Origin of the sequence: Bradyrhizobium sp. CCBAU 25338 (genome assembly GCF_028128965.1) — a bacterium.
GTDB classification, from domain to species: Bacteria; Pseudomonadota; Alphaproteobacteria; order Rhizobiales; family Xanthobacteraceae; genus Bradyrhizobium; species Bradyrhizobium liaoningense.
Window position 1 is genome coordinate 1 of the sequence record NZ_LFKY01000038.1, and the last position, 56080, is coordinate 56080.

A 56080-nucleotide genomic window follows, 5' to 3' on the forward strand; every position below is an offset into this window, starting at 1 on the left:
GGCGGCGGCTCCGGCGTCGGCGGCGGGGCGGACGGTCCCGGCTGGCGCGGGGCGTCGAAACGGGGAGCGCGCGGCGGGCGCGGGGCCTCGCCCTGGTCATCGATGCTGATTGACGGACGGTCGGCCCGCGGCGGCGGCGGGGCCGGTCGCGTCCGCGGCGGAGCCGGCTGAGATGCGGGAGCGTTACCCTCGCCGGCGCGGGTGCTGGCCCGGCGGAAGGCATCACCGCTGCTGCCGGAGCGGGCGCCGCCACCCGGGCGAGAAGCCTCGCGGGCGCGTTGAGCAGCCTCCGATTCGACCTTGCGAACGGCCTCTTCCAGCGAAAGCCGTTCGCGCGTGATCTCGGATTCGGAAAGCGGCGGCTGCACGCTCCGCAGCTGCGCGATCAGGGCCGTGCGCGCCCTCTCGTAGAGCGCGCGTCGGCTTTCGCCGGGAGCGTTGGGGTCCAAGGCGGCAATAGCGCGGGCGATCAGCGGATAGTAATCAGCCATTTCTACTCAACTATGCGCGCGTCCCGGTAAGATATCGTTAAGCCTCAAACGGATTTTGCACGAGGATAGTATCTTCGCGTTCGGGGCTGGTGGAAAGCAGCGCGACCGGGCACCCCACCAATTCCTCGATCCGCCGGACATATTTGATGGCCTGGGCGGGCAGGTCGGCCCAAGACCGCGCGCTGGCGGTCGGCTCCTTCCAGCCCTCGATGGTCTCGTAGATCGGCTCGACCCGGGCCTGGGCGCCCTCGCCGGCCGGGAAATGGTCGATCTCCTTGCCGTCAAGCCTGTAGCCGGTGCAGACCTCGATCGAATCGAAGCCGTCGAGGATGTCGAGCTTGGTCAGCGCGAGGCCATTGATGCCGCAGGTGCGAACCGCCTGGCGGACCAGCACGGCATCGAACCAGCCGCAGCGGCGGGGACGGCCGGTATTGGTGCCGAACTCGCGGCCGCGCTCGCCGATCTTGCGGCCGATCTCGTTGTCCTGCTCGGTCGGGAACGGGCCCTGCCCGACGCGGGTCGTGTAGGCCTTGCAGAGTCCGAGCACATAGCCGACCGCGCCGGGGCCGAGGCCCGAGCCGGTCGCCGCCTGCGCCGCCACCGTATTGGACGAGGTGACGTAGGGATAGGTGCCGTGGTCGACGTCGAGCAGCGCGCCTTGTGCGCCCTCGAACAGCATGCGCTTGCCTTCGCGCCGCTTGATGTCGAGCAGCCGCCACACCGTCTCGGCATAGGGCAGCAGCTGCGGCGCCATCGCCATCAGCTCTTTCAGGATCACCGCACTGTCGAATTCCGGCAGGTTGAGGCCGCGGCGCAGCGCGTTGTGGTGCGCCAGCAGGCGGTCGATCTTGTGCGGCAGCGTCTGATGGTCGGCGAGATCCATCAGGCGGATGGCGCGGCGGCCGACCTTGTCCTCATAGGCAGGCCCGATACCGCGGCGCGTCGTGCCGATCGCGGTCGCGGCGCTGGCGGATTCGCGGTGCGCATCGAGCTCGCGGTGCAGCGGCAGGATCAGCGTGACGTTTTCCGCGACACGCAGGTTGTCAGGGCTGACATCGACGCCCTGCGCCCTCAGCTTGGTGACCTCGTCGAGAAAGGCGGTGGGGTCGAACACGACGCCGTTGCCGATCACCGACAGCTTGCCCTCGCGCAGCACGCCGGAGGGCAGCAGCGCGAGCTTGTAGGTCTTGCCGTTGATCACCAGCGTGTGGCCGGCGTTATGACCGCCCTGGAAGCGGATGACGATATCCGCCTGCTCCGACAACCAGTCGACGATCTTGCCCTTCCCTTCGTCGCCCCACTGGGCGCCGACGACGACAACATTGGCCATGCGCGGGTAATCCTTCGAAGATTTCTCTGTAAGTGGCATGATCCGAACGGAAAACCGGGATCCACTTTTCCGGGATCATGCCTGCGCCCAGCCCAATTCCCGGCCGAGGCCGTTCGCACGCGAGGCAGCCCAACCGGATAAAGGAAGCAGCCCCTCTAGGCAAGCAAGAACGGGGCTTTTTTCAGGCTCAGCGCGTACTCCAAGCCTTTGATATCCCCGGAAAATCCAGAAACCTTCCGGGCCGGCGCAATGGCTTCGACCAAAGCGTGAGAGGCCGCCTTCGCCGCTGCATGGTCGCGATGCGTCCGCCCCCCATTGATGCAACCTCGATTTCCGTGTCTTTGGACAGCGCCGGGTGATCAGCCGGCCCGGGTCTCGCCGGGCCGGAGGCTTCGGCGTACTCCACGCGGGGCCCCAACAGCCACATGTCCGCCACCGGCCACACCACGAGCGCGGAAACATCCGGACACAGCTGGATCGCCAACCAGCCTTATCTGCTGCTCAGCATCACCGCGCTGTGCTGGGCCGGCAACGCCATCGTCGGGCGGCTCGCCGCCGGCCACATTCCGCCGGTCACGCTGTCGTTCCTGCGCTGGTTCTTCGCCTTCCTGCTGGTGCTGCCGTTTGCCTTCAGGCACCTCGTGCAGGACTGGCCGGCGATCCGCGGCAAGCTCGGCCTGATGATCACGCTCTCGGTCACCGGCATCGGCGCCTTCAACACGCTGCAATATTGGGCGCTGGAGCATACCCAGGCGCTCAATACGCTGCTGCTGCAGTCGGCCGCGCCGCTGCTCGTGGCGCTGTGGTCGCTGGTCATTCTCGGCATCCGGCTCACCTCGGCGCAGGCCTTCGGTGTGCTGCTGTCGATGTGCGGCGTGCTGACCATCCTGCTGCATGGCGATTTCACCACGCTGTCGAACATCGACTTCAACAAGGGCGACCTGATCTTCCTCCTCGCGCTCTTGATCTTCGCGCTCTATTCGGTGCTGTCGCTGAAGCGGCCGCCGATGCACGGCCTCTCGTTCCTCGCCTTCACCTTCGGCTGCGGCGCCGCCTGTCTCATTCCGCTGGAGATCTGGGAACTGTCCGCGCGCCCGGTCATGAAGCTCGACGGGCCGAACCTGCTGACCCTGTTCTACGTCGCCGTTTTCCCCTCGGCGCTCGCCTATCTCTGCTTCAATCGCGGCGTGCGCCTGATCGGCGCCAACCGCGCCGCGCCGTTCTTCCACGTCGTGCCGGTGTTCGGTTCGATCATGGCGATGGCGTTTCTGGGCGAACACCCGCAGGCGTTCCACTTCATCGGCTTCGCCCTGGTGCTGGCGGGCGTGTTCGCAGCGTCAAGAAAGCAGGCGACCTAGCCGCAAGCTACTTCTTGAACTTGCTGTAGGCTTCGCTGGTCGCGATGATGACGTGCTCGGCGCAGCCGTTGACGCGATGCGGATCGGCCTCGCGCTCGTAAGCCTCCGACGTCATCATGTCGAGGAAGGCCGAGACTGTCGGATAATAGACCAGCGCCACAAAGTCCCATTCATTGCCGTCGTGCGGACCGAGCGCAACCGTCTTGGCCTCGCCGGTCCAGAGCAGCGTGCCGCCGCGCGCCCTGATCATCGGCACCGTGATCGCGCTGTAGCGAAGATAAGCATCCCAGCCGGACCCGTCGCCGTCGCGCGAACGCGCATGGAAACGCATCAGGTTCAGCATCACCACCGGCGCCTGCGCATCGAGTTGCTCGAGGCCCACAATATTCAACATATTGACCGCCAATGGCACCTCCTCGGGTCATGCCTGCATTGTAGCATTGCGGCCCTGTGACTTGTGTCACAACGACAATCCGGCGCAAGCTCGCATGCAACGCCAATGACGACCGCTTCGCCCGCGCCACCGGCCTCGAATCCAGCCAGTTGGCTCAACAACCAGCCTTATCTGCTGCTCAGCCTGACCTCGCTGTTCTGGGCGGGCAACATCGTGCTCGCACGCCATGTCGGCGCGCATGTGCCGCCGCTGACGGTGACCACGATCCGCTGGTTCGGTGTGTTCCTGATCCTGTTGCCGTTCGCCTGGCCGCACCTGAAGCGCGACTGGCCCGCCCTGCGCAAGAGCCTGCCGCTGATGCTGTTCCTGTCGCTGGTCGGCTTTGCCTTCAACAACGCGATCTCGTACTGGGCGATGCAATACACCGAGGCGCTGAACGCGCTTCTGATCCAGTCGGCAGGTCCCCTGTTCGTGGCGCTGTGGTCGCTGGTGCTGTTCGGCGTGCGGCTGACGGGCGCGCAGCTCGGCGGCATCGCGATCTCGCTTCTCGGCGTGCTGATCATCATCCTTCGCGGCGATCTCTCTGCGCTTGCGAGCATCAGCTTCAACAGGGGCGACATCATGTTCGCCTCGTCGCTGGTGGCGTTCGGCATCTACTCCGCCTTCATCCCGCGGCGGCCGAAGATCCATCAGCTCTCCTTCCTGTCCTTCACCACCTGCTGCGGCGCGACAATGCTGCTGCCGACGGCGATCTGGGAGGCAGCAAGCGGCCGCGTGCTGCAATTCGACCTGGTGACGCTGGCGACGCTGGGCTACATCCTGATCTTTCCCTCCACCCTCGCCTACCTCTTCTTCAACCGCGGCGTGGCGCTGATCGGGCCGAACCGGGCGGCGCCGTTCTTCCATCTGGTGCCGGTGTTCGGCTCGGCGATGGCGATCCTGCTGCTGGGCGAAAAGCTGCAAGCGTTCCACCTGATCGGCTACGTGCTGGTGCTCGCCGGCGTCGTGATCGCATCGCGCCGGGGCTCGGCGGTGAAGTAATTCCGCGTGACGGACGCGTTCACGACCTACAGCCACCTTTCGTATCCGCTCCGGACAAGCTAGGTTCCCCGCCAACGAAAAAGAGGGAACGACCAAATATGATTTCAGCGTTGATTCGAAACCTGCGGACCGTCTGCGCAGCCGTACTTTGCCTCGCCGCAACATCGGCTCAGGCCGACAACTATCCGAGCCGCAACATCACGCTGGTGCTGCCGTTCGCGGCCGGCAGCGGCACCGACACCACGACACGGCTGATCTCGCAGCATCTGTCGCAAGCGCTCGGCGTCGGCATCGTGATCGAGAACAAGGCCGGCGCCAACGGCATGCTCGCGGCGACCTATGTCGCGAAGGCCGCTCCCGACGGCTACACGCTGCTGGTGACGACCAACACCACGCATTCGGCCAACCCCTATCTGCTCAAGAGCCTCACTTACGATCCGGTCAAGGATTTCACCCCGATCGCGCGCACCGGCGACCTGCCGTTCATGCTGGTCATCAATCCGGAAGTGCCGGCCAAGTCCGTCGCCGAGCTCGTCGCCTATGGCAAGGCCAATCCGGGCAAGCTGAGCTACGCTTCGGGCTCGTCGTCCGCAATCGTGTCGGGTGCGACCTTCGCGCACAATGCCGGGCTCGACCTCCTGCACGTGCCCTACAAGAGCTCGCCGCCGGCCCTCAACGACGTCATGGGCGGCCGCGTCTCGATGATGTTCGTCGACATCCTGACCGGCCTGCCCCACGTCAACGGCAATGCCCTGCGCGCGCTCGCCGTCACCACCAAGGACCGGTCACCGCTGGTGCCGCACCTGCCTTCGATGCAGGAGGCCGGCGTGCCCGACTTCGACATCTCGTCCTGGCAGGGCTATTTCGGACCGGCCGGAATGCCGAAGGAGATCGTGACCCGGCTCAACACGGAGATCAGGAAGATCGTCGAGAATCCGGAGATCAAGGCCAAGCTCGCCACGCTCGGCATGGACGCCTTTTCCGGCACGCCGGAACAGCTCCAAGCGTTCGTGAAGGATCAGCTCGTGCTGTGGGAGAAGCTGATCACGAACGCGAAGATCGAGAAGCAGTAGGCACGCGCAAATGCCACGTACTCCACATCTTCCGTTATGGCCGGGCTTGTCCCGGCCATCCACGTCTGTCTGCGCGCGCGGTGCCCACGAACGTGGATGCCCGGGACAAGCCCGGGCATGACGACGGCGTAGAGTTTTTGCGCCGCGAGTTACGCCGCACGCACCTTGGCGAGGAAGTTGTCGACGGCGGAGCGCAGCGCGCCGGACTGGTTGTCCAGCTCGCGGGCGTTGGAGAGCACGTCGGTGGCCGCGCTGCCGGTCGCTTCCGCGGCCGAGGTGACGCTGCCGATATGGGCGTTGATCTCGCTCGAGCCGGCCGCGACCGACTGGATGTTGCGGGCGATTTCGCGGGTCGCCTCGCCCTGCTGCTCGATCGATGCGGAAATGCCCGCGGTGATCTCGCTCATCTCGGCGATGGTCTGGGTGATGCCGGAGATGGCCGTGACCGCGTCGCTGGTCGAGGTCTGCATCGCCGCGACCTGCGCGGAGATCTCCTCGGTCGCCTTCGCCGTCTGGTTGGCGAGCGCCTTGACTTCGGAGGCGACGACCGCGAAGCCGCGGCCGGATTCACCGGCACGTGCCGCCTCGATGGTGGCGTTGAGCGCGAGCAGGTTGGTCTGCGCGGCGATCGAATGGATCAGCTTGACGACTTCGCCGATCTTCTCGGCGCCGGTCGAGAGCACCTGCACGGTGGCGTTGGTACGCTCGGCGTCGCTGACGGCGCGGCTCGCGACCTCGGTCGAGCGGGTGACCTGGCGGGAGATTTCCGTAACCGAGCTCGACAGCTCTTCGGCGGCCGCCGCGACCGTGCCGACATTGCCGGAGGCCTTTTGCGAGGCAGCGCCGACCGTCGCCGCACGCGACGAGGCGTCGCTGGCGGTTGCAGTCATCGACTGCGCGGTGGTCTGCATTCCGGCCGCGGCCGAGGAGACCGAGCGGACGATGCCGTTGACGCTGCGTTCGAAGTCGTTGGCCAGACCTTCCATCGTATTGCGACGTTCCGTCGCGGCACGCTCCTGCGCAGCCGCCTCGGTTTGCTCAAGCTCGCGGATCTTCTCCGCGTTGTTCTTGAAAATCTGGACGGTGGCGGCCATCGCGCCGACTTCGTCGCCCCGGCCAAGGCCGGGGATATCGCCTTCGAGCCTGCCGTCGGCCAGTTCCTTCATACGGGCGCCGAGCAGGCTCAGCGGACGGCTGATGCTGCGGCCGATCAGCCAGGCCACGCCGCCGGCCACGAGCATGATGCCGACCAGGGAGAGACCGAGCAGCCAGGCGACCGGCGCCAGCTTGGCATCGAGATCGTCGAGATACACCCCGGTGCCGACGAACATGTTCCAGGCGGGAATCGCCACAGCATAGGACAGCTTGCGGGTAACGACCTTCTCGCCGGGTCTGTAATATTCATAGCGCAGCGTGACGTCGCCCTTGGCGGCGATACCGTCGCGCAGCTCGCGGGTAAGCTTGCGGCCATTGGTTGCGATGTCGAGGCGATTGGTGCCGAACTGCTTCGGGTCGGGCGTCAGCACGGCGACGCCGTCCATCGTGTAGGCAAATATGTAGCCCGAGCCGTTGTCATAGGTCATCGAACTGCCGCGGCGGACGAACTCAGCAATCGCCGCGTCCTTGGTCAGCTGTCCGGCATCGACCTGCTTCTGCAGGCCCAGCGCCATATTGCGCGACATTTCAACCATGGCCCTGGTCTGCTCGAAGCGGGCATCCAGCAACTCCCGCTGCATCAAGTACGCCGCCAGCGCTCCAGCCACGCACAGTCCCAGCATGGCGACGCCGACAAGAATACCGAGCTTCGGGGCGATCTTCAGATTGCTAAATTTCACGGATTGGCTCCGGCAATGATGGGACACGGCGTGACGGGATCGTCGGAAATCGAATCAACTTCTAGTGTGGGAGGCCTTATCAAGTTACTTACGCCTCTCCGTAGAAGCCCGGACGCCGCCGTCAAAACCGGCAATTTATCTCGCCGGCAACAACCGGGGATTGTACGCGACCGCCCCGATTTCGCGTAAAAGACGCACAGGCCTGCCCGCGGAGGCAGGTCACAACAAGAAACCAAATCGGGAGCGGAAAATGCCGAAATACAGGGTGGTGACGCCGAAGGGTGCGAGCTTCACCGTCGCGGGCAGCGATTATTCCTACGAGCGCGAGGCGCTCGATCCGATCGATGCCGAGATCGTCGAGGCGCCCGCCGACGAGGCCGGGTTCATCGCCGCCGCTAAGAATGCTGACGCCATCTACGCCAAGGGCATCCCGATCACCCGGTCGATCATCGACGCGCTGGAGAGCTGCAAGGTCATCACGCTCGGCTCGGTCGGCGTCGACAGTGTCGACGTCAAGGCCGCCACCGCGCGCGGCATTCCCGTCACCAACATCCCCGACACCTTCATCGAGGAGGTCGCCGACCACGCCATGATGCTGCTGCTCGCGGGCTTCCGTCGCCTGGTCGAGCAGGACAGGATGGTGCGGAGCGGCCGCTGGGCCGAGGGCCGGCCGGCACTGCTCAAGGTCCCGAGGCTGATGGGCCAGACGCTCGGCTTCATCTCGTTCGGCCGCGTCGCGCGTGCAGTTGCGAAGCGCGCGGCGCCGTTCGGCCTGCGCATGATGGCCTATGATCCGTTCATCCAGGAAACCCTGATGTGCGACCACGGCGTGATCCCGGCGACGCTGAACGAGGTGCTGTCGCAATCCGACTTCGTGTCGATGCATGCCCCGGCCCGCCCCGAGGTGCATCACATGCTGACGGAGAAGCATTTTCGGCAGATGAAGAAGGGCTCGATCTTCATCAACACGGGACGCGGCGCCACCGTGGACGAGGAGAGCCTGATCAAGGCGCTGCAAGAGGGCTGGATCGCGCATGCCGCCCTCGACGTGCTGGAGAAGGAACCGCCCTCGCACAACAATCCGCTGCTCGGCATGGAGAACGTGACCCTGACAGCCCACGTCGCCTCGGCCTCGGCACGGTTTGACGAGGCACGCAAGCGCCGCGTGGGCTACGAATTGTCACTGGTGCTCCAGGGCATGTGGCCGGTAAGCTGCGTCAATCCGTCGGTGCTGCAGAATACCGCGCTCCGCCGCTGGCAGCCCGTCAGCATGGACCGCGGCCCGAACAGCTAGGCGGCCGGCGTAGAACGCGCCGACGACCGAAACGGCCCTTCACCGGCGATCAACGCCGGGAAGGGAACATCATAGGGAGGTACTCATGAGGAACGACATCACACGTCGTGATGCCTTGGCGCTGGGCCTGTCCGCTGCAACGCTCGCGGCCACCGGTGCTGCAGCGCAAACATCCAATATCAAGGCCGCCGACGTGGCGGCACCCAAACGCGAGATCGAGAAGGGCGCATCCTTGCGCATGCTGCGCCCGGTGCGCTTCGTCCAGGCGGACGAGGACGTGTTCCGCGCCAACGCGGCGAAGTTCACCAAGGAGACCGGGGTCGAGGTCAAGGTCGACTTCGTCGGCTGGGAAGACATCAACCAGCAGACCGCGGTGACCGCCAATTCCGGCGCCGGTCCCGACATCATCATCGGCTTCTCGGATGCGCCGCACATCTACATCGACAAGCTGATCGAGCTGACCGACGTCGCCGACTATCTCGGCAAGCGGTATGGCGGCTGGCTGCCGCTGGCGCAGCGCTACGGCAAGAAGAACAAGAGCGACGCCTGGATCGGACTACCGTTCGGTGCCACCGCGGGCCCCCTGATCTACCGCAAGTCGATCCTGCAATCGGTCGGCTTCGACAAGGTGCCGGAAGACCATGCCGGCATTCTCGACCTGTGCCAGAAGCTGCACAAGGCCGGCAAGCCGGCCGGGTTCGCACTCGGCAACGCCAAGGGCGACGGCAACGGCTTTGCGAGCTGGGCGCTGTGGTCGCACAACGGCTCCCTGCTCGACGAAGAGGGCAACGTCGTCATCAACAGCAAGGAGACCATCGCCGCGCTGAACTGGGTGAAGCAGCTGTACCCGACCTTCATCGCCGGCACGACGTCGTGGAACGACGTCAGCAACAACCGCGCCTATTCCTCGCAGGAGATTTCCCTGACCGCCAACGGCGTCTCGCTGTACTTCTCGCTGAAGAACGATCCGGCGACCAAGGCGATTGCCGAGGACAGCGAGCATCAATTGTTGCCGAAGGGCCTCGCCAAGGTCTCGCCGATGGCGGGCCTGACGCTGAACGCGATGGTGTTCAAGCACAGCCAGTACCCCAACGCCGCCAAGGCCTTCCTGCAATACATGCTGGAAAAGGACCAGTACGAGCCGTGGCTCAACGCCAACTCCGGCTACTGGTCCCAGCCGCTGGCCGCCTATGCCGAGGCCACCGTGTGGTCGCAGGATCCCAAGGTGAAGCTGTTCAAGAACACGATGAACAGCACCTATTACGACGGCTACAAGGGCCCGATCTCGACGGCGACGGGTGCCGTCAGCGCCGACTACGTGCTGATCCAGATGTTCGCGTCCGTCGCGACCGGAGCGGCCACGCCGGAGGCCGCGGCCGCCGAAGCCGAGCAGCGCTGCAAGCGGTACTTCCGGCGGCAGAAGTAGCGGCCGTCATTGCGAGCGAAGCGAAGCAATCCAGAGCGTGTCCGCGGAGACAGTCTGGATTGCTTCGTCGCTACAGCGCAAAATTGCTACGCAATCTTGTCGCGAGCTCCTCGCAATGAGGGTGTAGTGACCTTCAACGACAGGACAACAAACTGATGTCCGTGACGACCTTCTCTTCTCCGGAACTCGCGCAGCGGCAGCCGAACTGGCTGGTGCGGCTGTTCGACTACAAGCCGTTCCTGATCGTGATGTGCCTCGCGCCCGCGATCGGGCTGCTCACCGTGTTCCTGACCTATCCGCTCGGGCTCGGCATCTGGCTCGCTTTCACCGACACCACGATCGGCCGGCGTGGCGTCTATGTCGGCCTGGAGAACTTCCAGTACCTGCTCACCGACTCCCTGTGGTGGAACGCGGTGTTCTACAGCGTCCTCTACACGGCCGTCGCGACCTTCGGGAAGTTTGCCCTCGGCTTCTGGCTCGCGCTGCTGCTCAACAACCATTTTCCGTTCAAGAGCGTGCTGCGTGCGATCATCCTGCTGCCCTGGATCGTGCCGACCGTGCTCTCGGCGCTGGCGTTCTGGTGGATCTACGATCCCCAATTCTCGATCATCTCCTACCTGCTGGTCGACGTGCTGCATTGGCGCGACAGCAACATCGACTTCCTCGGCTCGCCCTGGCCGGCGCGCTTCTCGCTGATCGCCGCCAATATCTGGCGCGGCATTCCCTTCGTCGCGATCTCGCTGCTGGCGGGCCTGCAGACCATCTCGCCCTCGCTCTATGAGGCCGCGATGCTCGACGGCGCCAGCGCCTGGCAGCGCTTCCGCTACATCACCTTCCCGATGATGATGCCGATCCTCGCCATCGTCATGACCTTCTCGATCATCTTCACCTTCACCGACTTCCAGCTCGTCTACGCCATCACACGCGGCGGCCCCGGCAACTCGACTCATCTGCTCGCAACGCTGGCGTTCCAGCGCGGCATCGCCGGCGGCGAGCTCGGCGAAGGTGCGGCGATCGCGGTGTCGATGATCCCGTTCCTGGTGTTCGCGACGCTGTTCTCCTATTTCGGCCTGGCGCGCCGCAAATGGCAGCAGGGAGAGGCCAATGACTGACACCGTCGCGCAACCGACCGCGGACGCCAAAGCCGCGCCCGACACCATGGCCTGGGATTCCGGGCTGCGGCGGCTGATGATGATCTATCTGCCGCTCGGCTGCTTCGTGCTCATCCTGCTGTTCCCGTTCTACTGGATGGCGATCACCTCGTTCAAGCCGAACGCGGAGCTGATGAATTACAAGGAGCATAATCCGTTCTGGATCTCCTCGCCGACATTGGCGCACATCAAGCACCTGCTGTTCAACACCGCCTATCCGCGCTGGCTGTGGACGACGATGCTGGTGGCGATCGGGTCGACCACGCTGTCGCTGATCGCGAGCACGCTGGCCGCCTATTCCATCGAACGGCTACGCTTCCGCGGCAGCCCCTATGTGGGCCTCGGCATCTATCTCGCCTATCTGGTGCCGCCGTCGATCCTGTTCATTCCGCTTGCCACCGTCGTGGTGCAGTTCGGCCTGTTCGACTCGCCGCTTGCCCTGATCCTGGTCTATCCGACCTTTCTGGTGCCGTTCTGCACCTGGCTCCTGATCGGCTATTTCAAGTCGATCCCCTACGAGCTCGAGGAGTGCGCGCTGGTCGACGGTGCCACACGGCTGCAGATCCTGCGGCGGATCACGCTGCCGCTCGCGGTGCCCGGGCTGATCTCGGCCGGCATCTTCTCCTTCACGCTGTCCTGGAACGAGTTCATCTACGCGCTCGCCTTCATCCAGAGCGGCGCCAACAAGACGGTGCCGGTCGCGATCCTGACCGAGCTCGTCACCGGCGACGTCTACCAGTGGGGCGCACTGATGGCGGGATCGCTGCTCGGCTCGCTGCCGGTCGCGATCTTCTACTCGCTGTTCGTGGATTACTACGTCTCGTCGCTGACCGGCGCGGTGAAGGAATAGCAGAACTAGGCCAGCCGCGCCTTGAGGCGCGGCGTGGCCCAATCAAGAAAGGCGCGGAGCTTGAGCGGAGCGGGCTTTCGCTCCGCGTAGACGATATGCACGGGCCAGAGCGCCTGCTCGAATTCCTCCAGCATGAGGACGAGCCTGCCGGAACGCCGCGCGGCCTCCATCTTGTAGGACATCACGCGCGTGATGCCGGCACCTGCGACGGCAGCTTCGACCGCCGCTTCCGAGTCGCTCACCGTCAATCTCGACCGTATCGGCACCGTGACTTCGCTGCCATCCTTGACGAATTTCCAGCTCTTCTGCGCCGCGTGGCTGTCGACGCCGATACAATCGTGCGACGCCAGATCGGCGGGCTCGCTCGGGTGTCCCCGCTTCGCGAGGTATCCGGGACTGGCGCAGAGCACGAACCGGACCGAGCCGACCCGGGTCGCGATCAGGTTGCTGTCCGGCAGACTGCCGATTCGAATCGACACATCGATATTCTCGTGGACGGTGTTGACGATGCGATCGGTAAGGACGAGCCGCAGCGCGATCTCGGGATAAGCCTCCATGAACTCGAGCGCGATCGGCAGAAGGTGCATGTGGCCCAGTCCCCACGGCGCCGTGACCGCGAGATCGCCCCTCGGACTTCTGTACTCGCCGGAGACCTCCCTCTCGGCATCGTCCACCTGCTCGATGATCCGCTTGCAGGCCTCGATATAGGATCGTCCCGCATCGGTCAGCGTCATCTGGCGCGACGACCTCTGAAACAGCTGGGCGTTCAGCCGTGCCTCCAGCTCGGCAACCGTTCGGCTGACCGTTGCGACCGGCATCCTGAGGCGCCGGGAGGCTGCCGAGAAACTTCCTGTTTCATTGACGGCGATGATCACCGACATCGCCTCCAGCCGGTCCATCAGACGCGTCTTTCCGTAACCTGAGAAGTAGCTTCTCGATCATATGGACTGATCCCGCCGGTCGCAATCGGTTACCCGAAGCTTGCTGCGGACTTTGGAATGGACGGCTGGAAGGTGCCTGGAAAACGATCATTCGACGAACGCCGGACATCATTCGGCTGCTCGCAATTCCGGCATCTCGGCCTCACGCGCGAAGACAGCGTGGATTTGGATCTGCCTTCGGCATCCTCCGGCGCACCAACCATAAGCCGCCGAGCACAAGTCCACCGGCCGCTTTGACGACGTCATCGCAGAATGCAGTGCCGGGCCTGCGGGTACTGACGAATACAATCATCACCGATTTTGACTGGGAGATCGACATGAGTACCGAGAACATCACACGCCCATCAGCCGGCCTCGATCGCCGACACCTCGTCCTTGGCTTGTCCGGAGTTGCCGTTGCCGCGGCTGCGCCGGCTGCCGCGGCAAAACCGCAACGCGATCATACCAGAGCCGCGGGCTATCCAGTCACGTACCATCGGACCAAGACCGTCGACGGGATCAAGATCTTCTACAGGGAGGCAGGGCCGAAGGATGCACCCGTGGTGCTGCTGCTGCACGGCTTTCCGACATCGTCGCACATGTTCCGCAACCTGATTCCGGCGCTGGCCGACCGGTACCACGTGATCGCTCCCGACTACCCGGGCTACGGACAGAGCGACATGCCGCCGCGCGCGACATTCAAGTATACGTTCGATCGTTTCGGTGAGCTCGTCGATGGTCTGCTCGACCAGCTTGGCGTCAAGCGCTACGCGATGTACGTCATGGACTACGGAGCGCCAGTCGGCTGGCGGCTGGCGCTCAAACATCCCGGGCGCATCAGCGGCCTCATCGTTCAGAACGGCAACGCCTACGACGAAGGACTGAAGGAGTTCTGGAATCCGATCAAGAAATACTGGGCCGACGGGTCAGACAGCAGCCGTCAGGCGCTGATGAAGCTGCTGACCCTGGAGACGACCAAATTCCAGTACACCGACGGCATGTCCGACGTGAGCCGCATCTCGCCCGACAACTGGGTCCATGACCAGGCGCTGCTGGACCGGCCCGGCAACAACGAGATCCAACTGGACATGTTCTACGACTACCGGACCAATCTGCCGCTATACCCGGCAGTGCAGGCCTACTTCCGCAAGCACAAGCCGCCGACGCTGATCGTGTGGGGCAAGAATGATTTCATCTTTCCGGCCGACGGCGCCCATCCTTACAAGCGCGACCTTCCCCAGGTGGAGTTTCATCTCATCAACTCCGGCCACTTCCTGCTCGAGGACAGGTTCGACGAGGTGACGCCCCTGATCCGCGATTTCCTCGCTCGCAAGATTGCCTGAGGCGCAACGAGATCGGATCACGCGTCACCGAACCCGATTCCGATCTCCTCGCCGCCAAAAAGTAGCCGGGCCTGCGGCCTTTGGCCCGGCTTCACAAAACTGCAACGTGCCGTCCGCATAAGGCGTGCGTCCACAACAGGAGACGCACATGCGCGCGACCCTTCTCAGCACCGTCGCAACGATCATTCTCACCGCCAGTTCTGCGCTGGCGCAGAGCGAAGGCGAATTCCCGGCCAAGCTCGCCGGCCACGTGGTGATGCCGGCCGAGTCGTTCATCGAAGCGCCGGCTGACGCACCCGCCGATCTCAAGACTGCAGGCAAATATACCACCGGCAAGCGGGTCGACGCGCTTGGCACCGTCATGGGCAAGTCCTACGAACGTCCCACCGGCGTGTCGCTGCCGTTCAAGGGCCAGCCACTCCAGGGCCATTCGGGCATCAAGACCATGCCCGACGGCAGCTTCTGGGTCATCACCGACAACGGCATGGGCGCGCGCGCCAACTCGCCGGACTCGATGCTGTACCTGAACCGCTACAAGATGGATTGGGCGAGCGGCAAGATCGAGCGACAGGAGACCATCTTCCTGCACGATCCCGACAAGAAGGTGCCCTTCCGCATCGTGCATGAGGATACCCAGAAGCGCTATCTCACCGGCTCCGATTTCGACACCGAAGGCTTCCAGATCGTCGGCGACACCTTCTGGATCGGCGACGAGTTCGGCCCCTATATCCTGAAGGCCGACAAGTCGGGCAAGATCCTCGGCGTGTTCGACACGGTTGCCGACGGCAAGCCGGTGCGCTCGCCGGACAATTGGGCCGTCGCGACGCCCGGTGCGCCGGGCGCGACCTACACCAATGTCAATCTCCGCCGCTCCAAGGGCTATGAGGGCTTCGCCTCGTCGAAAGACGGCAAGTTCCTCTACGGCCTGCTCGAAGGACCGCTGTGGGATGCCGAGAAAAAGGACTGGGAGAAGGTCGACGGCAAGGAAGCCGCCCGCATCCTCGAATTCGACGTCGCCGCGGAGAAGTTCACCGGCCGCTACTGGCAGTATGTGTTCGAGCAGAACGGCAACGCCATCGGCGACTTCAACATGATCGATCAGGCCTCTGGCCTCATCATCGAGCGCGACAATGGCGAAGGCACCGCCGACAAGGCCTGCCCGCAAGGCACCCGCGGCGAGAGCTGCTTCCCTGACCTCGCCAAGTTCAAGCGCGTCTACAAGATCGAGCTCTCCGACGCCAATGTCGGCAAGCCCGTGCGCAAGATCGGCTATATCGACCTGATGAAGATCAGGGATCCCGACAAGAAGGCGAAGAAGCCGCTCAACGACGGCGTCTACACCTTCCCGTTCTTCACCATCGAGAACGTCGATCGCGTCGACGACACCCACATCATCGTCGGCAACGACAACAACCTGCCGTTCTCCTCCAGCCGCGATCCCAACAAGGCCGACGACAACGAGTTCGTGCTGCTCGAGGTCGCGGATTTCCTGAAGGCGAAGTAGCAGATCGGCCTCTCCACAGCTGCCACAAGCTCGGCTATTCGTCCCGGCGAAAGCCGGGACGCATAGCCGCAGGGAGCGGTTGTCGAACGAGATCGGAGTTGCCGATCTTTGTTGGGACGACGGCCGAGTTTGCGGCGGCGGTACACTACCTCACCGTGAATTCCACCGGGATCGAAAAGCTCATCGAACCGTTCCTGATCTCATCCGGAAACGGCGGGAACGGCGAGGCCTGGCGGATCATCGCCATGGCCTGGGCGTCGAAGGCGGCGACGCCGGACGAGCCGCCGAGGCGGCTGGACCTGACTTGCCCGCTGCGGCCGAGGGTGAAGCTCAGCCTCGCGACGCCGCGCTGGCCGCCCCCACCTGACGGATATTGGTGGAAGCGCATCAGATGCGCGCGGACGCGTTGATTGTAGGATGCAATCGCGGAGGCCATCGCACCCGCACTCATGGCGGATGCCATCGGCGCCTCGCGCTCGGCGCGCGGCGGTGCGCTGGTACGCGGCGCGGGCGTCGCCTCCGACGGCTTCTTCGCCTCGCGGCGAACCACCTTCGGCTTCACTGGAGCGAGCTTTTCGACCGGCACGGTCTTCGCCGGCTCGGGCCTGGCCGGCGTCGGCTCAAGCTTCTGCTCCGGTGGCGCGACGACCTCCGGTTTCTCCTGCGGCGGCGTCGGCGCGATGGTGTCCTCGATGGCCTGCTGCTGCACGGGTTCCGGCGGCGAGGCGTCGGCCTCTTGCATCACCGGCCCCGGGGCGAGGACGTCCTGCGTCGGCTGCGGCGCCGAGGTCACCGGGGCCATGTCGATCATGATCGCCGGCAGGCTGACGCCCTGCTCGGGCTGCGACTTGAGCCAGCTCGCCGCAAGCAGCGCGGCAGCAACGTGCAACGCCACGATCACGGCCGCCGAGACACCCCAGCGTGCGCCCTCGTGCTCGCCGAGCGGCTCGTGCAGGGCGAAGGCGTTCGCGGCCATCAGCTGCGTCCGTCGAGGCCGACCAGCGCGACCTTGAGATAGCCGGCATTGCGCAAGGTGTTCATCACGTCCATCAGGTCGCCATAGGAAACGGCCTTGTCGGCGCGCAGATAAATGCGCTCGTCCTTGCGGCCTTTGGTGGCTGCATCGAGCGAGCCGCTGAGCGCGTCGCGACCCACGATATCCTCACCCACCGCGATCGAAAGATCCGGCTTGACGGTGACGAAGACCGGCTTGTCGGGCCGCGGCGCCGGTTCGGCCGCGGTGGCCGGCAGATCGACGCCGATGTCGACGGTGGCAAGCGGAGCCGCCACCATGAAGATGATCAGGAGCACCAGCATCACGTCGATGAACGGCGTGACATTGATCTCGTGGGTGACGTCGAGATCGCTGGGGTCACCGCGCTTGAGCGGCGATCCCGTGGCTGCGCCGAGCTTGGTGGCCATGGCCTACTCCGCAGCCCGCGCCAGGCGGAGATGGCCGTGGTCGCGCTGGCGGCTGACCAGCAGCATGAGCTGCGCCGAGGCGTCGCCGAGCAGGGCGCGGTAGTTGGCGATGCCGCGGACGAGATGATTGTAGATCACGACCGCCGGAATCGCGGCGACGAGACCGAGGGCGGTCGCAAGCAGCGCTTCCGCAATGCCCGGCGCGACGACCGCAAGACTGGTGGTATGGCTCTCGGAGATGCCGATGAAGGAATTCATGATGCCCCAGACGGTGCCGAACAGGCCGACGAACGGCGCGGTGGCGCCGATGGTCGCGAGCACGCCGGTGCCGCGCGCGATCTGCCGCGACATCGCCGCCTCGACCCGCTCTAGCCGCAGCGCCACCCGCTCCTGCAGGCCGTCGTCGAGAATGCCGCCGGAGAGCTCGGCCTCCCTGGCGCAGGACTGGATGAGCTGGGCGACCGCGTCGCGCGCGTCGCCAGCCCTTGCGGATGCCTCGGCCAGCGTCATGTTGCCCTCGAGGGCGCGCGTCCGCTGCAAGGCGAGCGAGCCCTTGCGGCGCAGCTCGATGGTCTTGGCGAGCCACACCGTCCACGTCACCAGCGAGGCGATGGCGAGCCCGACCATCACCGTCTTCACGATGATGTCGGCGCTGACGAACATGCCCCAGGGCGACAGATTGCGCGGCAACAGGGCTTCGTCGATCGCGAAGGCCGGTGCCGGCGCGAGCGCCAGCGCGATGGCTAGGATTGCATGCCGAAGCCTGGAATTGCACTGCATCCCGATCTCCCGTCAGGTTGAAACGAGCTAGGCCTCTGGGGCGCCCGCGATCCGGTCCGCAAGTTGCCGAAACCGCGCCAACTGGTCTCCGCGTAGCGCCCGGGTTTCGTCCCGGCCGACAAACACCTTGAACATGATGCCGCCATCGGCGTTGACGAAGGCGACGAAGGCGGACGACTTGCCCATGAAGGGGCGCTCGATGAAGGCAACGGCCGCGCACCGCTCGTGGCGGAGATGGCCGTGCAGGCCCTTCGGCTGCATCAGGTCGAAATAGCCGCGGCCGATCTCGCCCGCGGGAATTGGGCCCGTGAACTCGAAGATCGCATCATCCGTGTGCACGATGAGGGTGACCTCGCCCCATTCCGCGATGTCCTGCATGACGGCAGCAAAGTGCTCGCCGCCCCCGATGCGCATCATGGCAGACGGCAGCGCCTCGATCACCGCGCGCGGGGTGACCTTGCGCTCGCGCGCGACGTCCTCGATCACCGCACCGGGATTGTCGGCCATATACGTCTTGAGATCGGTGCTCGGCATGTCCGGCTCCCTTTCGTGCTCGGCCGCGATCTAGGCGGCCGCGCTCGCCGTGCGCTCGGTCATGATGACCTCGAACCCTTCGAACTTGGGATGACCAAGATAGAGGCTCTCGCCGGTCTTGTTGTCGGCGCGCGCATGGGCGCGGCGGAATTCCTCCGAGCGCGTCCAGGCCTCGAAGGCCGCCTTGTCGATCCACACCGTGTGCGAGGAATACAGCGTGTGGTCCTCGGCGACCGGCCCCTTGAGCAGATGGAATTCGACGAAACCCGCCATGCTGCCGAGATAGGACTCCCGCGTCCGCCAGACGGTTTCGAACGCAGCTTCCGAGCCGGGTTTCACCTGAAAGCGATTCATAGCGATGAACATAAAGGTCTCTCCTTGCTATCAAGACGAATACGCGCCGCTGGAGCATCAGCGCGGCCCGGCGGAGGTTGTGGAGCTGCGGCGCCGGTCGGCTTACGCACCTCCAAAGTGGATCTTCATTCCGGCCTTGTAGACTCTGCCCGGACCCGGGCTCGACCACAGCACGTCGTTCTGCGACGTGCCGTCGGTCGAGCTGCCCGGAATGGCGTAAGGCCGGTAGTACTGGTTCAAGAGATTGTCGATCGAGGCCGAGATCACGATATCCCTGGTCGCATTGTAGGTCAGGTACAGATTGACGAGATCGTAGCCGGTCGAGCGGATATAGTTGGCCGGCACGTCGTTGTTGGGGCCGTATGACGCCCACTGCGCCGACAGGATCAGGGTACGATCGAGCAGGCGGACGCCGCCGGTGGTGACGACCTTGGTCGGGGTGATGGTCGCAAGCCCGATATTGGTCTGGACGTTCTTGCCCTTGATGTAGTGCCCCGCGACGCCGATGAACCAGCTGCCGGCATCGTACATCGTCTCCGCCTCGAAGCCCTCGATGCGGGCATTGGCGATGTTCTGGTATTGGTAGTACTGGCTGTACGAACCGAACGGCGGCACCGCGGCCGGCGCCGAAGCGACGAGGTCGATGTAGTCGCTGACATCGTTGCGGAAGAGATTGATCTTGCCGCGAAACGAGTCGTTGGCGCTGAAGATGTTGTCGTACTTCAGGTTGATGCCGACTTCCTTGTTCTTGCCGACCTCGGGACGAAGGTTCGGGTTTGGCAGGAAGCAGAACAGGCCTACGGTGCCGTCTGGACAGGGAAAGAAGGCCGGTCCGCCACCGGTCGCATGTGCGCCGGAGATCACGGTCTCGGTGATCGACGGCGCGCGATAGCCTTCGGCGTAGCTGACATAGGGCTGAAAGCCCGGAACCGGCGTGACGCCGAGCGTGATCTTAGGCGAGAAGCGGTCGCCGCCGGCGCTGGTCTTGCCGGCATCGAGGTCGTAGCGGTCATAGCGGATCGCGCTCACCGCCTCGAACCAGGTGCCGTAGTTCTGCTTCAGCTGAAGGAAACCGCCCGACACGGTGCGAATGCCGCTCGGCGTCGTGATGTTGGAATTGCCGCGGCTGTCGGTCGTGATCACGTCGTCCTGGAAGGCGTCGATGCCCCAGGTGACGGCATTGCGCCAGTCGCCCACGTTGAATCGCGTGGTGTTGTTGACGTCGATGCCGTAGGTATCGAGGACATAGCCGCGCTTGTCGCCGACACAGCCCGAAATGTTGTTGCCGAAATTGCCCGTCCCGCAATAGGCGCCGCCGGACGTGGAATAGTGATAGGTCTTGGTCTGGTCGTTGTCGACGCGATTGCCGTAGATCGACATGTGCCAGTCGAACAGATTGTCGCTCGGCAGCGAATAGTTCCAGGTGATGGTCCCGGTGTAGTTCTTCGCATCGGAAGCGTAGACCGACGAGCCCTGATAGAGCGCGCGCTGTGCTGCCGTTATCACCGGACCGCGGTTGAACTGGCCGATATCGTATTGATAGTCCTGGAAGACGGCGCCGAACTTGACCTCGTGACCGAGGGCCGGCCGCACCGTGAGCTTCATCAACCCGGCCTCGACCTGATTGCCGGTGTTGCCGATCTCGGTGCCGTTGCCGTCCTTGTAATTGCCTTGCGTGCGGTAGACCGCGCCGCCGAATATATCGACGTCGGGCGTGGCGCGCACGCCGCCGAACACCGAGCCCAGGCCGCGATTGTTGTTCGAGCCGTAGGAACCCGAGAGATCGACGCCCCAGCGCTCGCCGGGGCGCAGCACGTCGTTGATATCCTTGGTGCGGAACGAGACCAGGCCCCCGATCGCGCCGGAACCGTAGATGTTGGCGGTCGGGCCGCGCACGACGTCGACGCCGCCGATCAATTCAGGATCGAGGAAGAAGGAGCCGTTGGCATTGTGGCCGGTGCGCTGGTAGTTCTGCCGCGCGCCATCGACGACGACCGCGACGCGCCCGAAATCCTGCAAGCCGCGAATGTTGATGACGGTCGCGGGATCGTCGCCGCGCTCCTGAAACGACACGCCGGGAATGGCGTAGAAGATGTCCGACAGCCGGTTGGGCTGAAGCCCCTGGATCTTGTCGAGCGAAATCGAGCTGACGGGCGCGAGCGCATCGATCGCCCGCTCCGGGGTCTTGGTCGCGGCGACCGTGATGGTATCGAGCGTCTGCACGGGTGCGGTACCGCCCACTTGCGCGTGCGCATTCATGACGGCGGGCGTTGCCGGCTGCGCGACCTGCGGCTTGGCCGGCTTGCGCTTTGCCTGCTTCGGCCGCTCCGACGCCGCACTTTCGGCTTGCGGCGATGCGGTCTGCGCGAGACTGCTCTCCGTCACCAATGCCGCAATTGAAGCCACCGACGCGCCCAAGATCAGGGCGCGCGAATACCTAGCCTCGCCAGCCATAACAGCCCCAGCCTGCACTTCGCTTTAATTTTGGAGTCTCTTGGCTGGCGCGCGTTCGCAACGCGAACGACTGGGCTGGCTGATGTTCTCAAACCGCGGGGACGTACCCCGCTGACATAATTGGTAACGTGGCAACACTCTGACGGTCAATGACAACTGATTGCAGTTTATATCGATTGTAAAATTGCTGCCGTTGGAATGCGCCTCGCGCCGCTTATACAAGGCAGGACACGTCAGAGATTTCGAGAGCGCATCACAACAACAATGTCAGCAGCATCCGGAGACAGCGGCAGCGGCGCGGCAGGGCCGGCAGGAAGCCCTTCTGCAACAACGAGAACCCTCACCATGCGAGGGAGCCGGATCGACAGCCGCGAGCTGTTTGCGACCGAGCGCGAGATCATCATCGCGCATGGCGAGGACAGCTATCGCCTGCGCCTGACCTCGCAGAACAAGCTGATCCTGACGAAGTAACCTGCAATGGCATTTTGTCGCACCTTCGCTCATGTCCTGCTCGCCGGCACGATCGCGCTCGCGTCTGCCGTGCACGCGGCCGGCATCACCGTACATGACGCGCGCAATCGCGAGGTCGCGGTGAACGACTTCGCGCGCACCGTCTCGATCGGCGGCGCCATCACCGAGATCCTCTATGCGCTGGGGCTGGAGAGCCGGCTGGTCGGCGTCGATACGACGAGCCTCTATCCGCCGGCGGCGCTGCGCGACAAACCCAATGTCGGCTACATGCGCCAGATCTCCGCCGAGGGCGTGCTCGGCCTCAATCCCACCCTGATCCTGGCGATCCAGGGCTCGGGCCCGCGCGAGACCATGGAGATCCTGGAGACGGCGAAGGTGCCGCTGGTGCTGGTGCCCGAGACCTTCTCCGAGGAAGGCCTGATCGAGAAGATAAGACTTGTCGGCCACGCCATGGGTGTCGATGCGCGTGCCGAATGTCTGCGCGCCGCCGTCGGCGCGGATCTTGCGCAGCTCCGCGCACTGCGCGCCAAGGTGACGAAGCCGGTGCGCGTGATGTTCGTGATGTCGCTTCAGAACGGGCGGGCGATGGTGGCCGGCCACAAGACCGCGGCCGACGAGATCATCCAGCTCGCGGGCGCGACCAATGCGGTGGACGATTACGACGGCTACAAGATGATCGGCGACGAGGCGATCGTGGCGGCCAGGCCCGAATTCGTGCTGTCGATCGAGCGCGGCAGGGAGTCGCTCCAGGCCGACGCGATCTATGCTCATCCCGGTTTTGCGCTGACGCCGGTTGCGGCCAACAAGAGCTTCATCACCATGGACGGGCTCTATCTGCTCGGCTTCGGGCCGCGGACGGCGGCGGCGGCGCGCGATCTCTCCATCAAGCTCTATCCGGCGTTGGCCGACCATGGCGGCGCGTTCACGTCGGCCCTGTCGGCGGCGAATTGCCGGCAATGAGCGTGGCGGTCGGGATCGAAGCACCGAGCCCGCGACGAAGCGCGAGACGGCGGTCCGCATCCTTCGCGATTCCTGTCCTGATCGCGGTGCTCGCGGTGACAGCGATCGTCGCGCTGACCGTCGGCGCCGCCGGCATCCCTCTCTCCCGGCTGCCTGCCGCGCTGGGCCTTGCCGGCGAAAGCACTGCCATGACGGTTCGCGACCAGCTCGTTCTGTGGTCGATCCGTATTCCGCGGATCGCGGCAGCCGCGATGGTCGGCGGCCTGCTTGCCGCTGCCGGCGCGATCATGCAGGGGCTGTTTCGCAATCCGCTCGCCGATCCCGCCCTGGTCGGCGTCTCCAGCGGCGGCGCGCTGGCAGCCGCGAGCGCGATCGTCTTCACCGATTCGCGCTTCGGCGAGGCGCTGCGCTTTCTGCAGACCGAGCTGTTGCCGCTCGCGGCCTTCGCGGGATCGCTGGCGACCACCGCAATCCTCTACGGCATCTCCAGCCGATCGGGGCGGACCTCGATTGCGATCTTCCTGCTCGCCGGCGTCGCCATCACCGCGATCGCGAACGCGGGCATCGGGCTGCTCGTGTTCATCGCCGACGACCGTCAGCTGCGCGATATCACGTTCTGGATGCTCGGCTCGATGAGCGGCGCGACCTGGACCAAGGCCGCCGTGCTCGCGCCGATCCTCGTCATCGGGCTGGCAGCCTGCGTCTTCATCGCGCGCGGTCTCGATCTGCTGGTGCTCGGCGAGGCCGACGCGTTCCACGGCGGGGTCGATGTCGAACGCCTGAAGCGGATCTCGATCGTCATGGTCTCCGCCATGACCGGCGTCGCGGTGTCGATCAGCGGCGTCATCGGCTTCGTCGGCATCGTCGTGCCGCATCTGCTCCGCCTCGTGATCGGGCCGGCGCATCGCCTGCTGCTGCCGGCCTCGGTGCTGCTCGGCGCCATCCTGATGGTCGGCGCCGACACGCTGGCGCGCACCATCGTGGCGCCGGCGGAGATGCCGATCGGCATCCTGACCGCCGCCGTCGGCGCGCCCGTCTTTCTCTTCATCCTGCTGCGGCAGCGCGGGCTCACCTCGCTATGAACACGGTGATCGAGGCACGAGCGTTAGGCAGACGCGCCGGCCGCGCGACGCTGCTCGATGGCGTCGGCCTGACGGTTACGACGGGCGAGATGGTCGCCATCATCGGCCCGAACGGCGCCGGCAAGTCGACACTGCTGCGGCTGCTCTCCGGCGATCTTCGCCCGAGCGCAGGCGAGGTGCGCCTGAAGCAGCGCGACATCGGCAGCTTCACGCCGCGCGAGCTTGCCGCGCGCCGCGCGATGCTGTCCCAGCACATCAACGTCACCTTCCCGTTCACGGTCGAGGAGATCGTGCTGATGGGAGCAGGCGAGCGCAGCTCGCGCGAGGCTGGACCGCTGGTCGACTCCGCCCTGAACGAGGTCGGCCTCGCACATTTCCGCGAACGGCAGTTGCCGACGCTGTCAGGCGGCGAGCAGCAGCGCGCCCATTTCGCGCGCGTGCTGGTGCAGCTCGCCTGCGGCGAGGCCGAGCACGGCCCCGGGCTTTTGCTGCTGGACGAGCCGACCTCGAGCCTCGATCTGCGTCACCAGATCGACCTCGTCGAAGCGGCGCGCCGCCGCGCGGCTGCCGGCACCGCCGTCATCGCGATCCTGCACGATCTCAATCTCGCGATCCGCTTCGCCAACCGGCTGATCGTGCTGAATGGCGGCCGGCTCGTCGCCGACGGGCCGCGCGCGGAGATTGTCACACGCGAGATCATCCGCGATATCTTCGAGATCGACGCAGTCGTCCATCAGACCGATGGCGTGCCGTTTGTATTGCCGCAATCGATGCGGGCGGTTGAGACTGGAATTTAGCCCGCAGTCAAACCCGCGAAGATGGTGCGCCCCCTCCCCCGCTTGCGGGGGAGGGTTGGGGAGAGGGTGTCTCAACAACGAAGACTCCCCCAGAGGAAAGAGCCCTCACCCCAGCCCTCTCCCGCAAGCGGGAGAGGGGGCGCACCTTCTTTGCGGCGCGACTGCTCCCTACCCCGCCGGCACGATCACCATGCTCTTGTCCTTGGGCCAGCGGATGCGCCAGGCGAAGTTGATGTCCTTGACCTCGCCGGGCTTGGCATCGAACGACCATTCCAGCACGCCGCGCCTGTCGCGGATGTTGCTTGCAGTCGGCTGGGTGCTCGAGGGCAGCATCTCGACGACGATGTCCTCGTTCTCGCTGACCGGCAGCTGATCCTCGATCGCGACCTTGATCGGGAAATCATGGCCGTTGCGGATCGTGGTCTTGAACGAACGCTCGTCGGTCTTCGACGTCGTCACGAGCAAGCCCGCCGAGCCCTCGTTGCGCTTGAGCACGGCGCGCTCGATTCTGACCTTGTCGTCGGCGCCGAAGCCGAGCCGCACGATGTCGTCCTTGGCGGACGCCGTGATCTTGCCACGGCCGACGAAGGTGCCGTCGCGGTAGATCGCGACCTTGCCCGGCAAGAGACTGGCATCGTCGGTCTGCTTGAAGCTGGCTTCGAGGAAGGCGGTCGGATCCATCACCGGTGCCGCGCGAACCGCGAGATCGGCCGGTACGGTCATGGAAGCGATGCGCAGGCTCTTGGCACCCTCGGCAGCGCCGAGGCTGACGCGGCCGGGAATTTTGAAGGTGGCCTGGAAATCGCCGATCTCGGCGACGGCCTGTTGCTCGTCGGCGCGCTCGGTCGCCTCTGCGACCTTGGACATGGGCTCGAACTGCGCCGAACGCTGGCGGGCGGTTGGCGCGGGCCGCGCCAGGTCCGAAGCGCTGCCGAGTGCAAGGGGCTTCGGCACTTGCGGATATTGCGCCATCAGCGAGTTCAGCTCCGGAGCGCTGCCGCCGCGGCCGATGCGAACCGTGGAAACGCCGAGCGTCACGTTCGACCAGTCCTCGCCGGTCGACTGCGTGACCTCGGCGCGACGGACGAGTTCGAGCTGTGGCTTGCGATCCTTGGCGCCGGTATCGAGCCGGGCGTCGTAGAGCGGCACCCAGCGCGCGTTGCGCACGGCGTAGGTCACCCGCAATGTCGCTTTGGTCGCAGCCGCCGAGGCGACGTCGATCCGCACTTCCAGCTTGCTCGGCGGCTTGGCCGAGCGCTCGGCTTCCAATTGCGCGATCTGTCGGTCGATCTCGCGCTGTTTTCGGGTGGCTTCGCGGATTGCGGTGTCAGCGGTCGCGATCTCCTCGGCAACCGCCGCAAACGCCGCGCGCCATTCGGTGATCGGCCGCGCCTCGCCCTTCTCGCCGAGGCCGGCGGGGGAGGCTTCGGCAAAATGCTGCGCAAATTTACGCCGGGCGTCGGCAGAGTCGATCGCACCTTGCAGATCGGCCCGCTGATCTCTCAGTGCTTCGATGCGCTTATCGAGCTCGGGGAGGTTGGCTGGCTGCGCCGTCCTCGGCGGCCGCGCGTCGATCGTGCCGATGGTGAGCTTGGCGCCCGCCTCGCCTTCGACGCGGAGGGACGACGGATCGAGCGAGAGCGGAAAATCCTTGGCGACCAGCGTCGAGTCCCCGGAGGCGATATCCAACGAAATGACGCGGGTGACGGTGGCGCCGTCGGGATAGACGGTGACCGTGTCGATCGCCGACGTGGCGTCCACGTTGGCCGCCCATGACGGCCATGCGATAGCCGCGGTCACCAGGACCAAGCTCGTGGTTGCCAACCATTTTGCGGTGATGCGCATGAAGTCCCTCCTGCCGGTATCGCCGCGCCGCCAGCCGGACGCGCGCGATGAAATGCCTCGCCATCGTGATGAGACGCGGCGGGAAAGGAACTGGTTCGATTGGGGTTTCCGTGGGGCGCAGCCGCGGCAGCAGCATGGCCGCGGAACGCATCGGCGCGGCCGCGGCCGAGCCTCAGACCTGTGTGGGCGAACCCTGGCCGAAGATGCGCCGGAGCAGATCGGTCACGTTGCGGGCGCCGGCCTTCTTCAAGATGCTGGCGCGATAGCCCTCGACGGTCCGCGCGCTCAGATGCATCCGCCGGGCGATCTCCTTGTTGGTGAGGCCGGCGGCGAGATGCTCGAGCACGTCGCCCTCGCGCGCGGTCAAGGGCTCGCAGCCTGTCAGCCAGCGTCGTCGGCCCGCGCCGGGCTGCGCGAATTCGTCGATGGCGGCATCGATCCGGCCGACGATGTCGTGGGTGCGGAACGGCTTTTCGATGAAGTCGGCCGCGCCGCTCTTGATGGCGTCGACCGCCATGGCGATGCTGCCGTTCGCCGAAGTCACCAGCACGGGCGCCATGCAGTTCTCCCCGCGCAGCCGCTTGAGCAGGTCGAGGCCGGAGCGATCGGGCGGCAGCTCCAAGAGTACACAAGCGGGCATCCGCGCCCTTGCGGCGGACAAGAGAGACGCACTGTCGGCGAAACAGATCACCTCGTAGGCGTTCTGTTGGAGCGCGCTCGAAAGTTGCTCGCGGGAGGCAGCGTCGGCGTCGATGACGAATATCTCACCCTTGGAAAGCGTGTTTCCCGGCATGATCCCGATCCAGCAATGTCTTGGTCAAAGGGCCCGAGACGGTAGCGGGCTCCATCGCCCTGCCGCGCCGTCGTAAACACGGCATTCACGCCCGTGCTTCGGTTTCCCCTATGTATGTTCCGCACGGTTCCTGGATTTGACTGACCGGGACAGAAAATTTACATTTCGGGACATCCGCGGGAACAGCTGGCAGGAACGGTTCGCATGACCGACCTCATTCGCAGCTCGAGCCTGAGTTACTATCCGGAGGTCGCCCGGTCGGTCGGGCTCGACCCCAGGCAGATGATGCGCAAGGCCAGGCTGCCGCCAGCCTGCCTCGACAAGCCCGACACGCCCATTGCCGTCGCCGGCCTGCGCCGTCTGCTCGAATTGTCCGCGGAGGCGTCCGGTGCCGAAGATTTCGGCTTGCGTCTCGCCGAGCGCGGCGGCCTGACCAATTTCGGCGCGGTCGGCTTGATCGTGCGCGAACAAGCGACCGTCGGTGAGGCGATCGATGCGTTCTCGCGCTTCATCCATATCCATCATGATGGCATGCGGCTGGACGTTGCGCGCAGCAAGCAGACCGTGACCATCACGATGCGTCTGCGCGGCCGGAAACCGAGCGCGCCGCGGCAGTCGATCGACGTGGCGCTCGGCAGCGTCCACCGCATCATCCGGTCGCTGTTCGGGCACGACTGGCGGCCGCAGGAGGTGCACCTGCATCATCCGCCGCCGCACGATCGCAAGCGCTATCGCGAATTCTTCGGCTGCCGCGTGATCTTCAACGCGAGGGATGACGCGATCGTGTTGTCCGCGCACGATATGGAACGTCGGATCCCGAGCGCGCATCCGCTGATCGCGAGCTATCTGCGCAAGCGGATCGAGGCGATCGAAACACGGCCCGCAAGCTGGGAGCAGAAGGTCGACGAGGTCGTACGTCTCCTCCTTGCCGGCGGCGACTGCACGGTCGAGCGCGTCGCCGAGCATCTCGCCTGCACCCGCCGCACCATCCACCGCCGCCTCGCAGCATCGGGCACCAGCTTCTCGGCCATCCTGGACACGCAACGCGCCGATCTCGTGATCCAGCTGATCGACGACCCCGACCGGCCGCTGGCTGACATCGCGATGCAACTTGGCTTTTCCGCGCAGAGTGCCATGGCGCGCTGGTTCCGCAGTCGGTTCGGCTGCACCATCACCGAATGGCGCAAGGGCGTCCGGCCCGTGACGGCACCGCCCACGGCGACTGCAGCTTGAGTTCAGCGTGCGGGAGCGGGCACGCCCATCGTGGCGAGGCCACGCCACCGGCTGCCGGCGAGCAGCGGACCGAACGCAATGGCAAATCCGAGGAAAGCGACGATCCAGCCGCAAGCGGCGATGTGCAGCAACACATCGCCATGCGCGGGCAACACGACGGCAGCGACCCGGGTCAGAGCCGCGACGATGACCGCAGCATAGATTCCCTGGATCGCCGGCGAAGCCGTCAACGCCTGTCCGGTGTGGCCGAGACTCGCGCGGGTCATCACTGCGAGCGTCATGGTTCCCGCCGCACCCGCCATCCAGGCGTGGATGCCGGCGCTTGGCGGCAGCACACCGAAAACCGCCAGGGCATGCAGGATGAAGCCGAACGGCACGAAGACGTAGCCGACATGCAGGATCACGAGCAGCCGCTCGCGGAAGGTGCGATCGCCGGCCCAGCGCGCAAGCCGCACCAAGTGCAGCCCGCCGACAAGTGCCATCACAATTCCGGTGACGGCATTCGACGGCGCCACGATCCATGAGACGAGCGCGAGCGCGCTGCATCCGATCACGGCGCCGTCGAAGCGTCCGAACGGCACGGGCAGTCGGCCGGGATTGAACTTGACCAGCCAGTTGCGGGTGAAGCTTGGAATGATACGGCCGCCGATCAACGCAATCAGCAGAATGACCACGCTGATGCCGACGCGGATGCTGACATCGGCGGCGCCCTGGTCGTGCGCTTCGACATGGAAGGCGATGTTGCCGGCGAGCAGAACGAGCACCAGCCCCACCACAGGCAGGTTGCGCCAGTTGCCGCCTGCGATGATCTCGCGCATCGCGGCGGCGACGACCAATGCCAGGAAGGCGGCATCGACGATCAGCGCAAACGCCCAGCCGACATCGGCCGACATCGTCACAACGATGCGCCCGGCGAGCCAGACCATCAGCAGCGCCCCCAGCGGCCTGCCCTGGATCGGCAGCCGCCCCGTCCAGTTCGGGATTGCCGTGAACAGGAACCCGGTGATGACAGCGGGCAGGAAGCCATAGAGCATCTCGTGGATGTGCCAGTCGCGTGGCCCGAATGCGGAACTCACGGACAATTCGCCATAGAAGATCGGCAGCCAGGCCAGGATCGACAGCGCCGCCTGGATCGCGGCGAGCAGGAAAAAGGGCCGAAAGCTGTTCGCGAACAGCGGCCAGCCCGCAAAGTTACGGGATCGGGCGCCAGCCATGGCATCAACTCCAATAAATCCAGATCATTGTTTGGAAAAATACCGCCACCCGACCGGTCCGTTTTGCGCTACCGCAAACACCAGGACGATTGCAGGTGCCATCACACTCCCGAGCGCCAAGGAGGCAGAATGGCCAAGGTCGACACATCGCTGGTTGCGCATTTGCCGCTGTTCGCGGGGATGACGCCGGAAGCTCTGGACGAGATCCTGCGTGAGGCCCGCTCGGCCCGCTTCTCCAGGAACAGTGCCATCTTCGAGCAGGGGGCCGACGCGCAATCCTTCTTCCTGCTGTTGCACGGTCATGTCCGCGCGGCCAAGACCACGCCGACCGGTGAGCAGATTGTGGTACGCTATGTCGCGCCCGGCGAAACATTCGGGCTCGCGATGGCGATCGGAGCCGCGCGCTATCCGGCGACGGCGATGGCGGTCGACGACAGCGTGGTGCTGATCTGGCCGACCTCGGCCTGGCCGCGGTTGGTCGAGCGGTTTCCGGCGCTTGCCGCCAACACGCTCCAGACCGTCGGCACCCGGCTTCAGGAGAGTCACACCCGCATCCTGGAAATGTCCACCCAGCAGGTCGAGCAACGCATTGCGCACGCGCTGCTGCGCCTCGCCAAGCAGTCCGGCAGGAAACTCGACCACGGCATCGAGATCGACTTCCCGATCAGCCGCCAGGACATCGCGCAGATGACCGGCACCACGCTGCACACCGTCAGCCGCATCCTGAGCGGCTGGGAGAGCCAAGGCCTCGTGGAGAGCGGCCGCCAGCGCATCATCCTGCGCGAACCGCACAAGATCGTCGTGTTGGCGGAGCGGAATGCCGACAGCGGCGCGGCGTGAGAGCCGACGCCTGGATGCCTCCGCTGACAGGGGTGAGGGGCGCTTCCGCTTACGGCGAAAGCGCTCCCTCCTGCGGGAACGCGCGCGCCCGCGCGATTCCAGACCGTTTCACGCCGGCACGCAATCGCTCAATGCAGCGAGGAATTTGTCGCGGTCGATGCCATGTTCGCGGCAGGCATCATCCACGGTGTGGAAGGTCGCGATCGGACAGCCGACGCAGGCCATCCTGAAGGCGAGAAACACGCGGATCGTGTGCGGCGCCGTGCGCATGATGTCATCGACCAGATCGTCGGATCCGAAGGGCATGGACAACTCCGTTCCGAATTGACGATAAAGGCGCGGGCGGAAGTCTCTTTGTTGAAGCGCAAGCTGTTGCCAGTTCCGCCGCCATCACTCCGGGGCTCGCGCCTCGCGCGCCCCGAATGAATCAAGCTAAACTGCCCGGCTGTGCAGTTGCTTGCCGGGATCCAGATGCGCATCGAATGCGGCGGCGACGCTGCGAACCAGGAAGCGCGAATCCTTGGCGACCGCGAGCCGGTCGCCGTCCAATCGCACGACGCCGTCGGAGATCAGCGGCTTCAGACGGGCCGCCGATCTCAGCATCGCGCCGGCCTCTGCGCCATGACGGGCGCAGATGTCGCCGAGATCGGCACTGAACTCGCACATGATGCGTTCGATGATGTCGGCGCGCAACCGGTCGTCGTCGGTGAGCCCGTAGCCTTTCGCGGTGGCGAAGCGGCCGGCGGCGATGCTTTGAGCATAGGCGCCGATCTGCACCTCGTTCTGGACATAGCCCTGCGGCAGATGTCCGATCGCGCTCGCGCCGAAGCCGAGCAGGACTTCACTCTTGTCGGTGGTGTAGCCTTGAAAATTGCGCCGCAGCGTCCGCTGCTCGAACGCCACCGCCATGGAATCGTCGGGCCGTGCGAAATGATCGAGCCCGATCTGCACGTAACCGGCCTCCTTCAGGGCATTCGCGATCGCGCAGGCCTGGTCGTGGCGCGCAAGGCCGTCGGGCAGCACGGCCTCGTTGATCATGCGCTGGTGCTTCTTGAAATCAGGCACATGAGCATAGCCGAACACCGAGAAGCGGTTGGGCGCGAGCGCGAGGCTGCGCCGCACGGTGTCCAGGCACGAGGCGACGGTCTGGTGCGGCAAGCCGTAGATCAGGTCGAAATTGATTCCCTCGATGCCCGCGCCGCGAAGCATGTTGACCACGGACGCGGTCTGCTCGAAGCTCTGCACGCGGTTGATCGCCCTCTGCACCACGGGATCGAAACTCTGCACGCCAAGGCTCGCGCGGTTGACGCCGGAGAGCCGCATGGCCTCGACCATGTCGGCGGTCAGTGTGCGGGGATCGATCTCGACCGCGATTTCGGCCGAAGGCAGCACGAAGAATTTCTGGCGCATCGTCGCCATCAACTCGGCAAAAGCCTCCGGCGCCATGATCGTCGGCGTACCGCCGCCGAAATGGATGTGCTCGACCTTGATCCGACGGCCGATGGTTTCGGCGGTTAGCGCGATCTCGTTGCGCAGCGTCCGCTGATAGCCGGCGATGAGATCGTCGCGGCGGACGATCTGGGTATGGCAGCCGCAGTACCAGCACATCTCCCGGCAGAACGGCACGTGCAGATAGAGTGACGCGCTGGCGCCCGCCGGCAGTTCCGCCAGCCACCGAGCATAGGTGTCCGGACCGATCGCGGGCGAAAAGTGCGGTGCGGTCGGATAGCTCGTGTAGCGTGGCAGACGTTCCTCGCCATAGACCGCCGCAAGATCAGCTCTCATGTCTTATCCATTCGTAAATTTCCGCCGCACGCAGACGTCGCGGCAAATCACGGAATGCGTTCAATTAACCCGGATGCGCGGAAACGACTTTGCGCTCGCGCAAAGCGCGGCGGCCGGTTCCCGGCCATGATGAGGGCACTTCGCTTGGCCATCCGGAGCGCTAGCCATGAGGCTTCTTGCACTCGAACTCATTCTCTCCCTGCTCGACGTCCGCGGCCATATCCCGCGTTTCGACGACTTCCGGCCGGCCCCGGCCACACCAGCCTCCACTGGCATGGTGCGCGCCCTGGCCGCAGCAATCGCCGTCTTCGTCGTGCTGTCGCTGGCGATCTGGGGAACGGTCGGGCTTGCCATATCTCTCCTCTAGCCGCCTCTTCGCGAAGGCTTCGATCAAGATCTCATCCAGGCGCGCATTTGCCGGTGCTGTACTCCTGACCTCGCCTGCCTTCGCCGCCGACACGACCGGCCATAGCCAACGTCCCTGCCGGGCACGCCGGTCCTGCCGAGATCGCAATCCGACTTGAAGATGCGAACGAGTTGCCGCTGAGCGCCGATGCGGTTGCGGTCACGCTCGCCAATCCGTGGCGCCAGTTGCAGCAAAGGCCGAACGCGTCGGCAACGAGCAATGGTGTGTCAGGGTGTCCGCACCGCTATCCGGCCGCTGTTCGCTCGCCCCGACATCCGCATCGCATCGCGCCTTCGGACGCGATCGAAATGGTATCACCGATCCTGCTCCGCCGAGCACCTCAGCACTGTTGCGGAGGTGAATCCGGCGGAAGCTTGTTGCAGCGCAAACACGCTTGCCGCGATCGGCGCACACTGCATTCCGTCATCAAAACCTTTTCAGATGAAGGATGCTTCCGATGTTCACCCGCAGAGCCGCATTGATCAGCGCCGCCGCGACCGCCCTGATGCTGGCGACCCCGGCTTTCGCCGCCAGCGATCTCAAGCTGCCGCGCCAGAAGGTAGAGCTGGTCGCTCCGCCCTTCGTGCACGCGCACGAGCAGGCCACGACGCAGGGCCCCAAGATCGTCGAGTTCAAGCTGACGGTCGAGGAGAAGAAGGTCGTCATCGACGACAAGGGCACCACCTTCCAGGCGATGACGTTCAACGGCTCGATGCCGGGACCGCTCATGGTCGTGCACGAGGGTGACTATGTCGAGCTGACGCTGGTCAATCCCGCCACCAACACCATGCCGCACAACATCGACTTCCATTCCGCGACCGGCGCGCTCGGCGGCGGCGAACTCACGCTCATCAACCCCGGCGAACAGGTCGTGCTGCGCTGGAAGGCGACCAAGACCGGCGTGTTCGTCTATCATTGCGCACCGGGCGGCCCGATGATCCCCTGGCACGTCGTCTCCGGCATGAACGGTGCCGTGATGGTGCTGCCGCGCGACGGGCTGAACGACGGCAAGGGCCGAGCGCTGAAATACGACAAGGTCTACTATATCGGCGAGCAGGACATGTACGTGCCGCGTGACGAGAAGGGCAATTTCAAGTCCTACGACTCGCCCGGCGAAGCCTTCACCGAGACCGAAGAGGTGATGAAGAAGCTGATCCCCACCCATGTCGTGTTCAACGGCAAGGTCGGCGCGCTCACCGGCAAGAATGCACTCACCGCCAAGGTCGGCGAGAACGTGCTGATCGTGCATTCGCAGGCCAATCGCGACAGCCGTCCGCATCTGATCGGCGGCCATGGCGATTATGTCTGGGAGACCGGCAAGTTCGGCAATGCACCCGAGGTCGGGCTCGAGACCTGGTTCATCCGCGGCGGCTCGGCGGGAGCTGCGCTGTACAAATTCCAGCAGCCCGGCATCTATGCCTATGTCACGCATAATTTGATCGAGGCGGCCGATCTCGGCGCCACCGCGCACTTCAAGGTCGAAGGCAAGTGGAACGACGATCTGATGACCCAGGTGAAGGCGCCTGCCGAAATACCGCCTGCCAGCACCAACTAGACGCGACAAGGGGCCGGTCATCACCGGCCCCTTCTTGTTTCGGGGAACGACCATGCTGATCGCATTCAAGCTCAAACTGGCGCTCGCCTGCGCGGCCGGGCTTGCGGGGCCGCTGGCCGTTGCGCCTCTGGTTTCCGAGATGGCGACGCATAATGCGGGAGGCGAGCCGGCCATGGTCGAGGTCGCTCCCGGCAGCTTCTCATATCGCGAAGCCGGCGATTTCACACGCGGCGGCCAGCAGGCGGAAGCGCCGCTGCGCACCCTGCGGATGGATCGGCCGCTGCACATCATGCGAAATCAGGTCTCCTCATCCGACTATCGACTTTGCGTGCAGGATGGCGCCTGCCGCGCGCTCGATCGCGACGTGGCGATCGCGCCCGATCGCCCCGCAGTGCAGGTGAGCTGGCACGATGCCGAAGCCTATGCAGGCTGGCTGTCGCGCAAGACCGGCCGGCATTACCGCCTGCCGAGCGACGAGGAATGGGCGTTTGCCGCCGGCTCCAGATTCAAGGATGATGGTGTGCCGGTCGATGCAAGCGACCCTTCGAAGCGCTGGATCAGCCGCTATGAGCGTGAATCCGAACGCGACCTCACCGACACCACGGCCTATCCGTTCGGCAAATTCGGCCAGAACGAGCACGGCATCGAAGATCTCGCCGGCAACGTCTGGGAGTGGACCTCGAGCTGCTTCGTGCGCTCGCGTGTCGACGAGGCCGGCAATGCCGGCCGCCCGACCGTGAACTGCGGGGTGCGTATCGCCGAAGGTGCCCACCGCGCCTATGTCACCGATTTCATCCGCGACGCTCGCGCGGGCGGCTGTGCTCAGGGCGTGCCGCCCGCCAATCTCGGCTTCCGCCTGGTGCGCGAGGAGATGTCATGGCTGCTCAGCGTGTCGCAGCGCCTGAGCAAGACGTGGCCGGCAAGATCATAATCATAGCGGCGCGCATCGTTTTCCCGTCAACGTCTCAATCCACTAATTAGAATCGATCTAAAAGCAATAATGGAATCCCTCTAAGTCATAGCCCTCGCGACATCGCGTCGCTGACGTTGCCGCATCGCCTGCGCTACTCAATCGGGCGTTCAATCGCGCGCCTGGAGCAGCCCTTATGATCAATCTTCGCGTCCTCGCCGCGTCCGCGGCGGTGTTGAGCCTGACCTCGTCCTTCGTGTCGAAGGCAGCCGCCAATGGCGATGTCAACGTCTATACCTATCGCGAGACCAAGCTGATCCAACCGCTGTTCGACGCCTTCAGCAAGGATACGGGCATCAAGGTCAATGTCGTCTCCGCAAGCTCCGGTCTGGAGCAGCGCATGAAGGCGGAAGGCGCCAACAGCCCGGCCGACGTGCTGCTGACGGTGGACATCGGCCGCATCGACGAGGCAGTGCAGGCCGGCGTCACCCAGCCGATCAAGTCGGAGGTGGTCGACAAGGTCGTGCCGGCCCAGTATCGCGATCCGGACGGACACTGGGCCGGCATCTCCATGCGCGCGCGCGTGATCTATGCCTCGAAGGAACGCGTCAAGCAGGACAAGATCACCTATGAGGAGCTCGCCGATCCCAAGTGGAAGGGCAAGATCTGCATTCGCTCGGGCCAGCACATCTACAACAACGCCCTGTTCGCGGCCTACACGGCCAAGTACGGTGAGGCCAAGGCCGAGGAATGGCTGCGCGGCGTGAAGGCCAATCTCGCGCAGAAGCCGTCGGGCGGCGATCGCGAAGCCGCCCGTGACGTTGCCGCTGGCAAGTGCGACATCGGCATCGGCAACACCTATTACTGGGCGCTGATGATCAACAACGATCCCGAGAAGAAACCGTGGGCGGAGGCGACCCGCGTCATCCTGCCGACCTTCGAGGGCGGCGGCACCCACGTCAACCTCTCCGGCGTGCTGCTCGCCAAGCACGCGCCCAACAAGGCCAACGGCATCAAGCTGATCGAGTGGCTCGTCAGCGAGCAGGCGCAGCAGATGTATGCCGACCAGAATTACGAATACCCAGTTCGCACCGGTGTCGCCATCAACTCTACCATCGCGGGCTACGGCAAGCTCGGCCCAGATCCGTTGCCGATCGCAAAGATCGCCGCCAACCGCAAGGCTGCGGCCTCGCTGGTGGACAAGGTCGGCTTTGACAACTGATCTCTGGCGGCCCTCGTCTCTCAAACTGGCAGAAGCTTCGGGCGCACGGCCTCGTTTGAGAGGCCGCGCCCACGCCGGGCGCGCCGCGACCGCAATCGCGATCGCAACCGCGATCCTGGTCGCGGCGCCCGTGATCTCGATCGTTTCGCTGGCTCTGCAGCCGGCGCCCGATGTGTGGCACGACCTGATCAACTACGTGCTGCCGGCCGCCCTCCTGGACACCGCGCTTCTGCTCGTCGGGGTCGGCGCGCTCACACTTCTGATCGGCGCCGGCACTGCATGGGTGATATCGCGCCACGATTTTCCCGGCCGGGGCATGCTCCTGTGGCTGATGCCGCTGCCGCTGGCGATTCCGACCTATCTTGCGGCTTACGTCTATGCCGACCTGTTCGAACCGCTCGGCCTGGTGCACCGCACCCTCGCAATCTGGCTGCCGTTGCGCGATGCCCTCGGCCATCTGCCCAACCTGCGCTCGCTGCCGGGCGCCATCTTCGTGATCGGGCTAGTGCTCTATCCTTACGTCTATCTGTCGGCGCGCGCGACGTTTCAGGTTCAGTCTGCCGAATTCGCCGAGGCGGCTAGGACGCTGGGGGCCGGCCGATGGACCGTTTTCTGGCGCGTTTCACTGCCGATGGCGCGGCCGGCGCTCGCGGTCGGCGTGGCGCTGGTCGCGCTGGAAACGCTCAACGACATCGGCGCCAGCGAATATCTCGGCATCCGCACGCTGACGGTCTCGATCTTCACCACCTGGCTCAACCGCGGCAGCCTCGCCGGTGCGGCGCAACTCGCATGCCTGATGCTTGCGATCGTCGCCGGCCTGATCGCGATGGAGCGTTACGGCCGTCGCAACGCCAACGCCGAATTCTCGGCCGAAAGCCCGCATGTGAGGCAGCGAACCCCGCTTTCGGGCGCAAGAGCGTGGATCGCGTTCGCGGTCTGCGTGCTGCCGGTGCTGATCGGCTTCGTCGTGCCGCTGTTCTATCTGGCGCATCAGGCTCTCGGTCGCGGACTGCTTGCAAATTTCGACCCGCTCCTGTGGCGCCACACCTTCCATTCGTTTGCCTATGCAGCGCTCGCGACGCTCATGGCGCTGATGCTTGCGCTCGCCACGACGATCGCGCACCGCTTTCGGCCCGATCCTCTGCGATATGTGGCGATGAGCATCGCGCAAACCGGCTACGCGCTGCCGGGTCTCGTGATTGCCCTCGGCCTGCTGACCCCCGTACTGGCGGTCGACAACGCGCTGAGCGCGATCGCTGCCTGGACGGGACGTTCGCTGCCGGGGCTGATCCTGGTCGGCTCCGGGACGGCCGTCGTCATCGCCTACATGATTCGCTTTCTGGCGGTGCCGGTCGGCATGATCAAGGCCGGGTTCGACAGCATTCCGCGCGACTATGACGAGAGCGCACGCACGGTCGGCGCGGGCCAGGCGGTCATGTTGAGGCAGATCTATCTGCCGTTGCTCCGGCCCGCGATGCTTGGCGCCGTCATCATCATGTTCGTCGACTGCCTGAAGGAGCTCCCGGCAACGCTGCTCTTGCGGCCCCTCAACGTCGAAACGCTGTCGACGTCGATCTACCAGTTCGCAAGCCGCGGCAATTTCGAGGACGGCGCGCTCGCGGCCCTCCTGATCATCGCTGCCAGCATCGGCCCGGTTGTCTGGCTGACCCGGTTCTCCGAGGTGCCGAGCGGTCCCGCTTGAAGGCATGGGCACATCGTCCGAGCACCCGTGGTGCTTCGACCAATCGAGTTGTTATCGCCCGACCTGATCGCTGAACCAAAATCGTAAGGACGCGCAGACCGTATTGTGTTGCGCGCCCCAGCGTTTCCCGCTTACGTATTCTTCAGCGCGACGCGGAATTCGGCTTCGGTCTTGGCCTTGACCTCGTCGAGCGAAACGCCGTCGGCGAGCTCGATCAGCGCCATGCCGCCATTGCCATGCTTGTCGATGGTGAAGACGGCCAGATCAGTGACGACCATGTCGACCACGCGCTCGCCGGTCAGCGGCAGGTTACACTGCTTCAGGAGCTTGGCGCCGTCCTTGGCCGAATGCTCCATCACCACGATGACGCGCTTGACGCCGGCGACGAGATCCATCGCGCCGCCCATGCCCTTGACCATCTTGCCGGGGATCATCCAGTTGGCGAGATCGCCGTTCTGGGCCACCTGCATGGCACCCAAGATCGACAGGTCCATGTGACCGCCGCGGATCATGCCGAAGGAATCCGCGCTCGAGAAATACGAGGTCGAGGGCAGCTCGCTCACGGTCTGCTTGCCGGCGTTGATGAGATCGGCGTCCTCCTCGCCCTCATACGGGAACGGGCCCATGCCGAGCATGCCGTTCTCGCTCTGCAGGCTGACGTCCATGCCGTCCGGGATGTAGTTCGAGACCAGCGTCGGGATGCCGATGCCGAGATTGACGTAATAGCCGTCACGCAACTCCTTCGCGGCGCGCGCGGCCATCTGTTCACGGGTCCAGGCCATCAGATTTCAACTCCAGTGCCGGCCGCCGGCGCCTTCGTCGGGCGCGGGCGGGTGTTGCGGAATTCGATGCGCTTCTTGGCCGTGCCGACCTCGACGATGCGCTTCACGAAGATGCCGGGCGTGTGAATGTGGTCGGGATTGAGTTCACCGGCCGGAACCAGATGCTCGACCTCGGCCACCGTGATCTTCGCGGCGGTCGCCATCATCGGGTTAAAATTGCGCGCGGTCTTGCGGTAGATGAGGTTGCCGGCGGTGTCGCCCTTCCAGGCGTGCACGATGGCGAGGTCGGCGAACAGGCCGCGCTCCATCAGGTACTTCTCGCCGTCGAATTCCTTCACTTCCTTGCCTTCGGCGATCAGCGTGCCGACGCCGGTCTTGGTGTAGAAGGCCGGAATGCCGGCGCCGCCCGCGCGGATGCGCTCGGCCAGCGTGCCCTGCGGATTGAATTCGAGTTCCAGTTCCCCGGCGAGGAATTGCTGGGCGAACAGCTTGTTCTCGCCGACATAGGACGAGATCATCTTCTTGATCTGACGGGTTTCGAGAAGGCGGCTGAGGCCGATGCCGTCGACGCCGGCATTGTTGGAGACCACCGTCAGGCCCTTGACACCGGACTCCCGGATCGCGTCCGACAGCTCTTCGGCAATGCCGCAGAGGCCGAAGCCACCCGACATGATCATCATGTTGTCTTTTAGAATGCCGTCGAGCGCCGACTTGGCGTCGGGATAGACCTTGTTCATGCAAAAAACCTCGACTGAACCTTCGGCTTGCAGGCATCGCGCCTTATTGGCGGCGATTATTAGGCGAAATCGTCCGAAGCCGTCAATGATACGGGGTTCTCCGCTGCGCCGCTGGGTGGTAGAAGCTGCCCACGCCGTGGGCATAACCGTGCAGCGGCCTTGAAAGCGTCAAGAAAACCCATCAAGTTGCGGGGGTTGGGTGTGGGCGCGCAGGTTTCCCGGCCCGCCCTCTGGCTCCAACGACCAACCCGATCAGGACATGCCATTGACCATGGCCCAAGGAATGAAGCGCCTCGGGACGCCGATCGCGGCGCTGCTCGGCGTCGCGCTGATCGCCCTGATCGCGACCTCCTGGCTCATCAACCGCGACGCGCTGCGCAAGGCGGTCGAAGCGCAGATCCGCGACGTCACCGGGCTGGAGCTCAATGTCGCAGGCAACATCGACATTTCGGTGCTGCCGGCGAGCTACATCTCCTTCCACGACGTCGGCCTCAAGGGCGGCGGCACCAGCACGCCAGCGCTCCAGGTCGACGTGCTCACCGCGAATCTGCGGCTGCTGCCGCTGCTGCTGCAGCGGTTCGAGATCGCAGACCTGATGCTGCTGCGTCCGCGCATCCATGTCAGCCTCAAGCCGGACGGCGAGAGCAACTGGACGCCCTTCATCCAGACCATCGCGCGCACCATGAAGCCCGGGGCCGAGAACCAGGTCTCGTTCTCCGAAATCCGGATCCAGGACGGCGTGCTCGACTACGAGGACGCCGCCACACATGCCACCGAGAAGCTCGAGGACATCGACCTGTCGCTGGCCTGGCCTTCGATCTCGCGCTCCTTTGCCGCGACCGGACAGTTCGACTGGCGCGGCGAGCGCGTCGACGGCTCGATCAGCTTTTCCGATTTCGTCGCCGCCCTCTCCGGCGACCGGTCCGGCCTGAAGGCGCGGATCGCCAGCGCGCCGCTCAAGCTCGCCTTCGACGGCAGCGTCGCCAATCGCACCAGCCCCATGATGGAAGGCACGCTCACCGTCGACAGCCCGTCCTTGCGCAACGCACTGCGCTGGACCGGGCAGCCGCAGCCCGGCAGCGGCGGCTTCGGCCGCTTCGCGCTGAAGGCGCGCGCCAACGTCGTCGGCGCCTCGATCGCGCTCACCAATGTCAATGTCGAGCTCGACGGCAATGCCGCCGAGGGCGTCATGACCTACGCCAATAACGGCCGGCAGACGCTGCAGGCGACACTCGCCGCCGACGCGCTCGACTTCACGCCTTATATCTCGACGTTCCGCCTGCTCGCGAGCGGCGCGCGCGACTGGAACCGGCAGCTGTTCGATCTCAACGGATTGTCGACCACCGACCTCGACATGCGCCTGTCCGCGGCCAAGCTGACGGTCGGGCCGACGAAGCTCGGCCGCACCGCGATCGGCGCCAATTTGCGCAACGGCACGCTGGCGCTCTCGGTCGGCGAGGCGCAGGTCTATGGCGGGATCGCAAAGGGCTCGTTCGGCATCGCGCGGTCCGACACCGTCGCCGACATCAAGGCGCAATTCCAGTTCACCGACGTCGATCTCCAGGCCTGCGCCACCGAACTGTTCGGCCTCAACAAGCTGTCGGGCCGCGGCAACATCAACGTCGCACTCCTCGCCTCCGGATCGAGCCCGTTCGGCCTCGTGCAGTCACTCGACGGAAGCGCCACCGTGACCGGTCATGACGGTGCGATCGCGGGCTTCAACGCCGAGCAGCTCCTGAAGCGGCTGGAGCGGCGGCCGCTGTCGGGCGGCGGCAATTTCCGCAACGGCTCGACGCCCTACACCAATCTCACCATCGCCGTGAAATTCTCCGACGGCATCGCCACCGCCGAGGACATCCGCGTCGAAGGGCCGGCGGCGAAGATCACGCTCACCGGCACCGCCTCGGTGCCGACGCGCGAATACGACATGAAAGGCGTGGCGAGCCTCAACAGCGCCTCGGGATTCGAATTGCCGTTCGTGGTGCAGGGCCCTTGGGACGATCCGCTGATCTTCCCCGATCCGGAAAGCCTGATCCGCCGCTCGCCGGCCTCCGCGCCGCTGCTTGACATGCTGAAGGACCGCAAGGGAGGCGATGCCGTGCGCTCCGCGATCGAGCGCATCACGGGAAGCGGAAAGCGTCCCACGCCGGCGGAAGCGCCGACGGCGGAAAATTCTAAAGAGACCGCCAAGTCCAACTAACAAGTCCAACTAAGCTGACGTCCGACTCAGGTGAGTTTCAACTGAGGACGGCGCCTCTCCGGTGTTGGCCGACCATCGCGATTGATGCGGCGATTGGATCGATCCACGCGTTGAGCATCTGCTCTGGCCCAACACCCCCACGACCCAGGTCTGACAAGATGCGTTGATTGCGCTACCATCCTGCGCTAGTGTTTTATATGACCGGTTAAAAACACCGGCCGTTTGAGGGAGAAAAACGTGAGATCCAAGGTAATTGGCGCAGTATCATTGGCAATCGCTGCGGCCGGGCTTTTTGCTGCCACTGCACCCGCCTTTGCACAGCAGAAGACAATCACGGTCTGGTGGGGCAAGGGCTTCTATCGCTCCGAAGACGACGCGCTGATCGAGACGATCAAGAAATTCGAAGCCAAGACCGGCATCAAGGTCGAATTGTCGCAATACGCGATCCAGGACATGATTCCGAAGACGGTCGCGGCGCTCGATGCCGGCACGGTTCCCGATGTCGCCTATTCCGATTCCTACGACGTGCAGGCGCAGGGCAAGTGGGCCTATGAGGGCAAGCTCGAGGATCTCACGGACGTCATGGAGCCGATCAAGGGCCGGTTCGTGCAGAACACGCTCGATGCGTCGATCCTCTACAATGACGTCGCCAAGAAGAAGGCCTATTACGGCTTTCCGCTGAAGCAGCAGAGCATGCACGTCCAGATCTGGAACGACATGCTGGAGAAGGCCGGCTTCAAGCAGAGCGACATCCCGAACGACTGGACGGGCTATTGGACGTTCTGGTGCGACAAGGTGCAGCCGGCGATCCGCAAGGCCACCGGCCAGCGCATCTACGCCGTCGGCCAGCCGATGGGCGTGGAATCCACCGACTCCTTCCAGTCGTTCTACACCTTCATGGATGCCTACCACGTCAAGCTGGTCGACGACGACGGCAAGTTGCTGGTCGACGACCCGAAGGTCCGCGACGGCCTGATCAAGGCGATGAAGGACTATACCGACACCTACATCAAGGGCTGCACCCCGCCCTCCTCGACCACCTGGAAGGATCCCGACAACAACGTCGCGTTCCACAACAAGACCATCGTGATGACTCACAACTTCACGATCTCGATCGCGGCGAAGTGGTTCGAGGACTCGCAGAACCAGGCGCTCACCCAGGAGCAGCGCGACGCCGGCAAGAAGGCCTATGAGCAGGACATCATCACGGCATCCTTCCCAAAGGCGCCGGATGGTTCGACCATCCGCTACCGCTCGGACGTCAAGACCGGACTGGTGTTCACCGCGGCCAAGAACAAGGCCGAGGCCAAGCAGTTCATCAGCTTCCTGCTCCAGGAAGATAACGTCCGTCCCTACATCGAAGGCGCGCTCGGCCGCTGGTTCCCGGTGACCAAGGAAAGCCAGGAAAGCCCGTTCTGGCAGGCTGACAAGCACCGCAAGGCCGTCTACGCGCAGTTCAAGGGCGGCACCGCCGCGTTCGATTTCACCAAGAACTGGAAGTTCACGATCCTCAACAACGAGAACGTGTGGGCGAAGGCGATGAACCGCGTGGTCAGCGAGAAGGTTCCGGTCGACAAGGCCGTCGACGAACTGATCGCCCGCATCAAGCAGGTCGCGGGTTAAGCCAACCTTCCCTCTCCCCGCTGTGCGGGGAGAGGAGTAAGAACAATACCGGCCGCGTTACGCGGCCGGCTTCTCTTTGAAGAGTCCGAAAAGAATGGCGATCACGCTCTCTGGCGATCAGGCAATCCCCGGCCCGCCCTTGTCGTCGCGGCTGACCCCGGCGCAGGTCTGGGGCATCGTGCTGCTCGCGCCCTATCTGCTCGTTTTCCTTGCCTTCGTGGTCTATCCCGTCTGCTACGGGTTGTGGCTGGCGCGGGCCCCGTCGAATTATGTGGCGCTCTACAATGATCCGATCTTTGCGCGCGCCGCGGTCAACACGCTGATCTTCCTCGTCATCGGCATCAACATCAAGATGCTGATCGCGCTGTTCCTGTCCGGCTTCTTCGCCCAGCAGCGCACCTGGATCAAATGGCTCTCGGTGATCTTCATCCTGCCCTGGGCGGTGCCGTCGATCCCGACCATCCTGTCGGTGCGCTTCATGCTCAATCCCGAATGGGGCATGATCAACCACTATATCTTCTCCTTGACCGGCGATGACGGCCCGAACTGGCTGAACGATCCGACGGTGGCGCTGACCATGGCGATCGCCGTGCATATCTGGAAGTCGCTGCCGTTCTGGACGCTGATCCTGATCACCGGGCGCCTCGCGATCTCGCACGATCTGTTCGAGGCCGCCGAGGTGGACGGCGCGAGCTGGTGGCAGAAATTCCGCTACATCACCTGGCCGTCGATGCAGACGCTCTACGTCACCTGCACGCTGCTCTCGATGATATGGACGCTCGGCGATTTCAACAGCGTCTACCTGCTCACCGGCGGCGGCCCGGCCGACCTCACGCACGTGCTGGCGACGCTCGGCATCCGCTATCTCCGGCTCGACCAGCTCTCGCTGGCCATGGCATCGATCGTCTGCGCGATGCCGTTCGTCCTGCCGCTCGTGTACTTCATGATGAAACGGTTGTCGCGATGAAGCTCCCCTCCTTGCGCGAAGTCGGAACCGAAGCGCGGCTGCTGCTGATCGGCATCCCCGTCTTCTTGTGGACGATGATCCCGATCTATCACATGTTCCTGTTCGCGATCTCCCCGAAGGAGGACGCGTTCTCGGGCAAGCTGTGGCCGGATCACCCGACGCTGCACAATTTCGAGATCGTGTTCAAGCAGCAGCATTACTTCCTTCGCGACTTCTACATTCAGTTCTGGAATTCGACCGTGATCGCGGTCTCCGTCGGCGTGCTGACATTGTTCATCGCGACCGCGGCGGCGTTCTCGATCTCGCGGCTGAAGGTGCCGGGCGGGCGCACGGTGTTGAACCTCGCGCTCTTCACTTATTTCATCCCCGCGGCGTTCCTCGCCGTGCCGATGTACCGAACCATGGGCAATTACGGCCTGCTCAACAATCACTGGTCGCTGATCCTGGCCATGGTGACGATCGCGAGTCCCTACGCGATCTGGGTGCTGAAGCAGGCCTCCGACAAGCTGCCGGTCGAGCTGGACGAGGCCGCCGTCATGGACGGCGCCACGACGCTGCAGATCTTCCGCCTGGTCTATTTGCCGCTGATGATGCCCTCGCTGGTCGCGATCGGCACCTATGCGGTGCTGCTGGCCTGGAACGAATATCTCTACGCGTTCCTGCTGCTCTCGAACGACCGCGAGATCACCCTCCCCGTCGCACTCGGCAACTTCCTTGCCGCCGACGATTCGCCGTGGGAGCTGCTCATGACCACCGGCTTCATCTACGCGCTGCCGCCGGCCGCGGTCTATTACGCCTTCCGCCGCTACATGGTGGGCGGGCTGACGGCGGGCGCGGTGAAGTCGTAGTCTCGATCTCGCCGTACGTCATTCCACATACCTGTCGTAGCAACCGCTACGGCAGGTCGATGTCCATCATCTTCGCCAATCGTTGAACCTCAAGTTTCTGGCTCGCTGAGGGCTGGAGACGATTTTCCACGACTGAAGAGTGCAGCCATTCCAGCGCGACACCAAATTCTCGATTGTCGATAAACTCCGCCAGTAGCGCGCAGTCTCTGATAGAGAGTTGAGACGACATCGAGCCTACGAGGTTTGTCAGAGCCTCTTCCAGTTTACGCCATTCTTCGGCACGATTCATCGTTGCTCTCCGATAACACTACAGCGGCGCGGCGCTCTCGCCCTGCGAACTCGATAGTTTCGAGGCGAGCGAAGCGACGACGATGACAACCGCGATCAGGGCGATCACCAGCGTGCAGATCGCGTTGATCTCGGGCTTCACCCCGAGCCGCACCTCCGAATAGATCCTGATCGGCAGCGTTGCCGAGCCGGGGCCGGTGGTGAAGCTCGCGATCACGAGATCGTCGAGCGAGAGCGTGAACGCCAGCATCCAGCCCGCGACGATCGCGGGCGCGATCAGCGGCAGCGTCACCGAGAGAAAGGCGCGCATCGGGTCGCAGCCAAGGTCCATCGCCGCCTCCTCCAGCGAGCGATCGAGCGAGCCGAGGCGGGACTGCACGACCACGGCGACGAAGCACATCGTCAGCGTGGTATGGGCGATCGTCACCGTCCAGAAGCCGCGCTCGGCGTTCAGCGCGACGAACAGCAGCAGCAGCGACAAGCCGGTGATCACCTCCGGCATCACCAGCGGCGCATAGAGCATGCCGGAGAACAACGTGCGGCCGCGGAACCTCTCTCCGCGCGACAGCGCCACCGCGGCGAGCGTCCCGAGCAGCGTCGCGATCGTCGCGGAGGCAACCGCGACCCGCAGGCTCATCCAGGCCGCCTCGATCATGGCGCGATCATTGAAGAACTCGTGATACCAGCGCAGCGACCAGCCGCCCCACACCGTCACCAGCCGCGAGCCATTGAAGGAATAGATGACGAGGATCAGGATCGGCAAATAAAGGAATGCCAGCCCCAGCGCGAGCGAGGCGATGTTGAAGCGGGACAGGCGGGAGAGCTTGTGCATCGCCTCAGCGCCCCGGTTCGAGCTGCCGCTTCTGCAGCCGTTCGTACAGCAGCAGCGGCACCAGCAGCACCACCAGCAGCACGATGGCCGCCGCGGACGCAACCGGCCAATCCTTGTTGGTGAAGAATTCGAGCCACAGGGTCTGGCCGATCATCAGCGAGTTGGAGCCGGCCAGGAGATCCGGGATGACAAATTCCCCGACGATCGGGATGAAGCACAGCAGCACGCCTGCGCCGACGCCGGGCAGCGACAACGGAAAGATGACGAGCCAGAACACCTGCCAGGGCGGCGCGCCGAGATCGGAGGCCGCCTCCTCCAGCGCCGGCTCCATTTTGGCGAGCGTGGCGTAGAGCGGCAGGATCATGAACGGCAAATAGGAATAGACGATGCCGACATACATCGCGGTGTCGGTGGAGAGCCACACCACGGGCTGGCTGACCAGATGCAGCGCCAGCAGGATCTGGTTGAGCAGGCCGTCATGCTGGAGGATGTTGATCCAGGCATAGATGCGGATCAGGAACGAGGTCCAGAACGGCACGATCACCAGCACCATCGCCACCGCCTGCCAGCGCTTCGGCAATCGCGCCATGCCATAGGCGATGGGATAGCCGATCAGAAGCAGCAGCGCGGTCGCGGTCACCGCGACGGTGAGGCTGCGCATATAGGCAAACACATAGATGTCGTCGGAGACGAGCAGCTTGAAATTGTCGGCCGAGAGTGCGGCAAAGGCGCCCCTGAGCGCGTCCCATCCCGCCGTCAGGTCGAAGACCGGCGCGTAGGGCGGCTGTGCAATCGCCGTCTGCGACAGGCTGATCTTCAGCACGAAGGCGAACGGCACCAGGAAGAACAGCACCATCCAGACATAGGGTGCGATCGCGGCAAAGCGCGCCGGTCGCGCGAAGATGCGGCGGGAGCTCATGACGGCAACACCACGCAATCGTCTGGCGTGAACCAGGCGACGACGTGCTGGTTCAGGCTATAGGCGTCGACGTCGATGCGTGCGCTGTTGACGACCGAAGCCTGCACCATCCCGCCGGTGTCGAGCTTCACCTTGTAGGTCGTGGTCCCGCCGAGATAGCAGATGTCCGCGACCACGCCGTCCAGCCGGTTGATCGCCGTTTCACGACCGGCCTCGCTCACCGGACCGCGGCGCGACAGCTTGACCTTCTCGGGACGAATCGCGACCGCCAATCTTCCCGCTCCGACCGGCTCGCGCGGCTCGGCCACCACCAGCGCACCCGCATCACGCGTGCCGATGACCAGACGATGACCATCGCGCAATTTGGACTCGCCGTCGAACAGATTGATGTCGCCGACGAACTCCGCGATCCAGCGCGAGCGCGGCGCCTCGTAGAGCTCGCGGGGGCTCGCGACCTGAGCGAGCTTGCCGGCCTTCATCACGCCGATCCGGCTCGCCATCGTCATCGCCTCCTCCTGATCGTGGGTGACGATGATGAAGGTCATGCCGAGCCGGCGCTGCAGCTCCATCAGCTCGCCTTGCGTGCTCTCGCGCAGCTTCTTGTCGAGCGCGGCGAGCGGCTCGTCGAGCAGCAGCAATTGCGGCCGGCGCGCCAGCGCGCGGGCGAGCGCCACGCGCTGGCGCTGGCCGCCCGAGAGTTGATCCGGCTTGCGCTTCTCGAGCCCTTCGAGCTTCACCAGTGCGACCATCTCGGCCACGCGGGTGGCAATATCGGCACGCGGCATGCCGGCGCGCTTCAGGCCGAAGGCGATGTTGTCCCGCACGGACAGATGCGGGAACAGCGCATAGTTCTGGAACATCATGTTGACCGGGCGCTCGTGCGGCAGCGCCTGAGCGATGTCCTTGCCGCCGAGCAGGATGCGCCCCTCGTCCGGCGCCTCGAAGCCGGCGAGCATGCGTAAGAGCGTGGTCTTGCCGCAGCCGCTGGGACCGAGCAGCGCGAAGAACTCGCCGGCCTTGATGTCGAGTGAGACGCCATCCACGGCGCGGAACGTCCCGAACGTCTTGGCGACGCCCTCGATCCGCAGCAACGGCTGCCCTGCGGCCGGATACGGATCTCCACCGGCCGTATTGGCCGTGGTGTCTGTTCTGGGCAACTCGTCCGTCATGGTCCCCGCCAACCCCGATTCCGCTGCACGCTAGCGGCCGATCGTCCCTAGCTCAACCAGTTCGGGATGAATCGTTCACATCCGCCATGAACGCTGCCAGCGCATCGCGGTCCGCCGCGGGCATGGTCAGGCCGAGCTTGGAACGACGCCACAGGACGTCGTCCGGGAAGCGCGCCCATTCGCGGCTCATCAGGTGACGCACCTCGGCGCCGGTCAGCTCGGGGCCGAAGGCAGGGCCGAGATCGTCGCGGGTCCTGGCGTCCCCGAGCACTGCCGGCAATCGCGAGCCATAGGCCGCAACCAGGCGCTGCGCCTGCGGCTCCGAGAGGAACCGCCAGCGCTCGCGTGCGAGGTCGACCGCGGTGTCGAAGCGATCCCAGGCAAAATCGCCGCCGGGCAGCGCCGCGCCCGCGGTCCAGGGCGGTGACATCGGATAGAACGTCGTCAGCTTCGTCACCGCACGCTCCGCGCGCAGGCGCGACGTGGTGACGTCGCCGCCGAACATCGTGAGCAGCGGCGCCTTGCGCCGGCGCGCGTGGAACAGGGTCGTGCCGTCACCCCGCCGCACGGACGCCGGCCTTAAATTGACGCCCGAAACCGTCCGGACCACGTCGGCCGGAGCGATGCGCTCGCGGAAGTAGCGGCTGGCCGCTTCGCAGAGATAGCTGACGTCGGTTCCGGTCATCGCGACGATGGCGGGATCGCCGGTGAAATCATGCGTGACGGTGCCGATCAGCGTGAACTCCCGCTCGAACGGGCTTGCGAAAATCAACCGCCCGTCGTTGTTCTGGAAGACGTAGACGTTGTCCGACTCGAACAGCCGCGGCACGATGATCTGGCTCATCTGTGTGGCGGCCATGGCGGGCTGCGGTTGCCGCAGCACTGTCTCCGCAACCAATGGCATCCAGGCCCCGCTGGCGTTGGCCAGGGCCCGGGCCGTGATTGTGCGGCGATGGCCGCGATCAACCACCGCAAGCCGCCAGGTCTCGGTTCTATCGGCACGGACGCAGCGTGCCCCAGTTCGGATCGCCGCGCCACGTTCGGCCGCATCCAGCGCCGTGAGCACCACGAGCCGGGAATCGTCGACGACGCAGTCCGAATATTCGAACGCCGTGCCGAATGGGCGCCTTAGCGCGTTGCCGACCGGATGGTGGGTGATGTCGAGGGTCTTCGATGGGGCCAGGCCGCTCCGGCTGGCGAGGCTGTCATAGAGGAACAGAGCGCCGCGCAGCAGCCACGGTGGCCGCTCGTCCGCATGCGCAGGAATCACGAAACGCATCGGCCGGACCAGATGCGGCGCGATCCGGAGCCAGATCCGGCGCTCGGCCAGAGCCCGGCGCACCCGCCAAAAACCGCGGCGCTCCAGCACCGAGAGATCGCCATGGATCAGCCGCGGCGTCGCCGACGACGCGGCGCCTGCGAGATCGCCCTGCTCGAAGAGGATAACCCGCAGGCCGCGGCCCGCCGCATCGCGGGCGAGGCTGACACCGTTCAGGCCGCCGCCGATGATCGCGAGGTCGTAATCCGCCATGAAGCCGTCGAATGGGAGCGAAGCACTCCCATGACTAACCGGTCTTCAGCGCAAGCTCCATGGCTTCGGCGCGACCGACGAGGCCGGCATATTTCCCGATCGGCAGCGGCTTGCCGAGCAGATAGCCCTGCACGCCGTCGCATCCCTCCTTGGCGAGGAAGGCGAGCTGGTCCACCGTCTCGACGCCTTCGGCGATGATCGACATTTCGAGGCCGTGGCCGAGATCGATCACGGCGCGCACGATTGCCGCCGATTGCGGATTGCGGCCGAGATTGACGATGAAGGCGCGGTCGATCTTGATCTTGTCGAACGGGAACGCCTGGAGGTAGCTCAGCGAGGAGTAGCCGCTGCCGAAATCGTCCATGGAGATGCGCACGCCAAGCGCCTTCAGGCGGCGCAGCAGCGCGAGGCCGCGATCGAAATCCTCGATCAGCACGCCCTCAGTGATCTCGAGCTCGAGCCGGCCCGGTGCAAGGCCCGTCTCGATCAGGATCGAATGGACCAGTCCGACCACGTCACCGTGCATGAACTGCGCCGGCGACAGATTGACCGCGACCTGGAGCGGCTTCGGCCAGGACGCCGCCTCGCGGCAGGCCTCGCGCAGGATCCACTCGCCCATCTCGACGATCAGGCCGCTCTCCTCGGCGATCGGAATGAATTCGGCGGGCGAAACCTGGCCGCGCACCGGATGCTGCCAGCGCGCCAATGCCTCGAAGCCGATGATCTCGCTCTCGGCGACGCTGTGGCCCGCGATCCCCTGCGGCTGGAAGGCGAGCGAGAGCTCGCCGTTCTTGACCGCCATCGAGAGGTCCTGATGCAGCACGCGGCGATCACGGATCTGCTGGTCCATCTCCGGCTGGTAGAGACCGATCGTGCCGCGCGACTTCTGCTTGGCGCGGAACAGCGCCGCGCCCGCGTTGGCGAGCAGCGAGGCGCCATCGGTGCCGTTGTGCGGAAAGACCGACATGCCGGTGGTGATGCCGGCGCGGACCGGCCGGCCGTCGATCTGGAATTCCCGGGCGACGGCTTCGCCGATCTGCCGCGCCAGTGCGAGGCCCGCCTCGGGCTGCTTGCCATCGATGATCAGGCCGAACTCGTCGCCGGACAGACGCGCCACCACGCCGCCGCGCGCGGAGTCCTGGAGCCGATGGGCTACCTCGATCAGGAGCTTGTCGCCGAGCGCATGGCCGAAGACGTCGTTGACCTCCTTGAGCCCGTCGAGGTCGACGCAGAGCACGGCGAACTCCTCGCCGGTGCCATCGCAGGCCTCGATCATCTGGGTCAGCGCCTGGAGGAAGGCAGCGCGGTTCGGCAGATCGGTAAGGCCGTCGTGATAGGCCATGTGCGCCATGCGCGACTCGGTCTGGCGGCGGTCGGTGACGTCCTCGTGGGTCTTGATCAGATATTGCGGTTCGCCGGCATCATTGAGCACGGTAGCGCGGCGGGTGAGAAACAGCCGCAGGCCGTCCTTGGTCGAGATCGGGTGCTCCTCGGTGACCATCCCGCGCTTCTTGATCGCGGCCTCATCGCGCGCGATGATCAGCCTGGCTTCCTTGGGATTGAAGATGTCGGACGCGGTCAGGCCGGTGGTTTCCTCGCGCCTGCGGTTGAGGATCGTCTCCGCGCTGCGGTTGGCGAGCAGATAGCGGCCGTCCTTGACCTGTTCCACGATCAGCGCGACCGGGATGTTGTCGACCACGAGCTCGAGGAACTTCTTGGTGCTCTCCAGCTCCTGCGACAGCGAGCGGCGGTCGGTGACGTCCTCGAACACGATGAGCAGGAATTCGGGCTTGTTGCTCTCGTTGCGAACCACGATCCGGATCGAGGCGACCATGCGCCGCGCACCGGCACGGTCGACTTCGAACTCATTGCGGTATTGGCCATCCGGCGAATTGAGCGCCGCCCGGTCGGCCGCCTCGATGCTGGACGCCGAACTCGGCGCAAACAGCTCCCGCGCATTCCTGCCGACGGCGAAGTCCCGCGACAATCCCCAGAACCGTTCATAGGCGCTGTTGGCGAAGATGTAGCAACCGTCCTCGATGCTCTTGGCTGCCACGCAGGCCGGCACATGGTCGAGCACCGATTCCAGGAATTGCTTGGTGGAGGCGAGCTGCCGCGACAGCCTGCGCTGCTCGCTGACGTCGAGATGCGTGGCCACCGAGCCGCCGTTCGGCAGCACGAAGTACTTCACCAGGATGGCCCGCCCGTCGGGCAGTTCCGTGATCAGACCATTGGCGCTTGCCGCCTTGTCGTAAAATTCATCGTCGGAGGCGGCCAGCACTCCGCGCTTGCGCCGAAGCGCGAGGAGCTCACGGCCGTCCATGCCGGGCCGGACATCCGACCGCGTCAGACCATAGATCTCGAGATAGCGGTCATTGCAGAAGATGACGCGGCGCTGCGCATCCGTCATCACCACGCCCTGATTGAGATTGTTCATGGCGGAGGAGACGAAGGCGTTGCGCCGCAACTGCAAACGTCTGGTCCGGCGCAGCGAGGAATGGATCCACAGCGCGATCGCGGCGAGGAGCGAGCACACGACGATGCCCGCAATCAGGGCTTCCCAGATCACGCTGGGATCGAGCTTGGTGAGATCGCCCGGAGCGGCAAAGCTGTCCGACAGCGCAAAGGCACGCGCAGGCGTGACCGCACCGGCCAGGCATGCGACGGCCTGCACAGCAATCGGAAGCGTGCTGCCCGCGTGCCAGTTCTTCTCAGCCATCAGCCACCCGCGATTTCAACGTCGGATTGTCTGGCCTCCCGGGTTTGGATCGGGTAAACGCCTGTAGGCGCGACAGAAAAATGTGACGCGAAATGCGGCAATTGCCCTGACATGATAAATGCTTGCTTAATGGAAAACGGGCCCGCGCCCTCGTTCTCGGCTCCAATGCCACCGGCACTTCCAGCGGACATTCTGCACAACCATGGATAGGGTCGATTGCATCGTCATCGGAGCCGGCGTCGTCGGGCTCGCGGTAGCCCGGAAGCTCGCCCAGGCCGGGCGCGAGGTCATCGTGCTCGAGGCAGCCGAGGCCATCGGCACCGTCACCTCCTCGCGCAACAGTGAGGTGATCCATGCCGGCATCTACTATCGCGCCGGGAGCTGGATGGCGCGCATGTGCGTCAGCGGCAAGCACGCACTCTACCGCTACTGCGCCGAGCGCGGCATCCCTCACAAGAATTGCGGCAAGCTGATCGTTGCGACCAGTGCGAAGGAAACCGAGAGGCTGCAATCGATCAAGGCGCATGCCGAGGCCAATGGCGTGCTCGACATGCAGCTGCTCACGGGCGAGGCCGCGCGGGCGCTGGAGCCGGCGCTCGCCTGCGATGCTGCGCTGCTGTCACCGTCAACGGGCATCATCGACAGCCACGCCTACATGCTCTCGCTGCGCGGCGAGGCCGAGGACGCCGGCGCGGCCTTCGCGTTTCACACCCCGCTGATCCGCGCCAAGGCGAATGCCGGCGTCATCGAGGTCGAGGCCGGCGGCGAGGCGCCGATGACGCTGCAATGCGGCCTCCTCGTCAACGCCGCGGGGCTGTCGGCGACGAATGTCGCGCGCAACGTCGACGGCATGCCGCTGGACCGGATTCCTCCGGCCTATCTCGCCAAGGGAAATTACTTCAGCTGCAACGCCAAGGCGCCGTTCTCGCGTCTGATCTATCCGGTGCCCGAGCCCGGCGGGCTAGGGGTCCATCTGACGCTGGACATGGCGGGGCAGGCACGTTTCGGGCCCGACGTCGAATGGATCGAGACGATCAACTACGAGGTCGATCCGTCACGCGCCGAGCGCTTCTATCCGGCGATCCGCAAATACTGGCCGACGCTGCCCGATGGCGCGCTGATGCCGAGCTATTCGGGCATCCGCCCGAAGATCGTGCCGCCGGCTGTGGCCACGCAGGACTTCTTGATGCAGGGCCCGCGCGATCACGGCGTCGCAGGCCTGATCAACCTGTTCGGCATCGAATCCCCGGGACTGACGTCGTCGCTCGCGATCGCCGATCACGTCGCCGAACTCGCAGACATCTAGCGCGTTTTCGCGCGAGGTGGATGACGGTTGGCGTCGAGAAACGGTCCCAACAAAGCTGGCGCCAGACAGACGTCTTGCGCCACCTTGAAGCAGGGATGAGCACGAATGCCTTCATCCCTGCTTGAAAGGATGTGATCAACTCTACGATGTACGGGGGTCGCTAGTGGAGCGTATCGCCGTGCTTCAGACGCTCGATCTGGTCCTTGACCATCAACTTCCGGCGCTTCAACTCAACAATTTGCAGGTCGTCTGTTGAAAGGTGCACGAGAGCTTCGTGCAATTCGTTTTCGAGAAGTTTGTGCTTCCGTTCCAATTCAACAAGATGTGCCTGAATTGTCATTCGAAACCTCCTCGGTAGGGTTGAACCTTAGGATTCGATCCGGACAAGTAAGTCTACATCAGCGATTCGTTCTGTCGATGGGTATCCGTCGTCGCAGTGTCATTTTTGAAAGTTCATATGTAACGAAGCGTGACTAGGGGAACCGCGCGGGAAAAATCCGTGATATCAATGCGTCTGCGCGACGTCGCACCAGCCTGCGGAAATATCTTGCGGGAGATTGGCGAGTGAGGATCGCAGATCGCTTGCGATCACGCCGCGCAAGGACGATAATTTCCACAGGGCATCCACAGCCTTAATCTCACGCTTATCGGTTTTCGGCCACCGCAGACATGACCAATGAAGACGAGCGTGAGCTCGAAGCCGAGCTCACCCGGTTGCAGCAGGAACACCGAGATCTGGACGCCGCGATCGATGCACTGCATCAATCGCCCGCCCCCGACCTATTGCGGTTACAGCGGTTGAAGAAGCGCAAGCTGTTGTTGCGTGACCGTATCGCGTTCATCGAAGACCAGATTACCCCCGACATCATCGCCTGATCCGTGAGCGGCCTGCCCACATGAATCCGCTTGACTCAATGAGAACAAAATAGGAACATTTTGGAGCGCCCAAACCTCCGAAATGCCCAAGCCACGACACGAGGACAACGCAGATGTCGGCAACGCCCCTTCTCGACAACAGCCACTATGAACAGGCCTGTGATCAGGCGATCGCGATGTGCGACGGCAATCTGCGCAGCACCATCAAGGCGCTGATCATGGCCAATGAATATCTGGAAGCCGAGCTGGAGGAATTGCAGGCGGCGATTTCCGCCGGCTGCATTCCGGAGACCTCGCGCAGCAAGATGCGGAGCAAGAGCGGCGCCGCCTGATTTTCAACAACCGGAGCAACGCGATGTCGGATGTGACCTACTACGTTGCAATGCCCTTTTTGATCGATGCAGACGGCTCGCCGGTCGCGGGCACTGCCGAGGAATGCCAGACCTCGACTGCGGCGCTGCGGCGCGCCGAGATATTGGCCCACGGTGCCGGCCACATCGGCGCGGTCGCATTCAGCCGCAGCGGCGATCCCGTGACCGGCGAATTCGGCGACGCCAGGCTGCTGCGCAAATTCGGCAACGTGCCGGAAGATCTGGGGACACTGTAGGTTCAGCTGCTGACCAGCCTGATCCGCGGCTCGTGCCGCCGGCACGCCTTGCGCACGTACATGGCGGCGTCCGCCTCCTCCAGGGCGCGGCCTGCGTCGGACTGCGCCCCCAGCAGCGCGACGCCGGCGGAAGCGCCCGCGGTCACGTGCTGGCCGCGAAAGACGAAGGACAATTCGTCGATCGCCTGCTCGAAGGCCGCGGCCTTCGCCTTGGCGTCGGTCTCGGTGAGATTCCAAAGCAGCAGGGCGAACTCGTCGCCCCCGAGCCGGCCGACCACGTCGGAGGCACGGACCTGTCGCGTCAGCG

General features: G+C 64.7%; 53 protein-coding genes and 1 pseudogene (1 of these 54 cut by a window edge). 28 read left to right on the forward strand and 26 right to left on the reverse strand.

Features of this window, described 5'->3' with window-relative positions; all coding sequences use genetic code 11:
- A pseudogene (locus ACM42_RS20190) lies at positions 1–491 on the reverse strand (hypothetical protein); the annotation flags it as partial.
- A 37-nt stretch (positions 492–528) separates the two neighbouring features.
- Positions 529–1821: an adenylosuccinate synthase gene (locus tag ACM42_RS20195; protein ID WP_028179315.1), complete on the reverse strand. Its 1293-nt coding sequence runs from the start codon at positions 1819–1821 to the stop codon at positions 529–531.
- A gap of 425 nt (positions 1822–2246) precedes the next feature.
- Here ACM42_RS20195 and ACM42_RS20200 point away from each other — a divergent pair, with 425 nt between their 5' ends.
- Positions 2247–3179, forward strand: a complete 933-nt coding sequence (locus ACM42_RS20200) for a DMT family transporter (protein ID WP_271529581.1) — start codon at positions 2247–2249, stop codon at positions 3177–3179.
- A gap of 7 nt (positions 3180–3186) precedes the next feature.
- On the opposite strand, the gene ACM42_RS20205 is transcribed toward ACM42_RS20200, so the two are convergent.
- Complete coding sequence (locus ACM42_RS20205) at positions 3187–3573, reverse strand: DUF1330 domain-containing protein (protein WP_271529582.1); 387 nt, start codon at positions 3571–3573, stop codon at positions 3187–3189.
- 105 nt (positions 3574–3678) lie between these two features.
- Between ACM42_RS20205 and ACM42_RS20210 the strand changes: the two genes are divergently transcribed.
- Positions 3679–4614 carry a DMT family transporter gene (locus tag ACM42_RS20210; protein WP_271529583.1) on the forward strand — a complete coding sequence of 312 codons (936 nt, stop codon included), beginning with the start codon at positions 3679–3681 and terminating at the stop codon, positions 4612–4614.
- A gap of 98 nt (positions 4615–4712) precedes the next feature.
- Positions 4713–5687 carry a Bug family tripartite tricarboxylate transporter substrate binding protein gene (locus ACM42_RS20215; RefSeq protein WP_271529584.1) on the forward strand — a complete coding sequence of 325 codons (975 nt, stop codon included), beginning with the start codon at positions 4713–4715 and terminating at the stop codon, positions 5685–5687.
- A gap of 149 nt (positions 5688–5836) precedes the next feature.
- Here ACM42_RS20215 and ACM42_RS20220 read toward each other — a convergent pair whose 3' ends face one another.
- A complete protein-coding gene (locus ACM42_RS20220) occupies positions 5837–7522 on the reverse strand; it encodes a methyl-accepting chemotaxis protein (RefSeq protein WP_271529585.1) in 1686 nt (561 codons plus the stop codon).
- A gap of 250 nt (positions 7523–7772) precedes the next feature.
- Here ACM42_RS20220 and ACM42_RS20225 point away from each other — a divergent pair, with 250 nt between their 5' ends.
- The 4 genes from ACM42_RS20225 (at position 7773) to ACM42_RS20240 (ending at position 12243) form a co-directional block, all read left to right on the forward strand.
- Positions 7773–8816, forward strand: a complete 1044-nt coding sequence (locus ACM42_RS20225; protein WP_271529586.1) for a C-terminal binding protein — start codon at positions 7773–7775, stop codon at positions 8814–8816.
- A gap of 85 nt (positions 8817–8901) precedes the next feature.
- A complete protein-coding gene (locus ACM42_RS20230; protein ID WP_271529587.1) occupies positions 8902–10242 on the forward strand; it encodes an ABC transporter substrate-binding protein in 1341 nt (446 codons plus the stop codon).
- 155 nt (positions 10243–10397) lie between these two features.
- Positions 10398–11354, forward strand: coding sequence for a carbohydrate ABC transporter permease (locus ACM42_RS20235; protein WP_271529588.1), 957 nt, complete (start codon positions 10398–10400; stop codon positions 11352–11354).
- A complete protein-coding gene (locus ACM42_RS20240; RefSeq protein WP_370120006.1) occupies positions 11347–12243 on the forward strand; it encodes a carbohydrate ABC transporter permease in 897 nt (298 codons plus the stop codon). Before ACM42_RS20235 ends, ACM42_RS20240 begins: the two co-directional genes overlap by 8 nt.
- Positions 12244–12248: 5 nt before the next feature.
- Here ACM42_RS20240 and ACM42_RS20245 read toward each other — a convergent pair whose 3' ends face one another.
- On the reverse strand, positions 12249–13142 hold the full coding sequence (locus tag ACM42_RS20245; RefSeq protein WP_271529589.1) for a LysR family transcriptional regulator: 894 nt from the start codon (positions 13140–13142) through the stop codon (positions 12249–12251).
- 359 nt (positions 13143–13501) lie between these two features.
- Between ACM42_RS20245 and ACM42_RS20250 the strand changes: the two genes are divergently transcribed.
- Entirely contained in the window at positions 13502–14506 is a 1005-nt protein-coding gene (locus ACM42_RS20250; RefSeq protein ID WP_271529590.1) for an alpha/beta fold hydrolase, read from the forward strand.
- A 148-nt stretch (positions 14507–14654) separates the two neighbouring features.
- Positions 14655–16010: an esterase-like activity of phytase family protein gene (locus ACM42_RS20255; protein WP_271529591.1), complete on the forward strand. Its 1356-nt coding sequence runs from the start codon at positions 14655–14657 to the stop codon at positions 16008–16010.
- A gap of 145 nt (positions 16011–16155) precedes the next feature.
- Here ACM42_RS20255 and ACM42_RS20260 read toward each other — a convergent pair whose 3' ends face one another.
- The 6 genes from ACM42_RS20260 to ACM42_RS20285 form a co-directional block, all read right to left on the reverse strand.
- Positions 16156–16986: an energy transducer TonB family protein gene (locus tag ACM42_RS20260; RefSeq protein WP_271529592.1), complete on the reverse strand. Its 831-nt coding sequence runs from the start codon at positions 16984–16986 to the stop codon at positions 16156–16158.
- Positions 16986–17432, reverse strand: coding sequence for a TonB system transport protein ExbD (gene exbD / locus ACM42_RS20265; RefSeq protein WP_271529593.1), 447 nt, complete (start codon positions 17430–17432; stop codon positions 16986–16988). Before exbD ends, ACM42_RS20260 begins: the two co-directional genes overlap by 1 nt.
- Before the next feature lie 3 nt (positions 17433–17435).
- Positions 17436–18212, reverse strand: coding sequence for a tonB-system energizer ExbB (gene exbB / locus ACM42_RS20270; RefSeq protein WP_271529594.1), 777 nt, complete (start codon positions 18210–18212; stop codon positions 17436–17438).
- 27 nt (positions 18213–18239) lie between these two features.
- Positions 18240–18746 (reverse strand): heme utilization cystosolic carrier protein HutX, encoded by a 507-nt coding sequence (gene hutX / locus ACM42_RS20275; RefSeq protein ID WP_271529595.1) that lies wholly within the window; start codon positions 18744–18746, stop codon positions 18240–18242.
- Positions 18747–18776: 30 nt separating this feature from the next.
- Positions 18777–19112 (reverse strand): antibiotic biosynthesis monooxygenase family protein, encoded by a 336-nt coding sequence (locus ACM42_RS20280; RefSeq protein ID WP_271529597.1) that lies wholly within the window; start codon positions 19110–19112, stop codon positions 18777–18779.
- A 90-nt stretch (positions 19113–19202) separates the two neighbouring features.
- Positions 19203–21554: a TonB-dependent hemoglobin/transferrin/lactoferrin family receptor gene (locus tag ACM42_RS20285; RefSeq protein WP_271529598.1), complete on the reverse strand. Its 2352-nt coding sequence runs from the start codon at positions 21552–21554 to the stop codon at positions 19203–19205.
- A gap of 264 nt (positions 21555–21818) precedes the next feature.
- On the opposite strand from ACM42_RS20285, the gene ACM42_RS20290 reads away from it, so the two are divergent.
- The 4 genes from ACM42_RS20290 to ACM42_RS20305 are packed head-to-tail and all read left to right on the forward strand — an operon-like array spanning position 21819 to position 24864.
- Positions 21819–22025, forward strand: a complete 207-nt coding sequence (locus ACM42_RS20290) for a hemin uptake protein HemP (RefSeq protein WP_271529599.1) — start codon at positions 21819–21821, stop codon at positions 22023–22025.
- 6 nt (positions 22026–22031) lie between these two features.
- Positions 22032–22985: a heme/hemin ABC transporter substrate-binding protein gene (locus tag ACM42_RS20295; RefSeq protein ID WP_271529600.1), complete on the forward strand. Its 954-nt coding sequence runs from the start codon at positions 22032–22034 to the stop codon at positions 22983–22985.
- A complete protein-coding gene (locus ACM42_RS20300) occupies positions 22982–24067 on the forward strand; it encodes a FecCD family ABC transporter permease (protein WP_271529601.1) in 1086 nt (361 codons plus the stop codon). The genes ACM42_RS20295 and ACM42_RS20300 overlap by 4 nt, the downstream gene beginning before the upstream one ends.
- Positions 24064–24864 carry a heme ABC transporter ATP-binding protein gene (locus ACM42_RS20305; protein ID WP_271529602.1) on the forward strand — a complete coding sequence of 267 codons (801 nt, stop codon included), beginning with the start codon at positions 24064–24066 and terminating at the stop codon, positions 24862–24864. The genes ACM42_RS20300 and ACM42_RS20305 overlap by 4 nt, the downstream gene beginning before the upstream one ends.
- Before the next feature lie 168 nt (positions 24865–25032).
- Here the strand turns inward: ACM42_RS20305 and ACM42_RS20310 are convergent, their stop codons facing one another.
- Together ACM42_RS20310 and ACM42_RS20315 are read right to left on the reverse strand one after the other, a co-directional pair.
- Positions 25033–26709 carry a mucoidy inhibitor MuiA family protein gene (locus tag ACM42_RS20310; RefSeq protein WP_271529603.1) on the reverse strand — a complete coding sequence of 559 codons (1677 nt, stop codon included), beginning with the start codon at positions 26707–26709 and terminating at the stop codon, positions 25033–25035.
- A 172-nt stretch (positions 26710–26881) separates the two neighbouring features.
- Positions 26882–27502, reverse strand: a complete 621-nt coding sequence (locus ACM42_RS20315; RefSeq protein WP_271529604.1) for a response regulator transcription factor — start codon at positions 27500–27502, stop codon at positions 26882–26884.
- A 204-nt stretch (positions 27503–27706) separates the two neighbouring features.
- Between ACM42_RS20315 and ACM42_RS20320 the strand changes: the two genes are divergently transcribed.
- Complete coding sequence (locus tag ACM42_RS20320; protein ID WP_271529605.1) at positions 27707–28735, forward strand: AraC family transcriptional regulator; 1029 nt, start codon at positions 27707–27709, stop codon at positions 28733–28735.
- 2 nt (positions 28736–28737) lie between these two features.
- On the opposite strand, the gene ACM42_RS20325 is transcribed toward ACM42_RS20320, so the two are convergent.
- Complete coding sequence (locus tag ACM42_RS20325) at positions 28738–29949, reverse strand: NnrS family protein (RefSeq protein WP_271529606.1); 1212 nt, start codon at positions 29947–29949, stop codon at positions 28738–28740.
- Between the two features lie 129 nt (positions 29950–30078).
- Here ACM42_RS20325 and ACM42_RS20330 point away from each other — a divergent pair, with 129 nt between their 5' ends.
- A complete protein-coding gene (locus ACM42_RS20330; RefSeq protein WP_271529607.1) occupies positions 30079–30789 on the forward strand; it encodes a Crp/Fnr family transcriptional regulator in 711 nt (236 codons plus the stop codon).
- Between the two features lie 108 nt (positions 30790–30897).
- On the opposite strand, the gene ACM42_RS20335 is transcribed toward ACM42_RS20330, so the two are convergent.
- Positions 30898–31095 (reverse strand): DUF1858 domain-containing protein, encoded by a 198-nt coding sequence (locus ACM42_RS20335; RefSeq protein WP_035704759.1) that lies wholly within the window; start codon positions 31093–31095, stop codon positions 30898–30900.
- A 126-nt stretch (positions 31096–31221) separates the two neighbouring features.
- Complete coding sequence (hemN, locus tag ACM42_RS20340; protein ID WP_271529608.1) at positions 31222–32574, reverse strand: oxygen-independent coproporphyrinogen III oxidase; 1353 nt, start codon at positions 32572–32574, stop codon at positions 31222–31224.
- A gap of 166 nt (positions 32575–32740) precedes the next feature.
- Between hemN and ACM42_RS20345 the strand changes: the two genes are divergently transcribed.
- The 5 genes from ACM42_RS20345 (at position 32741) to ACM42_RS20365 (ending at position 38369) form a co-directional block, all read left to right on the forward strand.
- On the forward strand, positions 32741–32941 hold the full coding sequence (locus ACM42_RS20345; protein ID WP_271529609.1) for a hypothetical protein: 201 nt from the start codon (positions 32741–32743) through the stop codon (positions 32939–32941).
- Between the two features lie 496 nt (positions 32942–33437).
- Entirely contained in the window at positions 33438–34535 is a 1098-nt protein-coding gene (gene nirK, locus ACM42_RS20350; protein ID WP_271529610.1) for a copper-containing nitrite reductase, read from the forward strand.
- Between the two features lie 52 nt (positions 34536–34587).
- On the forward strand, positions 34588–35466 hold the full coding sequence (locus ACM42_RS20355) for an SUMF1/EgtB/PvdO family nonheme iron enzyme (protein WP_271529611.1): 879 nt from the start codon (positions 34588–34590) through the stop codon (positions 35464–35466).
- Between the two features lie 175 nt (positions 35467–35641).
- Positions 35642–36667 (forward strand): Fe(3+) ABC transporter substrate-binding protein, encoded by a 1026-nt coding sequence (locus ACM42_RS20360; protein WP_271529612.1) that lies wholly within the window; start codon positions 35642–35644, stop codon positions 36665–36667.
- 55 nt (positions 36668–36722) lie between these two features.
- Complete coding sequence (locus ACM42_RS20365) at positions 36723–38369, forward strand: ABC transporter permease (RefSeq protein ID WP_271529613.1); 1647 nt, start codon at positions 36723–36725, stop codon at positions 38367–38369.
- Between the two features lie 131 nt (positions 38370–38500).
- On the opposite strand, the gene ACM42_RS20370 is transcribed toward ACM42_RS20365, so the two are convergent.
- Together ACM42_RS20370 and ACM42_RS20375 are read right to left on the reverse strand one after the other, a co-directional pair.
- Positions 38501–39151 (reverse strand): CoA transferase subunit B, encoded by a 651-nt coding sequence (locus ACM42_RS20370; RefSeq protein ID WP_271529614.1) that lies wholly within the window; start codon positions 39149–39151, stop codon positions 38501–38503.
- Positions 39151–39888 (reverse strand): CoA transferase subunit A, encoded by a 738-nt coding sequence (locus ACM42_RS20375; RefSeq protein WP_271529615.1) that lies wholly within the window; start codon positions 39886–39888, stop codon positions 39151–39153. Before ACM42_RS20375 ends, ACM42_RS20370 begins: the two co-directional genes overlap by 1 nt.
- A 271-nt stretch (positions 39889–40159) precedes the next feature.
- On the opposite strand from ACM42_RS20375, the gene ACM42_RS20380 reads away from it, so the two are divergent.
- The 4 genes from ACM42_RS20380 to ACM42_RS20395 all read left to right on the forward strand — a co-directional run bounded on the left by ACM42_RS20380 (position 40160) and on the right by ACM42_RS20395 (position 45526).
- Positions 40160–42088, forward strand: coding sequence for an AsmA family protein (locus ACM42_RS20380; protein ID WP_271529899.1), 1929 nt, complete (start codon positions 40160–40162; stop codon positions 42086–42088).
- Positions 42089–42325: 237 nt separating this feature from the next.
- Positions 42326–43711, forward strand: a complete 1386-nt coding sequence (locus ACM42_RS20385) for an ABC transporter substrate-binding protein (RefSeq protein WP_271529616.1) — start codon at positions 42326–42328, stop codon at positions 43709–43711.
- A 94-nt stretch (positions 43712–43805) separates the two neighbouring features.
- Positions 43806–44678 carry a carbohydrate ABC transporter permease gene (locus tag ACM42_RS20390; protein WP_194389795.1) on the forward strand — a complete coding sequence of 291 codons (873 nt, stop codon included), beginning with the start codon at positions 43806–43808 and terminating at the stop codon, positions 44676–44678.
- Positions 44675–45526, forward strand: coding sequence for a carbohydrate ABC transporter permease (locus ACM42_RS20395; protein ID WP_028178649.1), 852 nt, complete (start codon positions 44675–44677; stop codon positions 45524–45526). Before ACM42_RS20390 ends, ACM42_RS20395 begins: the two co-directional genes overlap by 4 nt.
- A 46-nt stretch (positions 45527–45572) precedes the next feature.
- Here the strand turns inward: ACM42_RS20395 and ACM42_RS20400 are convergent, their stop codons facing one another.
- The 6 genes from ACM42_RS20400 to ACM42_RS20425 are packed head-to-tail and all read right to left on the reverse strand — an operon-like array spanning position 45573 to position 52984.
- Positions 45573–45815 (reverse strand): hypothetical protein, encoded by a 243-nt coding sequence (locus ACM42_RS20400; protein ID WP_271529617.1) that lies wholly within the window; start codon positions 45813–45815, stop codon positions 45573–45575.
- Positions 45816–45833: 18 nt separating this feature from the next.
- Entirely contained in the window at positions 45834–46646 is an 813-nt protein-coding gene (locus ACM42_RS20405) for an ABC transporter permease (protein ID WP_271529618.1), read from the reverse strand.
- Between the two features lie 4 nt (positions 46647–46650).
- Entirely contained in the window at positions 46651–47565 is a 915-nt protein-coding gene (locus tag ACM42_RS20410; RefSeq protein ID WP_271529619.1) for an ABC transporter permease, read from the reverse strand.
- Complete coding sequence (locus tag ACM42_RS20415) at positions 47562–48734, reverse strand: ABC transporter ATP-binding protein (protein ID WP_271529620.1); 1173 nt, start codon at positions 48732–48734, stop codon at positions 47562–47564. Before ACM42_RS20415 ends, ACM42_RS20410 begins: the two co-directional genes overlap by 4 nt.
- A 52-nt stretch (positions 48735–48786) precedes the next feature.
- Entirely contained in the window at positions 48787–50265 is a 1479-nt protein-coding gene (locus tag ACM42_RS20420; protein ID WP_271529621.1) for a glycerol-3-phosphate dehydrogenase, read from the reverse strand.
- A gap of 34 nt (positions 50266–50299) precedes the next feature.
- The gene (locus ACM42_RS20425; RefSeq protein WP_271529622.1) at positions 50300–52984 is read right to left on the reverse strand and encodes an EAL domain-containing protein; all 2685 of its coding nucleotides are present in this window, start codon (positions 52982–52984) and stop codon (positions 50300–50302) included.
- A gap of 202 nt (positions 52985–53186) precedes the next feature.
- Between ACM42_RS20425 and ACM42_RS20430 the strand changes: the two genes are divergently transcribed.
- A complete protein-coding gene (locus ACM42_RS20430) occupies positions 53187–54290 on the forward strand; it encodes an NAD(P)/FAD-dependent oxidoreductase (RefSeq protein ID WP_271529623.1) in 1104 nt (367 codons plus the stop codon).
- A 160-nt stretch (positions 54291–54450) separates the two neighbouring features.
- Here ACM42_RS20430 and ACM42_RS20435 read toward each other — a convergent pair whose 3' ends face one another.
- Positions 54451–54630 (reverse strand): YdcH family protein, encoded by a 180-nt coding sequence (locus ACM42_RS20435; RefSeq protein ID WP_061880823.1) that lies wholly within the window; start codon positions 54628–54630, stop codon positions 54451–54453.
- Positions 54631–54959: 329 nt separating this feature from the next.
- Between ACM42_RS20435 and ACM42_RS20440 the strand changes: the two genes are divergently transcribed.
- From ACM42_RS20440 to ACM42_RS20450, 3 genes are all read left to right on the forward strand, one after another.
- Positions 54960–55166, forward strand: coding sequence for a YdcH family protein (locus ACM42_RS20440; protein ID WP_008546179.1), 207 nt, complete (start codon positions 54960–54962; stop codon positions 55164–55166).
- Positions 55167–55279: 113 nt separating this feature from the next.
- On the forward strand, positions 55280–55498 hold the full coding sequence (locus ACM42_RS20445; RefSeq protein WP_271529624.1) for a hypothetical protein: 219 nt from the start codon (positions 55280–55282) through the stop codon (positions 55496–55498).
- A 23-nt stretch (positions 55499–55521) separates the two neighbouring features.
- Positions 55522–55773 (forward strand): hypothetical protein, encoded by a 252-nt coding sequence (locus tag ACM42_RS20450; protein ID WP_028181614.1) that lies wholly within the window; start codon positions 55522–55524, stop codon positions 55771–55773.
- Positions 55774–55775: 2 nt separating this feature from the next.
- Here ACM42_RS20450 and ACM42_RS20455 read toward each other — a convergent pair whose 3' ends face one another.
- A protein-coding gene (locus ACM42_RS20455) for a GGDEF domain-containing protein (RefSeq protein ID WP_271529625.1) crosses the window boundary here: on the reverse strand, positions 55776–56080 show its 3' end. Its footprint extends 415 nt past the window's final position; 305 of the gene's 720 nt are visible here — the last part of the coding sequence; its start codon lies off the right edge, out of view — the gene reads right to left on this strand; it ends in the stop codon at positions 55776–55778.

Coding starts and splice junctions, on each gene's coding strand:
- ACM42_RS20230 (WP_271529587.1), top strand. CDS start 8,902: ATGAGGAACGACATCACACGTCGTGATGCCTTGGCGCTGGGCCTGTCC.
- ACM42_RS20335 (WP_035704759.1), bottom strand. CDS start 31,095: ATGCCCTTCGGATCCGACGATCTGGTCGATGACATCATGCGCACGGCG.
- ACM42_RS20330 (WP_271529607.1), top strand. CDS start 30,079: ATGGCCAAGGTCGACACATCGCTGGTTGCGCATTTGCCGCTGTTCGCG.
- ACM42_RS20235 (WP_271529588.1), top strand. CDS start 10,398: ATGTCCGTGACGACCTTCTCTTCTCCGGAACTCGCGCAGCGGCAGCCG.
- ACM42_RS20375 (WP_271529615.1), bottom strand. CDS start 39,888: ATGAACAAGGTCTATCCCGACGCCAAGTCGGCGCTCGACGGCATTCTA.
- ACM42_RS20345 (WP_271529609.1), top strand. CDS start 32,741: ATGAGGCTTCTTGCACTCGAACTCATTCTCTCCCTGCTCGACGTCCGC.
- ACM42_RS20395 (WP_028178649.1), top strand. CDS start 44,675: ATGAAGCTCCCCTCCTTGCGCGAAGTCGGAACCGAAGCGCGGCTGCTG.
- exbB (WP_271529594.1), bottom strand. CDS start 18,212: ATGCAGTGCAATTCCAGGCTTCGGCATGCAATCCTAGCCATCGCGCTG.
- ACM42_RS20225 (WP_271529586.1), top strand. CDS start 7,773: ATGCCGAAATACAGGGTGGTGACGCCGAAGGGTGCGAGCTTCACCGTC.
- ACM42_RS20415 (WP_271529620.1), bottom strand. CDS start 48,734: ATGACGGACGAGTTGCCCAGAACAGACACCACGGCCAATACGGCCGGT.
- ACM42_RS20410 (WP_271529619.1), bottom strand. CDS start 47,565: ATGAGCTCCCGCCGCATCTTCGCGCGACCGGCGCGCTTTGCCGCGATC.
- hutX (WP_271529595.1), bottom strand. CDS start 18,746: ATGCCGAGCACCGATCTCAAGACGTATATGGCCGACAATCCCGGTGCG.
- ACM42_RS20450 (WP_028181614.1), top strand. CDS start 55,522: ATGTCGGATGTGACCTACTACGTTGCAATGCCCTTTTTGATCGATGCA.
- ACM42_RS20445 (WP_271529624.1), top strand. CDS start 55,280: ATGTCGGCAACGCCCCTTCTCGACAACAGCCACTATGAACAGGCCTGT.
- ACM42_RS20355 (WP_271529611.1), top strand. CDS start 34,588: ATGCTGATCGCATTCAAGCTCAAACTGGCGCTCGCCTGCGCGGCCGGG.
- ACM42_RS20285 (WP_271529598.1), bottom strand. CDS start 21,554: ATGGCTGGCGAGGCTAGGTATTCGCGCGCCCTGATCTTGGGCGCGTCG.
- hemN (WP_271529608.1), bottom strand. CDS start 32,574: ATGAGAGCTGATCTTGCGGCGGTCTATGGCGAGGAACGTCTGCCACGC.
- ACM42_RS20310 (WP_271529603.1), bottom strand. CDS start 26,709: ATGCGCATCACCGCAAAATGGTTGGCAACCACGAGCTTGGTCCTGGTG.
- ACM42_RS20380 (WP_271529899.1), top strand. CDS start 40,160: ATGGCCCAAGGAATGAAGCGCCTCGGGACGCCGATCGCGGCGCTGCTC.
- exbD (WP_271529593.1), bottom strand. CDS start 17,432: ATGGCCACCAAGCTCGGCGCAGCCACGGGATCGCCGCTCAAGCGCGGT.
- ACM42_RS20250 (WP_271529590.1), top strand. CDS start 13,502: ATGAGTACCGAGAACATCACACGCCCATCAGCCGGCCTCGATCGCCGA.
- ACM42_RS20245 (WP_271529589.1), bottom strand. CDS start 13,142: ATGGACCGGCTGGAGGCGATGTCGGTGATCATCGCCGTCAATGAAACA.
- ACM42_RS20205 (WP_271529582.1), bottom strand. CDS start 3,573: ATGTTGAATATTGTGGGCCTCGAGCAACTCGATGCGCAGGCGCCGGTG.
- ACM42_RS20425 (WP_271529622.1), bottom strand. CDS start 52,984: ATGGCTGAGAAGAACTGGCACGCGGGCAGCACGCTTCCGATTGCTGTG.
- ACM42_RS20405 (WP_271529618.1), bottom strand. CDS start 46,646: ATGCACAAGCTCTCCCGCCTGTCCCGCTTCAACATCGCCTCGCTCGCG.
- nirK (WP_271529610.1), top strand. CDS start 33,438: ATGTTCACCCGCAGAGCCGCATTGATCAGCGCCGCCGCGACCGCCCTG.
- ACM42_RS20200 (WP_271529581.1), top strand. CDS start 2,247: ATGTCCGCCACCGGCCACACCACGAGCGCGGAAACATCCGGACACAGC.
- ACM42_RS20420 (WP_271529621.1), bottom strand. CDS start 50,265: ATGGCGGATTACGACCTCGCGATCATCGGCGGCGGCCTGAACGGTGTC.
- ACM42_RS20400 (WP_271529617.1), bottom strand. CDS start 45,815: ATGAATCGTGCCGAAGAATGGCGTAAACTGGAAGAGGCTCTGACAAAC.
- ACM42_RS20290 (WP_271529599.1), top strand. CDS start 21,819: ATGTCAGCAGCATCCGGAGACAGCGGCAGCGGCGCGGCAGGGCCGGCA.
- ACM42_RS20300 (WP_271529601.1), top strand. CDS start 22,982: ATGAGCGTGGCGGTCGGGATCGAAGCACCGAGCCCGCGACGAAGCGCG.
- ACM42_RS20280 (WP_271529597.1), bottom strand. CDS start 19,112: ATGTTCATCGCTATGAATCGCTTTCAGGTGAAACCCGGCTCGGAAGCT.
- ACM42_RS20255 (WP_271529591.1), top strand. CDS start 14,655: ATGCGCGCGACCCTTCTCAGCACCGTCGCAACGATCATTCTCACCGCC.
- ACM42_RS20195 (WP_028179315.1), bottom strand. CDS start 1,821: ATGGCCAATGTTGTCGTCGTCGGCGCCCAGTGGGGCGACGAAGGGAAG.
- ACM42_RS20440 (WP_008546179.1), top strand. CDS start 54,960: ATGACCAATGAAGACGAGCGTGAGCTCGAAGCCGAGCTCACCCGGTTG.
- ACM42_RS20435 (WP_061880823.1), bottom strand. CDS start 54,630: ATGACAATTCAGGCACATCTTGTTGAATTGGAACGGAAGCACAAACTT.
- ACM42_RS20325 (WP_271529606.1), bottom strand. CDS start 29,949: ATGGCTGGCGCCCGATCCCGTAACTTTGCGGGCTGGCCGCTGTTCGCG.
- ACM42_RS20360 (WP_271529612.1), top strand. CDS start 35,642: ATGATCAATCTTCGCGTCCTCGCCGCGTCCGCGGCGGTGTTGAGCCTG.
- ACM42_RS20315 (WP_271529604.1), bottom strand. CDS start 27,502: ATGCCGGGAAACACGCTTTCCAAGGGTGAGATATTCGTCATCGACGCC.
- ACM42_RS20305 (WP_271529602.1), top strand. CDS start 24,064: ATGAACACGGTGATCGAGGCACGAGCGTTAGGCAGACGCGCCGGCCGC.
- ACM42_RS20240 (WP_370120006.1), top strand. CDS start 11,347: ATGACTGACACCGTCGCGCAACCGACCGCGGACGCCAAAGCCGCGCCC.
- ACM42_RS20295 (WP_271529600.1), top strand. CDS start 22,032: ATGGCATTTTGTCGCACCTTCGCTCATGTCCTGCTCGCCGGCACGATC.
- ACM42_RS20370 (WP_271529614.1), bottom strand. CDS start 39,151: ATGGCCTGGACCCGTGAACAGATGGCCGCGCGCGCCGCGAAGGAGTTG.
- ACM42_RS20390 (WP_194389795.1), top strand. CDS start 43,806: ATGGCGATCACGCTCTCTGGCGATCAGGCAATCCCCGGCCCGCCCTTG.
- ACM42_RS20215 (WP_271529584.1), top strand. CDS start 4,713: ATGATTTCAGCGTTGATTCGAAACCTGCGGACCGTCTGCGCAGCCGTA.
- ACM42_RS20260 (WP_271529592.1), bottom strand. CDS start 16,986: ATGGCCGCGAACGCCTTCGCCCTGCACGAGCCGCTCGGCGAGCACGAG.
- ACM42_RS20210 (WP_271529583.1), top strand. CDS start 3,679: ATGACGACCGCTTCGCCCGCGCCACCGGCCTCGAATCCAGCCAGTTGG.
- ACM42_RS20320 (WP_271529605.1), top strand. CDS start 27,707: ATGACCGACCTCATTCGCAGCTCGAGCCTGAGTTACTATCCGGAGGTC.
- ACM42_RS20430 (WP_271529623.1), top strand. CDS start 53,187: ATGGATAGGGTCGATTGCATCGTCATCGGAGCCGGCGTCGTCGGGCTC.